Annotated in this window: 51 protein-coding genes, 2 pseudogenes and 1 CRISPR repeat array; of the genes and pseudogenes, 37 read left to right on the plus strand and 16 right to left on the minus strand. The window is 69.1% G+C overall.

Annotation, left to right across the window (positions count from 1 at the left end; translation table 11 throughout):
- The 3 genes and pseudogenes from ABZ348_RS30435 to ABZ348_RS30445 all read left to right on the plus strand — a co-directional run.
- A pseudogene (locus ABZ348_RS30435) lies at positions 1–1,872 on the plus strand (hypothetical protein); the annotation flags it as partial.
- Between the two features lie 92 nt (positions 1,873–1,964).
- Positions 1,965–2,225 (plus strand): type II toxin-antitoxin system Phd/YefM family antitoxin, encoded by a 261-nt coding sequence (locus tag ABZ348_RS30440; RefSeq protein ID WP_358938491.1) that lies wholly within the window; start codon positions 1,965–1,967, stop codon positions 2,223–2,225.
- A gap of 80 nt (positions 2,226–2,305) precedes the next feature.
- Positions 2,306–2,467, plus strand: coding sequence for a type II toxin-antitoxin system RelE/ParE family toxin (locus tag ABZ348_RS30445; RefSeq protein WP_358938493.1), 162 nt, complete (start codon positions 2,306–2,308; stop codon positions 2,465–2,467).
- 154 nt (positions 2,468–2,621) lie between these two features.
- A CRISPR array of direct repeats spans positions 2,622–2,888; the repeat unit is 27 nt; unit sequence GGATCATCCCCGCAGCGCGGGGCCGAC.
- A 312-nt stretch (positions 2,889–3,200) separates the two neighbouring features.
- Here the strand turns inward: ABZ348_RS30445 and ABZ348_RS30450 are convergent.
- Complete coding sequence (locus ABZ348_RS30450; RefSeq protein WP_358938495.1) at positions 3,201–3,896, minus strand: DUF721 domain-containing protein; 696 nt, start codon at positions 3,894–3,896, stop codon at positions 3,201–3,203.
- Positions 3,897–3,946: 50 nt separating this feature from the next.
- Between ABZ348_RS30450 and ABZ348_RS30455 the strand changes: the two genes are divergently transcribed.
- Positions 3,947–4,336, plus strand: a complete 390-nt coding sequence (locus tag ABZ348_RS30455) for a hypothetical protein (RefSeq protein ID WP_358938497.1) — start codon at positions 3,947–3,949, stop codon at positions 4,334–4,336.
- An 18-nt stretch (positions 4,337–4,354) separates the two neighbouring features.
- Here the strand turns inward: ABZ348_RS30455 and ABZ348_RS30460 are convergent, their stop codons facing one another.
- The 9 genes from ABZ348_RS30460 to ABZ348_RS30500 all read right to left on the minus strand — a co-directional run bounded on the left by ABZ348_RS30460 (position 4,355) and on the right by ABZ348_RS30500 (position 14,393).
- Positions 4,355–4,498 carry a hypothetical protein gene (locus ABZ348_RS30460; protein ID WP_358938499.1) on the minus strand — a complete coding sequence of 48 codons (144 nt, stop codon included), beginning with the start codon at positions 4,496–4,498 and terminating at the stop codon, positions 4,355–4,357.
- Entirely contained in the window at positions 4,495–4,869 is a 375-nt protein-coding gene (locus ABZ348_RS30465; protein ID WP_358938501.1) for a PIN domain-containing protein, read from the minus strand. The genes ABZ348_RS30460 and ABZ348_RS30465 overlap by 4 nt, the downstream gene beginning before the upstream one ends.
- The gene (locus ABZ348_RS30470) at positions 4,866–5,126 is read right to left on the minus strand and encodes a hypothetical protein (RefSeq protein ID WP_358938503.1); all 261 of its coding nucleotides are present in this window, start codon (positions 5,124–5,126) and stop codon (positions 4,866–4,868) included. The genes ABZ348_RS30465 and ABZ348_RS30470 overlap by 4 nt, the downstream gene beginning before the upstream one ends.
- A gap of 273 nt (positions 5,127–5,399) precedes the next feature.
- Complete coding sequence (locus tag ABZ348_RS30475) at positions 5,400–5,834, minus strand: hypothetical protein (protein WP_358938505.1); 435 nt, start codon at positions 5,832–5,834, stop codon at positions 5,400–5,402.
- 1,617 nt (positions 5,835–7,451) lie between these two features.
- Positions 7,452–8,267, minus strand: a complete 816-nt coding sequence (locus ABZ348_RS30480; RefSeq protein WP_358938507.1) for a DUF721 domain-containing protein — start codon at positions 8,265–8,267, stop codon at positions 7,452–7,454.
- Complete coding sequence (locus ABZ348_RS30485) at positions 8,264–9,463, minus strand: hypothetical protein (protein ID WP_358938509.1); 1,200 nt, start codon at positions 9,461–9,463, stop codon at positions 8,264–8,266. Before ABZ348_RS30485 ends, ABZ348_RS30480 begins: the two co-directional genes overlap by 4 nt.
- A 2,119-nt stretch (positions 9,464–11,582) precedes the next feature.
- The gene (locus tag ABZ348_RS30490) at positions 11,583–11,852 is read right to left on the minus strand and encodes a helix-turn-helix domain-containing protein (RefSeq protein WP_358938511.1); all 270 of its coding nucleotides are present in this window, start codon (positions 11,850–11,852) and stop codon (positions 11,583–11,585) included.
- Positions 11,853–12,184: 332 nt separating this feature from the next.
- Positions 12,185–13,414, minus strand: a complete 1,230-nt coding sequence (locus tag ABZ348_RS30495; protein WP_358938513.1) for an XRE family transcriptional regulator — start codon at positions 13,412–13,414, stop codon at positions 12,185–12,187.
- A 244-nt stretch (positions 13,415–13,658) separates the two neighbouring features.
- A complete protein-coding gene (locus ABZ348_RS30500; protein ID WP_358938515.1) occupies positions 13,659–14,393 on the minus strand; it encodes a GntR family transcriptional regulator in 735 nt (244 codons plus the stop codon).
- A 381-nt stretch (positions 14,394–14,774) separates the two neighbouring features.
- Here ABZ348_RS30500 and ABZ348_RS30505 point away from each other — a divergent pair, with 381 nt between their 5' ends.
- The 29 genes from ABZ348_RS30505 to ABZ348_RS30645 all read left to right on the plus strand — a co-directional run bounded on the left by ABZ348_RS30505 (position 14,775) and on the right by ABZ348_RS30645 (position 33,336).
- Positions 14,775–15,386: a hypothetical protein gene (locus ABZ348_RS30505; RefSeq protein ID WP_358938517.1), complete on the plus strand. Its 612-nt coding sequence runs from the start codon at positions 14,775–14,777 to the stop codon at positions 15,384–15,386.
- Between the two features lie 153 nt (positions 15,387–15,539).
- Positions 15,540–15,881, plus strand: coding sequence for a hypothetical protein (locus ABZ348_RS30510; RefSeq protein ID WP_358938519.1), 342 nt, complete (start codon positions 15,540–15,542; stop codon positions 15,879–15,881).
- A complete protein-coding gene (locus ABZ348_RS30515) occupies positions 15,878–16,036 on the plus strand; it encodes a hypothetical protein (protein ID WP_358938521.1) in 159 nt (52 codons plus the stop codon). Before ABZ348_RS30510 ends, ABZ348_RS30515 begins: the two co-directional genes overlap by 4 nt.
- Positions 16,029–16,163, plus strand: a complete 135-nt coding sequence (locus ABZ348_RS30520; protein ID WP_358938523.1) for a hypothetical protein — start codon at positions 16,029–16,031, stop codon at positions 16,161–16,163. Before ABZ348_RS30515 ends, ABZ348_RS30520 begins: the two co-directional genes overlap by 8 nt.
- Before the next feature lie 307 nt (positions 16,164–16,470).
- A complete protein-coding gene (locus tag ABZ348_RS30525) occupies positions 16,471–16,656 on the plus strand; it encodes a hypothetical protein (protein ID WP_358938525.1) in 186 nt (61 codons plus the stop codon).
- A gap of 108 nt (positions 16,657–16,764) precedes the next feature.
- Positions 16,765–16,941 (plus strand): hypothetical protein, encoded by a 177-nt coding sequence (locus ABZ348_RS30530; protein ID WP_358938527.1) that lies wholly within the window; start codon positions 16,765–16,767, stop codon positions 16,939–16,941.
- Positions 16,942–17,030: 89 nt separating this feature from the next.
- On the plus strand, positions 17,031–17,348 hold the full coding sequence (locus ABZ348_RS30535; protein WP_358938529.1) for a WhiB family transcriptional regulator: 318 nt from the start codon (positions 17,031–17,033) through the stop codon (positions 17,346–17,348).
- 148 nt (positions 17,349–17,496) lie between these two features.
- Positions 17,497–17,694 carry a hypothetical protein gene (locus tag ABZ348_RS30540; protein WP_358938531.1) on the plus strand — a complete coding sequence of 66 codons (198 nt, stop codon included), beginning with the start codon at positions 17,497–17,499 and terminating at the stop codon, positions 17,692–17,694.
- A gap of 206 nt (positions 17,695–17,900) precedes the next feature.
- Complete coding sequence (locus ABZ348_RS30545) at positions 17,901–18,161, plus strand: hypothetical protein (RefSeq protein WP_358938533.1); 261 nt, start codon at positions 17,901–17,903, stop codon at positions 18,159–18,161.
- Positions 18,158–19,903, plus strand: coding sequence for a DUF2637 domain-containing protein (locus tag ABZ348_RS30550; RefSeq protein ID WP_358938535.1), 1,746 nt, complete (start codon positions 18,158–18,160; stop codon positions 19,901–19,903). The genes ABZ348_RS30545 and ABZ348_RS30550 overlap by 4 nt, the downstream gene beginning before the upstream one ends.
- Before the next feature lie 353 nt (positions 19,904–20,256).
- On the plus strand, positions 20,257–22,335 hold the full coding sequence (locus ABZ348_RS30555; RefSeq protein ID WP_358938537.1) for a hypothetical protein: 2,079 nt from the start codon (positions 20,257–20,259) through the stop codon (positions 22,333–22,335).
- Between the two features lie 148 nt (positions 22,336–22,483).
- Positions 22,484–24,904 carry a DNA translocase FtsK gene (locus ABZ348_RS30560; RefSeq protein WP_358938592.1) on the plus strand — a complete coding sequence of 807 codons (2,421 nt, stop codon included), beginning with the start codon at positions 22,484–22,486 and terminating at the stop codon, positions 24,902–24,904.
- Between the two features lie 2 nt (positions 24,905–24,906).
- Positions 24,907–25,209 carry a hypothetical protein gene (locus ABZ348_RS30565; RefSeq protein ID WP_358938539.1) on the plus strand — a complete coding sequence of 101 codons (303 nt, stop codon included), beginning with the start codon at positions 24,907–24,909 and terminating at the stop codon, positions 25,207–25,209.
- A 109-nt stretch (positions 25,210–25,318) separates the two neighbouring features.
- The gene (locus ABZ348_RS30570) at positions 25,319–25,957 is read left to right on the plus strand and encodes a hypothetical protein (protein WP_358938541.1); all 639 of its coding nucleotides are present in this window, start codon (positions 25,319–25,321) and stop codon (positions 25,955–25,957) included.
- Positions 25,958–26,060: 103 nt separating this feature from the next.
- Positions 26,061–26,783 carry a hypothetical protein gene (locus ABZ348_RS30575; protein WP_358938543.1) on the plus strand — a complete coding sequence of 241 codons (723 nt, stop codon included), beginning with the start codon at positions 26,061–26,063 and terminating at the stop codon, positions 26,781–26,783.
- Between the two features lie 333 nt (positions 26,784–27,116).
- Positions 27,117–27,485 carry an RRQRL motif-containing zinc-binding protein gene (locus tag ABZ348_RS30580; RefSeq protein WP_358938545.1) on the plus strand — a complete coding sequence of 123 codons (369 nt, stop codon included), beginning with the start codon at positions 27,117–27,119 and terminating at the stop codon, positions 27,483–27,485.
- Between the two features lie 107 nt (positions 27,486–27,592).
- Positions 27,593–27,841, plus strand: coding sequence for a hypothetical protein (locus ABZ348_RS30585; protein ID WP_358938546.1), 249 nt, complete (start codon positions 27,593–27,595; stop codon positions 27,839–27,841).
- Positions 27,838–28,128: a hypothetical protein gene (locus ABZ348_RS30590; protein WP_358938547.1), complete on the plus strand. Its 291-nt coding sequence runs from the start codon at positions 27,838–27,840 to the stop codon at positions 28,126–28,128. The genes ABZ348_RS30585 and ABZ348_RS30590 overlap by 4 nt, the downstream gene beginning before the upstream one ends.
- A gap of 127 nt (positions 28,129–28,255) precedes the next feature.
- Positions 28,256–28,873: a hypothetical protein gene (locus tag ABZ348_RS30595; RefSeq protein ID WP_358938549.1), complete on the plus strand. Its 618-nt coding sequence runs from the start codon at positions 28,256–28,258 to the stop codon at positions 28,871–28,873.
- Entirely contained in the window at positions 28,870–29,061 is a 192-nt protein-coding gene (locus ABZ348_RS30600; protein WP_358938551.1) for a hypothetical protein, read from the plus strand. Before ABZ348_RS30595 ends, ABZ348_RS30600 begins: the two co-directional genes overlap by 4 nt.
- 129 nt (positions 29,062–29,190) lie before the next feature.
- Positions 29,191–30,021: a hypothetical protein gene (locus ABZ348_RS30605; RefSeq protein ID WP_358938553.1), complete on the plus strand. Its 831-nt coding sequence runs from the start codon at positions 29,191–29,193 to the stop codon at positions 30,019–30,021.
- A 121-nt stretch (positions 30,022–30,142) separates the two neighbouring features.
- A complete protein-coding gene (locus ABZ348_RS30610) occupies positions 30,143–30,388 on the plus strand; it encodes a hypothetical protein (RefSeq protein ID WP_358938555.1) in 246 nt (81 codons plus the stop codon).
- Positions 30,389–30,544: 156 nt separating this feature from the next.
- The gene (locus ABZ348_RS30615) at positions 30,545–30,850 is read left to right on the plus strand and encodes a hypothetical protein (protein WP_358938557.1); all 306 of its coding nucleotides are present in this window, start codon (positions 30,545–30,547) and stop codon (positions 30,848–30,850) included.
- A gap of 92 nt (positions 30,851–30,942) precedes the next feature.
- Positions 30,943–31,626: a GGDEF domain-containing protein gene (locus ABZ348_RS30620; RefSeq protein ID WP_358938559.1), complete on the plus strand. Its 684-nt coding sequence runs from the start codon at positions 30,943–30,945 to the stop codon at positions 31,624–31,626.
- Positions 31,623–32,063 (plus strand): hypothetical protein, encoded by a 441-nt coding sequence (locus tag ABZ348_RS30625; RefSeq protein ID WP_358938561.1) that lies wholly within the window; start codon positions 31,623–31,625, stop codon positions 32,061–32,063. The genes ABZ348_RS30620 and ABZ348_RS30625 overlap by 4 nt, the downstream gene beginning before the upstream one ends.
- A 54-nt stretch (positions 32,064–32,117) precedes the next feature.
- The gene (locus tag ABZ348_RS30630) at positions 32,118–32,324 is read left to right on the plus strand and encodes a hypothetical protein (RefSeq protein ID WP_358938563.1); all 207 of its coding nucleotides are present in this window, start codon (positions 32,118–32,120) and stop codon (positions 32,322–32,324) included.
- Positions 32,321–32,806 (plus strand): hypothetical protein, encoded by a 486-nt coding sequence (locus ABZ348_RS30635; RefSeq protein WP_358938564.1) that lies wholly within the window; start codon positions 32,321–32,323, stop codon positions 32,804–32,806. Before ABZ348_RS30630 ends, ABZ348_RS30635 begins: the two co-directional genes overlap by 4 nt.
- The gene (locus tag ABZ348_RS30640) at positions 32,803–32,988 is read left to right on the plus strand and encodes a hypothetical protein (RefSeq protein ID WP_358938566.1); all 186 of its coding nucleotides are present in this window, start codon (positions 32,803–32,805) and stop codon (positions 32,986–32,988) included. Before ABZ348_RS30635 ends, ABZ348_RS30640 begins: the two co-directional genes overlap by 4 nt.
- Before the next feature lie 87 nt (positions 32,989–33,075).
- Positions 33,076–33,336 carry a hypothetical protein gene (locus ABZ348_RS30645; RefSeq protein WP_358938568.1) on the plus strand — a complete coding sequence of 87 codons (261 nt, stop codon included), beginning with the start codon at positions 33,076–33,078 and terminating at the stop codon, positions 33,334–33,336.
- Positions 33,337–33,546: 210 nt separating this feature from the next.
- On the opposite strand, the gene ABZ348_RS30650 is transcribed toward ABZ348_RS30645, so the two are convergent.
- Positions 33,547–33,891, minus strand: coding sequence for a hypothetical protein (locus tag ABZ348_RS30650; protein WP_358938570.1), 345 nt, complete (start codon positions 33,889–33,891; stop codon positions 33,547–33,549).
- Positions 33,892–34,106: 215 nt separating this feature from the next.
- Complete coding sequence (locus ABZ348_RS30655; protein WP_358938572.1) at positions 34,107–35,399, minus strand: hypothetical protein; 1,293 nt, start codon at positions 35,397–35,399, stop codon at positions 34,107–34,109.
- Between the two features lie 359 nt (positions 35,400–35,758).
- Here ABZ348_RS30655 and ABZ348_RS30660 point away from each other — a divergent pair, with 359 nt between their 5' ends.
- Genes ABZ348_RS30660 through ABZ348_RS30675 form a run of 4 tightly spaced genes read left to right on the plus strand, consistent with a single transcriptional unit; the run spans position 35,759 to position 39,340 of the window.
- On the plus strand, positions 35,759–36,673 hold the full coding sequence (locus ABZ348_RS30660; RefSeq protein ID WP_358938574.1) for an ABC transporter ATP-binding protein: 915 nt from the start codon (positions 35,759–35,761) through the stop codon (positions 36,671–36,673).
- Positions 36,670–37,461: an ABC transporter permease gene (locus tag ABZ348_RS30665; protein WP_358938576.1), complete on the plus strand. Its 792-nt coding sequence runs from the start codon at positions 36,670–36,672 to the stop codon at positions 37,459–37,461. The genes ABZ348_RS30660 and ABZ348_RS30665 overlap by 4 nt, the downstream gene beginning before the upstream one ends.
- Positions 37,461–38,681, plus strand: a complete 1,221-nt coding sequence (locus tag ABZ348_RS30670; RefSeq protein WP_358938578.1) for a histidine kinase — start codon at positions 37,461–37,463, stop codon at positions 38,679–38,681. The genes ABZ348_RS30665 and ABZ348_RS30670 overlap by 1 nt, the downstream gene beginning before the upstream one ends.
- A complete protein-coding gene (locus ABZ348_RS30675; protein WP_358938580.1) occupies positions 38,678–39,340 on the plus strand; it encodes a response regulator transcription factor in 663 nt (220 codons plus the stop codon). Before ABZ348_RS30670 ends, ABZ348_RS30675 begins: the two co-directional genes overlap by 4 nt.
- Positions 39,341–40,558: 1,218 nt before the next feature.
- Here the strand turns inward: ABZ348_RS30675 and ABZ348_RS30680 are convergent.
- From ABZ348_RS30680 to ABZ348_RS30695, 4 genes and pseudogenes are all read right to left on the minus strand, one after another.
- A complete protein-coding gene (locus tag ABZ348_RS30680) occupies positions 40,559–42,421 on the minus strand; it encodes a DUF742 domain-containing protein (RefSeq protein ID WP_358938582.1) in 1,863 nt (620 codons plus the stop codon).
- A 1,313-nt stretch (positions 42,422–43,734) separates the two neighbouring features.
- A complete protein-coding gene (locus ABZ348_RS30685) occupies positions 43,735–44,010 on the minus strand; it encodes a hypothetical protein (RefSeq protein WP_358938584.1) in 276 nt (91 codons plus the stop codon).
- Between the two features lie 37 nt (positions 44,011–44,047).
- Complete coding sequence (locus ABZ348_RS30690; protein ID WP_358938586.1) at positions 44,048–44,428, minus strand: hypothetical protein; 381 nt, start codon at positions 44,426–44,428, stop codon at positions 44,048–44,050.
- 1,128 nt (positions 44,429–45,556) lie between these two features.
- Positions 45,557–45,811: pseudogene (locus tag ABZ348_RS30695) on the minus strand (MerR family transcriptional regulator); the annotation flags it as partial.

Genomic DNA, 45,811 nt, shown 5'->3' on the forward strand with positions numbered 1-45,811 from the left:
ACGGACGGACGCACCCTCGCCGCCGCCGGGGCTGACGGGTCCGTGCGGTTGTGGGATGTAGCTTCCAGAAAGGTCCGCCACACGCTCACGGGCCACACGCGCGGTGCTTCCTCGGCCGTGTTCAGCCCGGACGGACGCACCCTCGCCGCCGCCGGGGCTGACGGGTCCGTGCGGTTGTGGGATGTAGCTTCCAGAAAGGTCCGCCACACGCTCACGGGCCACACGCGCGGCATCCTCTCGTTCGCGTTCAGCCCTGACAGTCGCACCCTCGCTGTGGGGCCAGAGTACGAGGACATAGCGCTGTGGGATGTGACCACCGGGAAGACCCGACACACCCTCCCCGGCCACACGAGCTATGCAACCAGTGCTGCTTCGGTGGCGTTCAGCCCGGACGGACGCACCCTCGCCGTCGGGACGGAGGATGGCAAGTCCGGGAAGGTAGTCCTATGGGATGTGACCACCAAACGGGTCCAGCAGATCCTTCCTGGCCACAAAGACGGTGTTCTCTCGGTGGTGTTCAGCCCTGATGGTCGTACGCTCGCGACCTCCAGCTTCGGCACGGAGGTACGGCTGTGGGAAGCGGCCACCGGAACGGTACGGCACACTTTCACCGGCTACACCGGTGTCTTCTCCATGATGTTCAGCCCTGACGGCAAGACCCTCGCGACTGCCAGCAGCGACACCACTGTACGGCTATGGGACACGACCAGCAGAAGGATCCAGCACGCCCTCATTGGTCACACTGACGACGTAACCTCGGTCGCGTTCAGCCCTGACGGCCGCGCCCTCGCCACTGCCAGCAGGGACAGTTCCATACGGCTATGGGATATGGCGGGTAGCCGAGCCCGCCACATCCTCATTGGTCACACTGACGACGTAACCTCGGTCGCGTTCAGCCCTGACGGCCGCGCCCTCGCCACTGCCAGCAGCGACGGATCCGTACGGCTGTGGGACGTCGCGTCCAGAAGGGTCAGGTACAACTTAACGGGCTACACCGCGATCTTCTCGGTCGCGTTCAGTCCCGACAGCCGCGCCCTCGCCGTCGCGCCAGAAGGAAAGGACGCGGTGCTGTGGGACGTGACCACCGGCAAAGTCCGGCACACCTTCACCGGACATAGAGGCGGCGTCAACGCGGTCGCGTTCAGCCCCGACGGGCGAACCCTCGCCACGGCGAGCGTCGATGGACCCGTAAGGCTATGGGATGTGACGTCCAAAAGGGTTCGGCACACTTTCACCGGCTACACCGGTGTCTTCTCCATGATGTTCAGCCCTGACGGCAAGACCCTCGCAACCGTCAGCTTCGACACGGCCGTACGGCTTTGGGATGTGCCCACGAGAAAGGTCCGCCACACTCTCACCGGCCACACCGACGACGTAGCCTCATTGGCGTTCAGTCCTGACGGCCGAACCCTCGCCGTCGGAGCACTGGGTGAAGACTGGGCGGTGTGGCTATGGGACGTGGCCACTGGACAGACCCGCAGCACCACCTTCCTTGGTTACACCGGCGGCGGCTTCTCGGTGGCGTTCAGCCCCGACGGCAAGACCCTCGCCACGGGCGCAGCCGCATTCAACGAAAGTGACGACCGGGCGGTGCGCATGTGGGACGTGGCCACTGGCCAAACGCGCAGCACCACCTTCCTTGGCCACATTGGCGGCGTCTCCTCACTGGCGTTCAGCCCCGACGGCAAGACCCTCGCAACCGCCGGCGAAGACAACACCGTGCACCTCTGGGATGTGTCCCTTCCCGGATCGTACGAAGCAATACGCAAGATTTGCCGCGCGCTTCACCGAGACTTCACCTCGACCGAACGCTCGTTGTACCTCCCAGATCGAAACCGCAGCCCTGTCTGCCCACGGAACACAGACGCCTGACCGCTGCGGTGCGCCTACTGGAGACCTGGTCAGCGGGGCCGAGCAGCTGCGGAAGCCTGCTCACATGTGCTCACTTCTGTAACGTGGTGTGGATGGCGGAGACGACGTACTCGATCGTGGAGGCCCGCGCCCGCCTCGGCGCCATTGCCCCGGAAGTCAGCGCCACCCGGCAACCGGTCGCCATCACCGACCACGGCCACACCATCGCGATAATCATCAGCCCCGCCGACGCCCTGGAGCTCCAGGAGCTGCGCGCGCCGGCCGCCTACCGCGCCCGTCAGGAACGCGGCGAGAACGCCGGCATCCCGCACGACGAAGCGCAGCGCCGTGTGTTCGGCGGATCCGGGGCATGAGCTACGAGGTCATCTGGGAGCCCGAGGCACTTACCCAGTCGTAGAAGTTCGCCCAGGACGACCCCGACGGAGTATGACAGGTGTTCACCGCCGTCGACCGCCTCGCCGACCAACCACGGCCGAAGGGCGCGTTCGGCAACAGCGACATGTTGCGTATCCATGTCGGCCGCTACCGCGTCCTCTACGAGATCACCGATCGGCAGATCCGCGTCAACGTCATACACCTCGGACGCCTCCGCTGACTCCGCCCCCCTTGGGTGTGTCGCCGCAGACCGGGCCGCGCGGCAGGGGAGCATAGAGGCGCGTCCCGAGGCGGCTCCGTCACCCGGCCCCATCTCCGCCGGAACCGCCGCGGGCTGGCAGCCAGAACCTGGCCTGGCGCCGGCTGCCAGCCAGGGACCATCCCCGCAGCGCGGGGCCGACCGCGTCCCGGACGGCCACCCCGTCGCACGGGCCGGATCATCCCCGCAGCGCGGGGCCGACACCAGCTGCCGCCCGAGACGCGTCACGTGCGCGGGATCATCCCCGCAGCGCGGGGCCGACCTCGACCTGCTCAGCGACGGGTCCGTCGTCGGAGGATCATCCCCGCAGCGCGGGGCCGACGCACGTCTCGCCGACGATTTGTCGACACGCTCAGGATCATCCCCGCAGCGCGGGGCCGACACTTGTTGACCTGGTCCTTTGTCGGTGATCATGGGGGTTTTTATTCAGTTGTGTTTGGAGGGGTGGCGAGTTTGCCACGCTGTGCCTCCGTCAGTTTATCGGTGAGTGGCGGGTGTTCACCGTGTCGTGGATACAGCCGGCCACGGGTCGCTGCGGCTGGCTGGGGACTGTCGCGGCGGGCGACTTCGGTCCCTTGACCGCCTGTATGCCGCTGGTGGGCTCTGTGAATCACTGGCGGGCGATCTCCACCCCGGCCATCCCTGGGGTCTCCGGGGTGGAGATCGTCGCTGTACGGGCCGTTCGGCGTGGTTGTCATGATGCCGCAGAGAGCCGGTGCGCCGGGGCCGGGACTTCCCCGCGCCGTTTGTGGGCGAGCGCGGCCCGGACACTGGTCTCCAGCCTGTCCGAGGCATGGGCCTTTTTGTGTTGTTTCTGGAGAATCTCCTCCTGGGCGGCGATTTCGGTGAACGCCTCCTCGGGCTCCCGGTTCTGCCGCAGTCGCCGGGTCTGGTCCTCGGTGGCTGCGCGGACGCGGGCGTCCATGGCGGTGTCGTGGGTGTTCGGGTGCTTCTGGTGGGCGGCGAGCGCGGCCAGGTACCCGGGATTCTTCGGCCGGGGCCCGGCCGACTGCCCGGCCGGGGCTGGCTCCGCGCGCACCGGTGCGGTGCCGTACGCGGGCGGGGCCGGGGCCGGGGCGGCGGGGGCGTCGACGCCGCCGGGTACCAGGATCTTGAGGTGGCGGATGGTGTTCTCGCCGACGGCCGCGTTGACCTTGGCGATGATCTGGCGCTGGTGGAGGTTGAGTTGGGTGCGGTAGGCGTCGGAGCAGGGTCGCAGGTGCAGGGTCCGGGTCTCCTCCTCGAATGAGACGGCGGCGACCTTCCCGGCGAGTTCGGGGGCGATGGCGGGCCACTGGTCGAGCACACTGCCGCAGCGGGCGGCCGCGTCCCAGCCGCGTTCGGCGAAGACCAGCCACCATGTGTCCGGAATCGCCGGAGCGCAGGACATCCTTGCTCGTTCGGCTGCCGACTGCTTTGTGGGCTGGGCACGATGCGGAGATGACCTTCACCTGGAAGACCCCGCCGTGGCAACGGCATGAGGACTGCACGCACATGGCGGTCACCCTCGTCCACACCGGCGGCGGGAACATCGCTACCTCCGCCACAAGCCTGCGGGGCCACGATCCCACCGAGGCGCTCGCCGACTTCCTCATGGGCGACCCGGGCGGCCGAGCGGCGGCGTCGGTGCCCGGACTCGTGGCCGTGGTCGTCCGGCGCGGCATCGACGTGATGTGGATGGCCCAGCCGCCCATTCAGGTCAGCTCCTCTGCCTCGGGCGAATGGACCCTCGCCGTTCACGGGGTGGACGAAGCCGACGTGACCGCCTTCTCCCCGGACCAGGTACAGGACCTGCTGACCCGGCTACGCACCGCCTACCCCTCCCGGTAGAAAGGCTGGTGACGGCCGCTACGGGCGGGTGCTGTCGCCGTGGAAGCCGATCTCCTCAGTCACCTGGTCCACCCAGTCGAACCACGGGTCCAGGTCGCCGTCTACGACGTCCGCCTCGCTCAGGCGGACGACGTAGACGTCCGGCGTGCCCAGGGGCGTCATTCTCTGGGATTGAGGGCGCCCACACCGGTGCCGATGTAGGCACTCGGTTCGAGCGAGAGGAGCGTGGCGCTGACACCAGCGCGTTCGGCCAGGATCGCTGCTGCAGCAGGGTGCATGATCCGCCAGTCCATGCGCGCCCAGGCAGCGCCCATGAGAGCGTGATCCCGCGTGTAGTCGTCCACGACGAGGAACCTGCGCTGCAGCACATGCTGCCCTGCACCGCGTTTCTCCCGCTCCGCGGCCACCGCCGACAGCGCGGGCACGACCAGCTCGGCGTGCCCGTAGCTGGCCTCGACGTACAGGCCATTGAGGAATTCGTCTCCCTCAGCCAGCGCCTGCACGCACGTGTGATCAAGCAGGACACGAATCACGCGGCGTGGCCTCGCTCCAGCTCCTGGAGAAACTCCTGGGCCCTGGCCCGCGCCTCACCCGACACCGTCACCCCGGTGGTCTGCTGGATCTCCTCCATCGCCAGCTGCGCCCGCTGCTCGCGTTCCTGCTGCGTCAGCTCCCTGGTCACCAGCTCCTCTAGGAGGTCGTTCATCGTGGTGCCGCGCTCGCGGGCCAGCGCCCGCAACCGGTCGCGGACATCCCTGGTCGTCTTGATGCTCGTGTCCTGATCCGCCATACCCCCGATTCTACTGCGAGTAGAACGCGCGGGTCAGGCCAGAACCCCATCCTCTCCCAGGTCGATGGCCGCCACGCTCAGGAAAGAGCACGCCGGCCCCGTTCACGCGGTGACCGCGTCGTTCGCCGCGGCGACGGTCCGAGAATTGATCAGGCGCCTGGGTGGCGTACGCCGTGGGGTCGGGGCGCAGGTCCGGGACCCACGTCCGGGCGCGCGGACGCCCCCGGGTCGCCCCCGGGCCCGCTTTGAGGCAACTGCTCTGAGCTGCGGCTTTCAGAACGCGGCGAGGTGCGCGGGCGGGCGGGGGCCGGAGACGGCGAGGCGGGCGCTGCCGGTGCGGGTCTCGCGCAGGAGGTCCCGCCAGTCGGTGTGGGGCAGCCAGACCTTCTCGGTGAGGTGGGCGGTCCAGTCGAGGAGGTCGGCGCGCAGGTGGAGGCGGGCGGCGGGGATGCGGTAGTGGAACGGGTCCTCGCGTTCGAGGTCGCAGTCCCGGTGGTCGGCGCGCCAGGCGGCGGGGGCCGGGAGGGCGCAGAGGTCAGCCAGGTCGAACGAGACGCTGCCGTTGAGGGGGTCGGTCTGCCGCTGCTCCAGAGCCTGGTATGCCTGCTGGGCGGTGTCGGCCTCGCGGCGGTTGACCCAGAGGTAGCCGTCGTCCTGGGCGATCTCCTGGGCGCAGGTCGAGCAGATTAGGGTTAGTTCACGGTCCATCAGAGGGCCTCCATGGTGGCGGGCTCGTGTCCTTGGGTCAACGTCCGGTCGGGGCTCTTGGTGATCCCCGGCGGCCCGGCTCAGGTTCGGGTCATGTCCGCGAAGGGGCCCCGCCCGGCCTGGCCGGGCGGGGTGCAACACCTCGCAGGCACGCTGCCCACACACGCATATCGGCCGCCGGAAATCCGCCCCCGCGGATGCGGAGCCGAGCCGATCGACAGTTTCAGATCCGCGTTGTGGACCGGACCATTTCCACAGGTGCGGGGTCGACTGATCCGACTTCCATCCGACATCAACCGTGATATTCCGACACGGGATTTGAGATCCCACACGTGAATTTCGAGTGATGCGGTTTCAGGATGATGAGCTTGCGGGAGCGCTATCGCCGGAGTCGGAGGTGGCGAGTGGTTCGCCGTTTGTGGTAGCGGAGGTGTTCTGCATTGCGGCTGGGTGGCAGTTGGGGCACTTGGCCATACGGACTTCGTCGCCGGGCAGTGTGACCTGGATCCATCGCAGTCCGAGATCGGGGCCATCGCAGGTGCCACACCACGCCGGTAGTGGCCCCAATCGCGCCGCGGGTAGGGGTGGTGGCTCAGGGATGATCCGTTCGCGGGCGGCAGCGGCTTCGAGATAGGCCGACGCGAGTTGGGTGTGGCCGACGGCCGCATGATGGCGGCCCTCTACGAGTAGCTGGCGGGCCTGGTGGAGGAGCTCTTCCGCTGTGGTCAGATGCTCGTAGGGGGAGGGCAGGTGGATCACCTTCTGCTAGTGGTGGGAGTTCAGGGGCGATGGTTCCGTGAAGGAAGCCGGCGATTTCGGCTTTGGATCTGCGGGGGCGGGGCGGCGCCCTTGCGTGTTTCGGCGACAGCGCAGAACAGGCAGCGGGGGCCTCCCGGAGCAGCGGGGTCTAGAGGGGCTCCGGGGTGGCGAAGGCATCGAGAGGATGATCGCGGCCGGGAAAGTTCACGAGCGATGATGAAGGCTCCATGAACCAGGTCTGCCGCGAGTGCGAAGTCCTCGTCCGGCGAACGGTAGTGGAGTTCGAAGGAGACGTCGTTGATCCGCCGCATCCGCTCAAGCAGGACTTCGTGACTGTAGGGGGGCGGCGGAATCTCGTACTGAAGGGGTGCGTTGGTGACTCCTTGGCGGGCGCGGGGGTCCCCGAGGCGGCGGTTGCTGTTGCAGAACAGGCACTGCCCCCAGCCCGGTGGGGATTCAGGATCCACGGGGCCGTCCGGGTGGATCGAGCAGTTCGTGGAGTGCCTCGACGGGGCCAGGTTCCGGACCGTGGTGAACACCTGGTAGAGGGAGTCGGCGATCGCGTCGTACTCCGTGGGGTCCCCATAGTCGGGGATTGCTCGGATGCGATCGTCCACGCTGGGAAGCCGGGAGCGCAGTTCCCGCAAGAGGAAAGGGCGCTTGGTCGGAACGCGGTACGCCGAGTGCTGCGGGAAATCCACGAATGGCACGTCACCGTATTCGACCAGTGCCGTGCCACCCAAGCTGGAAGGGATCACCCGCGGGAGGGAATCGATCCACCCCGCCGGGTGACCCTGTCGGCACCTTGAAGGCGACCGTCGCCGTACGGGCCGCCCGGGCGCCGTAGGGACAGGCTGTTCATGCTGTCGTGCGCAGTGCAACGGCCTGCGGCACGGCGATGCCCGCGCGTTCTTGCCGTGCCCTGCGCTGCGCGGCGGCCTCGGTCACGGCGGCTTGGCGGCGGCGCTGGAGGCGGGCCTGGTCGATCGGAGCCGGCGCGTCGTCCGGCACCGTGGGCGGCTCGGGGAACGCGCGACGGGACAGCTCCCGCATCGCGGCGGTCTGCCGCTCCACCGCGTCCGCGATGCCGGGGTCGACCCGGGACGGCACCATGGCCTGGCGGTGCGCCTCGATCGCGCGACGGTAACCGTCCGGCGGGGTCCGGCGCTCCACCGGCGCGGCCGGCTGTGGGGCCGGGTCGGCGGCGACCGTGACGGTGGCGGTCCTCGCGGGTGCGGGCGCCAGGACGTGCAGGGCGCGGACGTTTGCGCCGGACACCGCCGCGTTGGCTGCCGCGATCAGCTTCGGGGCGCTCCAGCTCCAGCGCAGCTTCGTTGCGACGGCCGGGGCGTCGGGGACGACGTCCAGGCGGCCGGTGTCCGCGTCGAACGCGGCCGCCTTCACGCGCCCGGCGAGCTCGGGCACGGCTGCGGTGAGGATGCCGTCGAAGTCGGCGAGGACGGATCCGCCGGCGGCCGGGGCGACGATGCCGCGCTCGGTCATCATCATGCCGATCGCCGCACCGAGCCCGAGCGGCTCACGGTCGTCACGGCGTACGACGGTGGTGGTGCGCCGCTTCGGCTTCCTGGTGATGGCGCCGTTCTTCTTCGCCGCCTCCCGGGCCGCGATGAGGGCCTGGCGGGCTAGGTCGACGCCGCTCAGCTCGCCGGTCATGCGATCACCGCCCCGGCGGCGTCGGCGTCCAGCGGGCGGGCGGCGAGGCCGGGCAGCCGCTGCGCCCACGACGCGGGCCGCTCGGGCCGGGCGGCGGCCTGCTCGCGCAGCTGCTCCAGCCGCGCGGCCAGCAGGTACGCGGCCACGCGGTCCCTCGCCGTGTCGGCGGCCTTCGTCGCGGCGGCAACGGCGTCCGCGCCGGTCGGGTTGTTCCGGAACCAGGGGCGGCCCTGCTCTGCCCGGAACGCCCGGCGGGCCTCGGCTTCGGCCTCCGGGGTGCCGCGCAGCATCGTCAGAGCGTTCTCGCGGTGCTCGCCGACGGCCTGCTGCGCGGTCTGGAACGCGGTGAACGCGTACGCGTCCGCAGCACCTTGCGGATCGGCCTCCAGGGTGGCCACGTCGGTGATCCGCAGGAACTCCTGCCACTCGGCGGCGGTGGCGTTGCCGATGGCCGTGCGGGCCCCAGCGAGGGCGGCCGCGATGCTGCTCGGGTCGGTCAGGTCGGCGGACCCGGCCGCCGCGACCAGCCCGGCCTCCACCGTCAGGGTCTCGGTCTGACGGCGGTGGTCGCACGCCTCGCACAGCCCGGCCGACCGGGCCTGCCCGCAGTCCTTGCACGCCAGCGCCTGCCGGACCACATCGGCGGCCGCCGCGGCCGCGCGTTCGGCTTCCGCTCGCTCCTGGTCAGCCGCACGGGCCGCAGCGCGCAGGGACTGCTTCAAGGCGGCCTGCTCACGGCGCCACACGAAGTCCTCGGCGTCCAGCGCCGCGTACTCCTGGAGACGGGCCTCCACGGCCTGCGGGCGCGCCTCCCCGTCGAGGCCGGGCTGCTCCCGGTCGACATCAGCCGCTGCCTGGGTCCGCCAGCCGCGGCGGATGTGGATGACGTTGGCGCAGTTCTCGCACCCGGTCCCGGTGTCCAGCCTCATCCCGTCGTCGCACCGCAGGTCCGAGCACGCCTGGCGCTGCACCAGGCCCCGCTGGATCAGCCACGGATACGGGCGCTTAATCAGGGCCTCGCCGCCAGCCTCCTCCAGCCGATCGGTGAGCCGGTCAGCCAGCAGCCGCGGCGCACCACCCGGCAGCGCCAACAGTCCCTCCAGGCGGGCCAGTTCCGCCTTCGCCGCCGCCTCCACCCGGTCCTGCTGCCACCCGGACAGACCCTCCCACAGCCACGAGACCGGCCTCAGGGCCACCTGCAGACGAAAATCATCAGGTAGGCCCACCCGCCGCCGTTGCTGCGCCTTTCCCACCCCCCACCCCCCGGCCTGCGGCCGGCCACCGGCCCCAGCTACGGCAGTGCGCTGCCCATCACGCTCATCGACCGGGGACTCCTTCGGCTTTTCCCCGCGCAGCGGGCCGCCCTCCACCACCGGCAACGCCGAACCGGCAGCGGCGTCATCGCCAGCGACGGCCGGGTCCTCGCCCGCGCACACGCGCTCCGGCCGACGGCCGTCAGCCCCACGGCCTTCGCCGGAAAAACCACCAGAGAGCTGCGGAGGAACTACGGGAGTAACCACAGAAGAGTGATCAGTGTGAAGGGCTGCCGCATCGTCGGGGTCTGAAAACCCGGGCTCTAGCTCCTCCCGCACCTCGCTGACCTGCGGGTTTCCCTTCCGCTCCGGGGTGTTTCCAGGCATTGCCGCATCGTCGGGCGACAAAACAGACGAACCGCCGTCCCCCGCGCGGTCCTCCCGAGCCGCAGACCCCACCAGGGAAACACAGTGCGCGGCCGCGATCGCCGGAATCACCAGCCGAGTCCGCTGCGACAAATCCGATCCAGTCCCCAACCGAGGCCGCTCCACCACACCGCTGTCCTCCAGCCGCTCCAAAACCCGCTCCGCACCCGGCAGCGCGCAGCCCAGCAACCTAGCCAGCGTCGCCGCGACACGTCCCCGATGTTTGTCCACCCGACCCCCGCACAATCGCACCCGGCCGTTCTCTCTGGCCTCCAGCGCCAGCAGCAGCAGACCCAGCCGATCGGTCGCCGCACCGCGCCCCGTCCGCGACGCCAGCAGCCCGGGCGGCGTACCCCTACCATCCGGCCGCACCCACCCCGGCGCGAACAAACCCTCCACAAAGCGCAACAGCGTCGCCAACTCGGCCTTGGATAGGGCCAGGGGGTGCCCGATCACACGCCGGGCATCTCGCAGCGCCACGACGGTGCACCGCAGACCCCAGTCCTCGCCGAACTCACCCGGCAGCGTCTCGATCTCCACCGCGCCCGAACGGCGCAGAACCGGCACCACCGCGGACGACACCCGCGATCCCGACAGCCCGATCCACCGACCCAGCTCCGCAGCCCGGATCTCCACCTTTCCTGACTCGGTCGGCGACTTCGCCATCAGCACGACCGCCGCTAGACGCACCGGATCAGCCACACCCTCTAGCTCCGGCATGTTCAACAGAGCACGCACCGCGCCACCCAGCCGGGCACGCGCATCCCGCCCCAACGCCAACGGCTCACCCAGACCCCAGACGGGAGCCGAGCCAGGCAGTGAGGGAACCGAACGCAGATCCCGCTGCCGAGGAACACCACCCCGGCCCTCGCGCTGAACAACACCAGCGGCCGACGCCGCCACGGCGCTCACCGAACGTCCCCGGAAGGCGCGCCCTTGTAGGTTCCTACCGGAAACGAGGCTTCCGGCAGGAAAGGGGGAAATAGGGGTGAATCGGGCGTCGATCCCGTCGTGCGGGAAGATCGCCATGCCTGAACCGGGGTGAAACGGACAGGGTCAAGCTGACAAGGGACACCACTCTCAGGCACTATGAGAACGACCTACCTTCCATATAGCTGGACCGACCAGAGTCCCTCGGGGCGGCCGAGCCAGATGTGCGGATGTGTGGTTGTCCGCCCCCTTCGTGAGAAGCGGGCGGCCGGACGAGGAACCAGAGGCGGGCTGTTCGCTCCTTGAGGTGATTCGGACGGGTGGTGCGGACGGCCCTCGGGCTGGACGTGCGAAGTGCGGCGACCTCCTTGCTGGTGGTTGTTGCGCGGATTCGTGTTCCGACGGCCCTTGCCGGGGCCGGTGGAACGAGCGGCCGAAGCCCCTTGCCGGGGGCGACTGCCGGTGGAACGACCCGCTTGCCAAAGCGGGGTTTTGCAGTGAGTGAAGAACGCTCGAAGAGCTGAAGCCCAGGGCCGGCGCTAACCGGAATCTGGGCGGCCGACCTGATGGTCGGAGAGCCGGGCCGCGCGGCCGAAGTGGATTGCTGTCCACCTCTTTTAGCGCGCGGCCGATGACCTAGGTCATCCCGACCCCCTCGATACCGAAGGCGGCGTCGGCGAACCCGGAAGCAGTGGGAAGTGTTAGGTCATCTCCCATCGGACGCCGCCTCGATGGCGGCGTCCGGATGCTTTACGGCCAGCTTCCGAAGGAGATGTGCGTACGCGCGGCGATTCCCACGGTGAGGCTGGGTAGCCCCGGCCTCCCACCGTGCGACCGCGAGACGCTTGACGCCGATGGCGTCTGCGACTTCGGCCTGAGTGAGGCCGGCGGCGAGCCGAAGCTGCTGCCGGACTTGGGGCGAGGGGAGGGTGTCCTCCTCCACCAGGGCGTCAATTCGCCTCAGCGGATCGGACATCGGAACCTCCACCGTAGGGAATGATTCCCCAAAAGATACATGCTTCCGGCGATCTTCGCTAACGACAACGAGCGTGTTGCCATACGAGACACCGATCGACTTCATCAGGCTCCCCTCCCCCGCTGACGACCGCCCGTTCCTGACGTGAGAACGCACAGGTGGACCCTGGATGCCCCTGAATCGGAACAGATTTCGAGCGGCCGTTCCAGCGCTCTTGGACTCGGAACTCCGAAGCTCCTGCCGGGCGGTAAGCCGGTGCACAAAGCGTCCTGCCACACGGAAGCAGGACTTGAGCGGCTGTCAACGGCTTCGGGCGAAGGTCAGTCCATGGGTCACCGGCTTCCTCGCAGTTCGCGAAGATGGGCGACGAACGCCTGAGCCTCGGTGGCGTTGGCGTAGTGAGACTGAAGAGCCTGCCCAAGGTCGGCAGCCACCATCGCGAGCGATGGCAACGACTTACGCTCCCCCGTCAGGGCCCGCTCCCCGTAGGCGAGCGCGGTGTCCAGGTCACCCTCGCGCGCGGCGACCACGCCGAGCGTGACGCGGGCTTCCGCGATCCGCATGGGTGATCGTTCCGTCCCGTCGAAATCCGTGCCCGCTCGGATGACCTCATTGGCCAGCTGCTCCGCGAGCCGGTTCTCGCCCGACTTTCTTAGTGCGTCCATGCGGTAGAAGTCGTACTTTGCGGGGTCGACGACGAAGTGGTTCTCGATGTTCTCGGGGTACGGCTGGAGTTCGAGGATCAGACGTCCCTTGTCGAGCGCGACCTCGGTCTGCGACCGGTCGCCCAACCTGGCCCATGCCTTCGCCTTCTGTGCGTACAGCTGCGCGGCGACGCTCTCGGTCGGCGCCACAGCGATGCCGGCCTCCGCAGCCGCGATGACGCCGCGGTAGTCGCCCCGGGTAAGCGCGAACCACGCCCGCATTTCGTGCGCCCAGCCCTGCACGCTCAACTCCCCAGCCTCCTGACCGAGCATCAGCGCGGCCTGCCGGGTTGCCTCCGCGTCGCGCGGACGTCCGGAGTCGTACTCCACACAGCCCACCAGCAGTGCCAACTTCCCAGCGAGCGCGATGATCTCGCGGTGCTGCGCCAGGCTGACCCGCTGGTGTTGGAGGCCGACGACTCGGGCGAGCCACGCCTTGCCCTCCAGAAGCAATTGGTCGGCTGGCATGTACGCGTACTCGCAGCACAGCCGGTCCGCCGTGATCCGCAGCGCGTCCAGAGTCGCGACATCCACATCCGACGCACGCAGGCGCGCGATGATGTCCACGGTGTCCATACCGCTGACCTGCAATATTTCCGCGCGGCCGTCCCGGCGCGACCTCTCGGGGAAGAACGCGCCAGTGGTCGTGCCGAAGGTGCTGGCGATGGCCGACCGGTACTTCACCGGCTGCGCGGCACCAGCCTCCCAGCGCTTCCACTGGCGCAGCAGGTCCTGCTCGCCCACGACCTGGTCCTCAGGGAGACGGGCCATCAGCGCGCGCACCGCGTCGGCCTGCGACCAATCACGCGCAGCCCGCTCCTCCACCATCCGGCGAGCCCAGTCGGGACGCTCATCCATCGCAGTTCCCCTTCCCCGCATGGTGCAGCGGCGCATTCTGCGTTCCGCCGGATTGGTGCCTGCGGAACAGGAGGTCGCCCTTTCTGTGGCTGAGCATGGCACCTCCTCCCAACCGAGCGGAGGTGACAAGTGGGGGTGACATCTTGAATGTCACCCCCGCTTGTCACTTTCTGTAGTGGTGGACGTCATGGACGGTGAACCAGTCCCCGCTGAAGGATTGATGCAAGCCATGACGACGCCAGAGCTACTCACCGCCCACCTGCCACATGCCCGGGCGGTAGACGTCCTCCCAGACCTCGATCGGCCCTTCCTCGTCCCTGAAGACACTGCGGAGGACCAGAACAGGTACCGCGACATTGCTCGGTACCTCGATGCCGAACTTGTTCAGCTCATCGTCGGAGGCGAGGCGCGCTCCACGCTTCTCTGGATCGGCAGTGATCTCTACGCCCGTGCGCTCGGTGTAGAGCTCCTGCCAGAAACGGGGCATCCGCTCCTTTTGCATGAGCTCCGGCACAGCGTTCAGCGCGCGCAGCTGAATGATGGAGAGCGCGACCACGGTGGGCTTGCCGCCTCGCACGAAGGTCCGTCCACGCAGGAGGACTTCGTCGTAGAGCTCGATACCCAGCAGCTCGGAGAACTCCGGATCGGCGCAGGATCTGAGCGCCACGACGTGGTCTGTCGAGGTCTCCCGTGGCCCGTAGGGGCGCCCGGTTCGTTTCAACCGGTTCAGACGCCCGAGGCCGCTAACCGCACTTTCCGGAGCGGCGTCCTGCGGCAGCACTCGTGTGCCGTGACCTCGCGAGCTGATCACGAGCCCCTCCGCTTCCAGGGCCTTGTAGGCCGCATGGACCGTGGTGATCGACCCCTTGCCTTGAGCCACCAGCTCTCTGATGTGGGGCAGGTAGTCGCCTGGCGCATACGAGCCGTCAGCGATCTGTCGTGCCAACTCATCGGCGATGCGCTGCCATTTCGGAGGCATGAGACCTCCTCCCTTGTCATCTCGAATGAGAACAGTCAACCACAGTTCTGGAACTGTTGACAGTCCCGGAACTGTGGTGCATAGTTCTGGAACTGCGGCGAGTGTCTCAAGAAGTACGGGCCGCAGTCTGCATCACCGCTGAACCCGCAGTAGTCGTCCGCCCTTCGGGGTGGCCGGAGTAGCCCTCCTCAGCTCGCTGGGAGATCCGAGGGCGCGAGAGCACCATCGAACTCCTCCGGAGCCTGACGGCCGCGACAACGTGCACCTTGCAGCGCTGTGCGCTGTCTGTCCTACGGGACGCCGGTCTCGTGCCGTGCGGCCTGGAGGGCAGAGAGAGCATTCGCAACGCGCCCCCTGCCACTCCGTCCACAAGGAGTCCAGATGTCCGCTTCGACCCTTGAGCGCACCGCCGCCCGACCCCGACGGAGCCGGACCCGCTCCCGCACCGTCAACGCCCGCCCGGCACTCGTCATCTCCACCCTCAAGACCCACCAGTACGACCTGCGCCCGGCGTGCGCATCGTTGATCTGCCCCGATTGCCGGACGTGGGTGCCGATCACCGGTATCCAGACCAAGAAGCCCAAGCTCGTGCCGCACGACACCGGCCGTGCGGGCAAGGATGTTGCTGCCCGCTGCCGCTTGGGCAGCAACCGGTTGATCACCGTCGACGTCACGGTCAAGAAGTGGCAGGAGCATCTGGAGGACGGCAACTCGCAGACCGTCCACCGCCGCAAGACCACCGTGCTGCGGAAGCCGAAGGTCGCTCCGGCCCCAGCCGTCAGTCAGATCGCCGCGCAGAAGCAGGCGCCTACTGATGACGACTCCGGCGACAGCCGGCCCTTGTGGCTCCTGCGCGAGATCAAGTGGGCGTCGACCGCGTCCGCCGTCCGCGACGCTGACACCCGGCGCGCCCAGCTGCCCGACGGCGACGCACCGCTGGGCGCACCGCCGGTGCCGCTCACGACGCTTCGCCCCGAGCTCCGCGCGAGCTGACGAACGACCACGGCCGCTGCCACCCCGACGAACCAGGGTGGCGGCGGCCGTGGCTGCTCGTACGGCAGTCGACTCCCCAATTGGGGAGTGAACGGCGACAGCCCCAGGGATGAGAGCCCCGGGGCTGTCCAGGACCTTACGACGGAGGACCTGATGCGACACAGCATGACATTGACCGGCCCGCAGTTGAAGGCCAGGGTGATCGACGACATCGAGCGTGAGGACCAGGACACCTGGCTCGAACCGCACGATGACGACGCCTTCCACCAGCTTGTCCGGCGCCTGGTCGCCGAGGGCGACCACCACGCAGCCCAGCTCGGCAGGCGCGCACCGCGCACCCTCGCGGAGATGAGGGCCCGGATCAACATCCAGGCCGGTACGGCGTGCCCGGACTGCCAGGGCGCGGGCGGCCGGACGGTCGACACCAGCTCCGGCGGCGTGACCCGCAAGTCGTGGGAGTCCTGCGGCTCGTGCAACGGGCTGGGGGTCCGGTGAGCGACGCCTTCCACCAGCTTGTCCGGCACCTGGTCGCCGACGGTGACCGCCGCGCCGCGCTGGCCGGCAGTCGGGCCCGGCGCCCCCTCGGCGAGATGCGCCAAACCCTCCAGCCCCTTCTGACCTTCGGACTGGTGGCGGCGCGTGGTGAGTGACGAAGAACGCCGACAGGCCGCCGCGCAGTTGGAGGCGGCACGTCAGAAAGCAGCCGCCGATCTCGCCGCCGCGCAGGAAGCGCAGCGGCGACTTGCGCAGGCCCTCGCCCAGATCCCGCCCCGCTGAGGAGGCCCCCGTGACCCTGCTCCGACTGCTCCAGGCCCTCAGGTCGTGGACGTGCCCGAACTGCGGCTGCCTCAACCCTGGCAGTGAGGTCTCCTGCGGGTTCTGCGTCCCGGAGTGACCGCTCCTGTTCCGATACGGGCCACCCGAGCCGCGCAGCACGCTGCGGCTCGGGCGGCCCGTTCCTATGGCCTGGCTCATCCGATCACCGCCGCTCTGTTGACGGTCGCCGCGGCGACCGCGGCGGCGGTGTGGGAGGCCGGCCATCACGTCACTGACATCCACCCACGCCTGAAGGAGCGAGACCGTCATGGCTAAGAACCCCGCCTACGACCACTACATGCGCGCCGGCGACGCCGAGCGCAACCACGCCAAGACCTGCAAGTCCTGCTCGGGTAGCCGCCGTTGTGCGGTCGGGCAGCAGCTGTGGACCGCGTTCGAGAAGGCACAGGACGCGCACATGAGCAGCCCCTGGCCCCAGCCCGGTCGCCGCTGAGCCTGTCCGCTGCCTGTCGCCCGCGCCCCACCACCCGCAACCGGGTGGTGGGGCGCGGGCGTGCGGGGAGCCGGACAGTCCGGCCCACCACCTGGAGGAGAAGACGCCATGAGCCGTAGCCGTGAGGAGCGCGCCGCGCAGCACGAGGAGTTGGCGGCCGAGGCCACTCGCCGTGCTGCCCGTGTCACCAGCACCGACGAGCGCGAGGCGACCGCCTCGATCAAGCACTACCGGGACCGTGCCGACCACCACGCCGCTCGCGCCCGCGGTCTCCGCAACTCGTGACCTTCGGCTAGCTAGCCGCCGCATCAAGACGCGAACAGCCCCAGGGATGCCGCCCTGGGGCTGTTTCGCACCGACCCTGGAGGGCCCTGATGAATCGCTCGCACATCGTACGCACCACCTACGCACCCGACACCGATCGGCCGGTGAACACGAACTGGCGGGCCAGCGGCGCTTGCGCCGACGAGGACCCGGATCTGTTCTTCCCCATCGGCAACAACGGCCCGGCGCTGCTCCAGACCGAGGAGGCCAAGGCTGTTTGCCGTGACCGGTGCCCGGTCATGGACACCTGCCTGACGTGGGCGCTGGAGCACGGCCAGGAGCACGGTGTGTGGGGCGGCCTCGGCGAGGACGAACGCCGAGCGCTGAAGCGCCGCACCTCCCGCAACCGGGCCCGCAACGCGGCCTGATCGCTTCCCGTCCAGCGGGAGCACTGGCCGACTCGCGGCCTGCCCCGCAGCACCGCCGCACATCAGGCGCCCGCGCCCCGGGCTGCCTCATTGATCCGTCCCCTGCTCCTGGTGACAGTCCTAGAGCCAGACCTCAAAGGAGTCCTTCATGGCCGGGATCTTCGCGCGCATGACCAGTCCGCTGCGCCGCATCGACGCCGAACCCGACGAGCTGGTCAGCGAGGCGTACTGGCTGCTCAAGGAAGCCGAGAAGAACCACGGCGTGTGGGTGGCGATGAACGCCTACACCGGCATGGCGAGCGTGAAGATCCAGCTCGCCCAGTACCTCAAGGAGCACCGCGACTGACCGCTGCGGCCCCGGCCGGAGGCGACTTCCGCGCTGGGGCCGGCGGTTCTCCCGCTCCGCCACGACCGACCAGGCCGTGGCGGAGTCGGAGAGCCGGAACGGCTCGGCAAAGCAAAGAGGCCCCGGCAAGGGGGCCTCTCCTTTGTTCTCGCGATCCGCTGACAAGGAGCGATTCGCATGGCCAACGCTACCAGCGGGGGTGCCCGGTGAGTACAACCACAACGCCAGCCCCCGACAAGACGAGGGACGACACGTACGTGGCGCACAGCCCCTTCGCGGCGCTGCTGGCCACGGTTATCGCCGTGGCCGCCACCATCTTGGCCCTGTTCGACCTGTTCGCGAACGGCCTGTGGCCCACCTGCCTGCATCTGGCCGTCGGCCTCGCCGTCTTCGGCGCGGTCCGGCTGTGCGTGGGCATGGCCCTGGAGCCGTTCATCCCGACCGACGACCCGGAGAGCACCACATGACCGCCGTCGACTTCCGTAAGCCCGATGCGATCCGCCCGGACGGCGACGACGACCCGCACTCCTGGGACGTCCCCGCCCTGGCCGACCACCCCGACCACAACGACGTCCAGGAACTGGAGCATGACGGGGCGGCGGCGACCGGCACCGAGCCGGACCGGGACCCGCGCACCATGCGGCTGATCGCCGTCTTCGCCGGAGTCGGCGGCCTGGTGCTCGCCGCCATCGGCTTCACCGGCTCCTACACCACGCTCAAGAACCTCGCGGAGAGCAAGGACTTCGGTCTCTTCTCGTACGCGTTCCCGATCGGCATCGACGCCGGCATCCTCGTGCTCCTGGCGCTCGACCTCTACATGATGCGCAAGCGGATGCCGCTGCCGATCCTGCGCTGGGCGGCCCACGGGCTGACCACCGCCACGGTGGCGTTCAACGCCGCCGCCCCCAAGGGGCCGTGGACGGCCGATCCGCTCGCGGCCTCCATGCACGGTGTCATCCCGGTGCTGTTCATCATCGCGGTGGAGGCCGCCCGCCACTACGTCGGCCGGATGGCCGACCTGCTGGCCGGCGAAGCCCCGCTCGGGTCGGTCCCGCTGACCCGGTGGATCCTCGCCCCGCTGACCACGCCCCGCCTGGCCCGCCGGATGCGGCTCTACAACCTCCCCTACAAGGAGGTCGCCGCTCAGTTTCAGCAGCTGCGGATCTACCGCGAGGGCCTGCGCCAGAAGTATGACGACGAGCGGAGCTGGCGGAAGGCGGCGACGGCGAACGAAATGCTGCCGTTCAAGTTGGCGCCCTTCGGGTTCAGCGTGGAGCGCGCCCTCGCGGTGCCGCTGGAGGAGGAGACCAAACGAATCGAGAGGGAGGCGCAGGCCGCCGTTCAGCGTGCCGAGGCCGAGATTCAGCGAGTGAAGACCGATGTTCAACTCGGGGCCGCTCGCATTCAGGCGGAGGTCGACAAGATCCGCGCCGAGGGCCAGCTGAAGATCGCCAAAGCCGAAGCGGAACGGGAAGCTCAGGCGGAGATTCAGCGCGCCGAATCCGATGCTCAACTCCGGGAGGCCAAGCGTCAGCACACGCTCAAGCTTGCGGAGGACCAGGCAGCGGCCGAAGCGCAGGAGCTCGCCGACGAGACCGAGAAGCGCCGCACCCTCGCCCAGATCGAGCGGGAGAAGGTGCAGGCCAGTTGGGGTCTGGAGAAGCATCAGATGGCCACGGAGGCCACGGAGGCCGAACGCCGGATCCAGGCCGATGCCGCCGCACGTGCCCAGCGCGACGAGGCCGCCCGCAAGGCCGGCATCGCGGAGCAGCAGCAGCGTCTGGCGCGGGTCCTCGCCGAAGAGAAGAAGGCCCTCGAAGAGGCCGCTGAACACGAGCGGATGGAGGCTGAACACCGCGCCGCAACGGTGAACAAGGACCTGGAGGCACAGCGCGATGCTGAGGAGATCGCCCTCTCCAAGGCTCGCGAGGAGGCCGCGGTCGAAGAGGCCGAGGAACGCCGTGCGCGGGCCGCTGAACACGAGGCCCGTGCGGTCGAAGCCGCCGCCCTGGCCCGCATGAACCAAGTCGACTGGGATGTGCAGAGGGTCGTCGCGATGATCGAGACCCGGGGCGAGAGCGCGGTCACCGTCCGCGTCATCGGCGACGAGCTGGGCATCTCCACCGGCACCGCGCAGGACCGCAAGACCCGCGCCGTTGAGCTCCTCAACGGTGGCGGCACCGAGGCTCCGGAGCAGGCCGCAGCCTGAAACGGAACCTGATCGAAGGTCTTCCTGGCCCACACGGTCGCCCCTCGCAGCGCCCCGCTGGCACACCGCCGGACGGGGCGCTGCGAGGGTCGGCCGCGGCCGCCAGGCCGACCGCTTCACCCACTCCACCCAGCACGATCCGGCCCGACCTGTGGCCCGGAAAGAACCTTTTGCACCCCGACCCCGCCGTTTACGGAAAGTAGCGGCGAGGCGAAGCGAAGCTAGGCGACGCGAGAGGGAAACCCCCTCCCAGCCCCCTGCTGCGCCCTCCAACCGGGGGTGACGGGGGTCTCCGCCCTCGCCTCGCGTCGCCTCACCTCTCCTCTCCGCTACACATCGTGAGGAGATTCGTCGTGGCAGACACCGCGACCGCGCCCCCGGACACCACCGCCGGCGGCACCACCACCGAGGACATCGACACCGCCGAATACACCGTCGTCACCGAGCCTTCGGAGACCACGGACCCGGCCCCCGAAACGAAGAAGACCAGCCGCGGACGTCCCCAGGCGCTGCCGCTGATCGTTCACGGCACGAACGCAACCGGAATCGCCACGGGCATCGCCTACGCGGTCGCGGGAGTGCCCGGACTCATCGCCGCGGGCGCGGCCGGAGTGGCTGTCGCCGCTGCCGCGCTGGCCGGTCGCAAGAAGCGCTCGAAGGTCTCCGCCGCCCGCAAGGCCGCCGCCGCGAACCGTTCCGGAGGCGGCTCCGGCCGGGCCGGTGGGGGTGCGGGCAAGGGCGGTCTGCTCGGACGCGGCGGAGGTCGCGGCCGTTCGGGCGGCGGCGCCGGGGGCGGCCGGATGAACAATCGTGGTGGCCGGTTGAACGGCACCGGCGGCAAGATGAACGGCGCCGGGAAGGGCGCTGAACGGCGTCCCGGCGGCGGCCGTCACGCTGCTGGCGGTGGCACTGGCGGATCCGGGTCCGGGAAGAACGGGCGCGGCCCGGGCGGTCTGCTCGGCAGGGGCGGCGGCCGCGGCAAGGACGGCCTGGGCTCCGGAGCCAACACCCCCAAGGGCACCGGCGGTGGGAAGAACGGCCCCAGCGGGAGCCGCGGCGGTGGGAAGGCCGGCGCCGGTCAGCAGTCCCGCACCGGCAAGGCGTGGCAGACCCTCACGGGCTGGGGCAACAAGATGCGCCGCAACAACGGCGGCTCGGGCACCGGCACCTCTGGGAGCGCCGGTTCGTCCGGCGGCTCCGGCTCCGGGTCGGGCTCCAGCGGCAAGGGCGCCACCCCGGCGAAGTCCCGACTCGGGCGCGCGATGCAGAAGATGCGCGGCTGGGCGGGCAAGCTGCGCCCCTCGAAGAAGAGCAAGGGCAGCACGCCCGGCGGCACCGGCGGCACCGGCAAGTCCGGTCCGAGGTCGGGCCGCCTGTACCGGATGCGCCGCGTCGCCGCCCGCAAGCTCGGGCATTGGGCGCGCTGCGTCGGCGCGGGACTGCTCGCCGGACTCGCCGGGCTGCTCACGCTGCCCCTCGGAATCCTGTGGGGCACCTGGCGCCTGCTCACCCGGCACCGCGACCCGCTCCACGGGTTCGCGTTCCCCGTCCGTCTCGCCGGACGGATCTGGCGGTTCTTCTTCCGCCGCTCCAAGGCCCGCCACGACAAGGAAGCCAAGGCGGACCAGCTCAACCTCACCGTCAACGACCCCCGTAAGGACACCGATCCCGTGACCGGACCATCTCTCGCCGCAGGCAGCAGCGTGCTGGACGGCAACAACTCCAAGTTCGCCCTCGCGATGCGGGCGACGTACTCCGCGTACACCGGCTACAGCCCGACCAGCATGATGGAGGTCGCCGCCGAGTACGCGGGCCTGCCCAACGGCATCCGCGCCGCGGCCCTGGCCGTGCAGCAGATGGCCGTCAACTCCGACCAGAAGTACCCGTGCAGCAAGCGTGCCATCGCCAAGCTCGCCGAGGCGGCGCAGCGGCTGGTCAACGCCGCCTCCCGGGCGGAGAACATGGTCGCCCTGTTCCGCTACGCCCACGCGTTCGACATCGAGCGGATCGTCGCTCCGAGGACGAACGAGTGGATGTGGAACGTGACCCCGACCGGGTCGTCCGCGGACGGGGCCGCGATGTTCCAGCCCGGCCGGATCGAGTCCGGGTGCGTCCTGATGGCCGTGCTCTACCGGAGCTTCGACCCGGTCCACATGATGCAGGTTGGCTCCGAGTACCAGGGCATGAGCTACGGCCTGAACGCCCTGGCCGACGCGATCGAGGCGCTGCACCAGCGCACCCGCGACCTGTACCCGGTCGACGACCGCGTCACCGACGAGCTCGGCACCCTGGTCCAGATGATCCGGGCGGCGGCCGACGACGCCGACATGGCCGCGAAGCTGTTCCTTGAGGACCACCGCCTGGAGATCAGCCACAACACCAACCCCCGCAAGGGCCCGGCCGCCGAGTCCATGTGGAACACCCCCCGCTGACCCTCCAACCCCGGTACGACCCGCACCACCAGGAGCCGGTGGCCGACCCCGAACCCTCGAGGCCGGCCACCGGCTCCCTTGCTGCCTATCCACCTTGTTGCTGCCCCGCCCCACCTTCCTGACCAGGACGGAGAACCTCCCCATGTCGATGCGTCACTGGGACTGGTCGCTGCCCAGCGGCCACACCACCTTCCTCGGATACGCCAGCGAGACCGCCGCCTCGATGGTGATGCTCGCCCCGATCACCGGACTGCCCTGGCAGGCCGCCGCCATCACCCTCACCGGTGCGGCCGCCGCCGGAGCCGTCCACGACCTGCGCGAGGGCACCACAACCGGCACCCTCACCACCCGCGCCCTGTCCTGGCTCACCGCCGCCAGTTGGGCATCCTGGGCGCTGGCGACCGCGCCCCTGACCTCCACCGGCTGGGCAACCGGCCTGGGCCTGGCCGCCGTCGGCATCGCCGCGAACGCGTCCGCGACCCGCTCGGAGTCCACCCGCTCCGAGCGCAAGCGCCTGCTCAAGCTGCGCCGCGAGTCGGTCGGCATCCTGCGCGACTGGGAAGACCGCATGAAGCGCGTCGCCCGAGTGGAGAACTGCGTCGGCAAGGACGTGCAGCACTGGCCCGGGAAGGTCGGCTACACCGTCGAGATCGACCTACCCTCCGGCGGGACCACGGCCGACGACCTGAACGGCTACGGCCCGAAGTTCGCCGCCGACCTGCGCCTCGCCGACGGCTGCGGCGTCGAGATCTTCCCCGGCGCCAACCGCGGCACGATCCTGATCGAGGTCACCCTCAAGGACGTCATCAGCGAGGACATCCCCTACCCCGAGGACTTCTCCGAGCTGACGCTGACCGAGCGGTTCCCCTTCGGCCTGCACCGCAACGGCCAGGAAGCCATGGGCAGCCTCTGCAACGACTGCGGCATCCTCATCGGCGAGACGGACGCGGGCAAGACGAACACGCTGCGCGTCGTCACCGGCCAGCTCGCCCGGATGCCCGACGCGCTGATCTGGGCCATCGACATCACCGGTGGTGGCGTCGCCCTTCCGTGGATCACCCCGTGGGCCACCGAGGGCCTCGCGTCCGCGCCGGTCGTCGACTGGATCGCACACACCGAGGACGAAGCCCGCCTCATGCTCAAGATGGCCGGAGAGATCATCGCGGCCCGCAAGGCTGGCTACCAGCAGCTGATGCGGGAGAAGAAGACCGACAACAAGCTGCCGCTCAGCCACGAGATCCCCGGCATCGTCATCATCACCGACGAGACCGCCTCCCTCCCCTTCGACGTCAAGGAGATGCTCGACAAGGTCGCCGAAGAGGGCCGCGCGATGCGCGTGCGCAACCTCGTCTGCGGCCTGCGCGCCACGCAGGACGTCGTCACCGCCACCATGAAGATCCAGGCGAAGTGGCGCGTCGGCATGACCGTCTCCGACGCCGAAGAGCTCGCGTACCTCTTCCCCGGCTACATCAAGATCGACCCGAAGGACGCGCCCGTCGCGGGCGCCGGTTGGACGATGCACACCCGCCTCGGGCCGAAGAAGCCCACGGCGATGAAGGTGTGGCGCCTAGTCGACGAGCTCACCGACAAGATCTGCGCGGCGACCGCCGCCCGGCGGCCCAAGCTGGACCAGCTGTCCGCGTCGGTGGAGAGCGGCGCGCACTACCCGCAGCGGTGGGCGCGCACGCTGCCGGACCTCTACAAGGGCCAGCAGCTCACCGAATCCGCGCAGCACGCCATCGACAACGCCGGGGAGATTATCGACGCCTCCACCCTGCTCGCCTCCGCCCCGGCCCCGGCCGGATCGGCCGGCACCACCCCGGCGGCCCCGGCCGCCTCGGTTCCGCAGGGCTTCGAGGGCTTCGGCGGCGCGGCGGAGCTGTTCGCCGCCGTCAACGCCAGCCTCGACCCGACCGCCGGGCTGATCGCCGTCCCCGCGGCCCCGGTCCCAGCCGCCGTCCCGCAGACGGCACCGCTACCCCGCCCCGCCCGCCCGGTCGACCCGCGCGAAAAGGGCTGGGAGCTCCTGGCCGCCGCCGGCGAAACCGGCTACACGCCCAAGGCCCTGCACGACATGCTCAAGCAGCTCCTGGGCGATGCCACCCCGGCGCCGCGCACGGTCGGCGGCTGGCTCAGCAAGTGGGCGGAGGAAGGCAAGGCCATCAAGGACGACTCCGGGCAGTACACGCGGTACATCGCCCGCGAGGCCGCCGCCCAGCAGCCCAGCACCACCCCTGCCGAACCGGCCGGGACGGCGCTGCCCGAGGGCCTGGACGGCGCCCTGGTCCTCCAGGCCGTCGACCTGATCGTGTCCACCCAGTTCGGGTCGACGTCGATGCTCCAGCGCAAGCTGCGCATCGGCTTCGCCCTGGCGGAGACGCTGATGGACTTCCTTCATCACCGGAACATCGTCGGTCCCTCCGACGGCTCCACAGCACGCGAAATCCGTGTTTCGACTGATGACCTGGAGGTGGTAAGGATGACGCTGGCCGACGAACTCGGATTCACCGCGCGCGACTTGGCCGCGATGGGGCTCGCGGTTGCCGCCGCTTCGCACACCAAGGAGTGACCATGGAGACAGCGGACGAGGAGATCGAGCGCCTGGAGACCGAACGGCACTCCTACAGCGAGACCTTCAAGAACACCTCCGAGGCCGACACCGTCACCCGCGCACACCTCCAGTCGGAGATGGACCGGCGCACCGCCCGGATCCAGGAGCTCCAGCAGCACCAGCCGCTAGGCTTCTTCGCCCGCTGGGGCCTGCGCGCCGCCGCCATCGCGGCAGTCTGGGGCGCGTTCGAGTTCGGCCCTTGGTGGGTGAAGGTCGGCCTCGGTCTCCTCGCGGCGTTCCTCGCCTTCTACAGCCTCGGCTGATCTCCCCGCCCCACCTCACGGCCCGACCCGGGCCACTCAGGACCCGCCCAGCCATCCCGGCCGGGCGGGTCCTTGGCGTTCCCCACCACCCCCCGTCAAGGAGCATCCTGTGGAACCCCGCGACCTCACCCTCACCGACTACCAGCACACCCCGCTGAACCCCGGCCCGCCCACCGCCGGCCTCCCGGTCGACGGACTGGAGCAGATCTGGGCCCTGTTCCCCGAGGCGCACCCCGGCGCCCGGCCCGGCGACCTTCCGGCCGCGCCCGCCCACGTCGCCGTCGGACTCCCCACCGACGAGGCGTACATGGCGCGCGTCTACGACCTGGTCCGCCGAGAGGAAGCCCTCCAGTACCTCCGCGCGCAGTACCAGCAGGCGGCCCTCACCCCGGTTTCTGCCTACCCACAGGTCATGGCCCCGGCGCCGACGCACCTGCTTCCGCCCGCCGCTTCAGCCGGGCCGGAGCGAGCGGTGCCGACGTTCGTGTGGAAGTACAGCGCCATCGCCCTGTCGACCGGCGGCGGCATCGCGCTCGCCGGGGTCGGCGTCGGTGCTGCCGCTCCGACCCTCGCGCAGCTGCCCGCCATCCTCACCGCGACCGGCCAGGCCGTGATGAGCGTGGCCGGCCTGTTCGTGCTGGTTTTCCTCGCGCTCGCCGTACGCGGAGCCGCGCGCGGCAACGGCAGGGGCGGCACCACGGTCAACATCCGCAAGGCGGTCTTCCGGCGCAACAAGTTCCACGGATGAGCCGGGCTGCCTGCCTCGCCCCCGAACCCCACCACTGGGGCCCGGGGACGGGACAGGCCGCCCGGCCCGCACCACCACCGCCTCGACAAGGAGCAGCATCACCTTGGCACCCAACGACCCGGCCCCGGCCGGCGACAACGAGCGCACGAAGCCGACGAAGAAGGAGTCCCGCCTCTCCAAAGCCCGCACCTGGTGGAACGAGGCATGGGACGAGGGCGGCACCCTCCACGAGCTGTGGGAGGCCGTCCGGCGCGCACCCGACGCCGGATGGCACGGGATGGCCAACTGGATCAAGGCCGTCGCCGCCCTCGCCGTGTTCTCGTTCATCGTCCTGCTCTTCAACGACGCCATCGACGTCCTGCTGGACGCCGCGCACCGCATCCTCACCGCTGTGCCGAACGTCCAGGTTGGCGACAACACCTCCACCGGCGTGTGGGCCACGATCGACAACCCGATCCGCTCCTACATCGCCGCCCACTCCGCCGGCCTGCCGATCAGCGCCTCCACCGTCTACACCCTGTGGCAGGCCACCGGCCTGTTCTCCCTGATCGCCGGGTTCATCACCCGCAGCAACGGGATCCGCCTGACGTGGCTGGCATGGGGGTGCGCGGGCATCGCGATGGTCTGGACGACGACCCCGGACACCTCGCGCACCGTCGCCACCGCCATCGCCGTCCTCGCCTGGACGGTCGCTTCGGCCTTCGCGATGCGCGGGCTGAACCTGCGCCCGCAGGTCTTCTCCACCGTGCACACCGCCCCTCAGATCCACATCCCGGCCCAGCCCCACGGCCCCGCCCCGGACAACGCCCGCCAGCTCGGCCGCTGATCCGGTCGCTCCGCCTGGCCACCGGCCGCCGCCCGTACCCCGGGCGGCCGGCTGCCGGTGACCGGACAGGCCGACCGGCCTGAGCTCCACCCGCGCCCGCCGCCCCGCCACCACGGGCGGCGGGCGCTTGAACGTCCACGCCACCGACGACATGGAGGGTTCATCGTGCTCATCCCCCGGCCCCGCCGCAGGATCGGCCGCCCGCAGCCCACCAACCCCGGCTCCCGCTACCCGCCGCCCCAGCGGCGTCTTCCCAGCTCCTGGAGCAGGTGATGGCCGACCAGGACCAGGATCTGGTCGACGTCGACCCGAACGACCCCCGGCGGCGGCTCGATGCCGGTCTTCCGGTGGAAGCAGGCCGGACGCAAGGAGCTCGCGACCCGCCGCCAGCTGCGGGACCTGGGGCTGCGCCCCGGGGGGCAGGAGCCCGTCGCACGGATCGAATGCCGTGGCGGCAAACGCTTTGCGTGGCTGTACCAGATCGACCTGGCGAAGCCGAAGATCCCGATGACGTTCGCGAAGGAAGTCGCGCTCGACAAGGCGATGGCCGCGCGCCAGACATGCCCCGGCCCCTGCGGCCGGCGCTACTTCATCTGCCTCCCGCTGAAGACCTTGGGGTCCTGCCTGGAGTGCTACGACGGCACGCCCGCTGACCCCGCCACATACCCCGCTTCCCTGGCCAAGCACCTGCTGGCCGCCTGATCCGAGAGGACACCAGCCCATGACCACCGTCGTCCGCGCCTCCGCCTTCACCGAGCCCGACCGGCCCAAGCACCTGCTGGCCGCCTGATCCGAGAGGACACCAGCCCATGACCACCGTCGTCCGCGCCTCCGCCTTCACCGAGCCCGACCGGCCCAAGGGCCTGCTGATCCGGTTCGTCACTACCGGCGGCAGCTACGTCGACGTCACCGGCCACGGCAAGCACGCCGAGGACAACCGCTGGGCCTGCCTCGGGTGCGGCGACGCCTCCGCCCGCCCGGAGCAGGGCTACCTGTTCCGTATCCGGCCAGACGCCAACGACCACGCCACCGCCTGCCGCGCCATCCCGCTGAGGTGACCGCCCGCCGTCTGCGCGCTGTCCTGCTGCTCGCCGCGGCCGCCCCGCTCACCGCGGCGACGGCCGCCGCCGTGCTCAAGGCCGGCCACCTCAAGCTGTACGCGGACCGGCACCGCATCGAGATCACCGCCCAGCCCCGGCCGGGCTGCCCGCGCTGCCACGGCGAGGGCGGCTGGTGGACCGACGGCGCCTTCCCCGAGATGGAGGCGTGCGGCTGCTGGTCCGACCGGCGCGAGATCCGCATCCGGCTCCTGCCCGTCCCGGCCTGGGACGAGCCTCCCTTCTGAACACCGCCGCCCCCGGCCAGAGACCGGCCGGGGGCGAAAGCGCATCACGGGGCGACCGCAGCATCGGCAAGAGGCCGGCCGCCCCGCACACCCCACCCCGAACACCGAGATGAGGAGCACACCCAGCATGACCGATCGCCTCCGCGCCATCGAGGGCCTCGCCCTGGCCGCCGCCCTGACCGCCGTCTTCGACGGAGTCCACAGCTTCGGGGACCAGGTCGTGCAGAACTCGCACGACGCTTCGACCAAGGGCATGCACGGCTCCCACCTGGTCTACAAGAAAGACGGCTCCCCGGTGGAGGAGAACCCGTGGCGCCACGGCAAGGAGGGCCGCACCTGCACCGCCAGCGCGTACGGCCGTCGCTCGGTGAGCCGACACGTCGCCAGCTACTCCGCCGTGCAGCTCGCTTCGACGCTCGCTGTCACCCGCGCCGTGGGCTACCGCGTCCCCGCGGCCGCGCTCCTCACCGGCGCCGCGATCAACGCGCTCACGCACGGAATCCTGGACCGGCGAGACCCGCTGCTGTGGCTTGCTGAGAAGGCGGGCAAGTCCGGCTACATCGAGCACGCCACGGTCGTACGCAAGCAGGGCGGCGAGGGCACCGCGTACCCCGAGCCGGTGCAGGACGTCTCCGGGCCCGGTACGGCGCTGATGGAGCTGGACCAGGCGGCCCATCGACTGATCGGCGTGGCGGCCGCCCTGGTCACCACCTGGATCACCCTGCGCAAGGGCGACCGCCGGTGACCTCCGCCGCCCGCACCCGGCTGGAGCGCGTACGCGCTTCGCCCGGGATCGCGAAGCTCGCCGTCCAGCAGATCGAGGACGAACTGGGCGGTCCGATCGACGCCGAGTCCTCGCCGGGATGCTGCGCGAACTGTTCGACGAAGCCTTCCCGCAGGACGGCGTCCTCGACTCCCCTGCTGCGGTCGTAGCTGCCTGATCTGCACGAACAGAAAAGGCATCCTCAAAAGATGCCAAACGCTTGAAGCGCATCCTTTGAGGATGCATTATTAGTTGCGAGGGGGGCGCCTGCCCCCGCACTTCCAACCAAGGAGCTTGTCTTGAGCAGCCAGAGCATCTACGCCATGAAGACCATCGGAGCCGTCGAACTGGATCTGTCGGTCTCCAACGGCGCGATCAACGTCACCGTCGACCCCCACGCCGACCACGGCCAGGTCCGGGTACACAGCACGGCGGACGAGGGCGCGGTCGCCGACGCGGTGAACGACACGAAGTTCACCGAGCACGGCAACCAGCTCACCGTCTCCGTCCCCGACGACATGGTCGGCGGGACCGGAGGCACCAACGTCGTGCAGGTCGGCGGCTCCACCATCAGCTTCAACGGCGGCAGCGTGGTCAGCACCGGCTCGATGACCGGCGTGACCATCAGCGGCGGTGACATCTGGGTCGGCGGTCAGCGCCTCGTCTCCAATGGCCAGGTCGTCGCCGAGCAGGGCGCCAAGGTCGGCGCAGGGACCGGCACGATCACCGTCGACGTCATCCTCCCCGCAGGGTCCTCGCTCGCCGTGAGCACGAAGAACGCCGAGACGACCGTGCGCGGCGACCTGCAGATGATTCGCTTCGACGCCCGCAACGGCTCGCTGCAGGCGGGCGGCGTGAAAGTCCTGGAGGCGGAAACCCACAACGGCTCGGTCCTGGTCGACACCGTCGACCAGGAGCTGGAGGCGTCCACGCACAACGGCTCCATCTCCGTCGGCGCCTACAACGGCCGCCGCGGCTCCGCCCGGACCCACAACGGCGACGTGACCGTCAGCGCCACCCCGGCCGCCTCCGGCAAGCTCGCCGCCCGCACCCACAACGGCAACATCCAGGTGCGCGGGGCCGGCCACCTGGACCTCAAGACGTCCACCCACAACGGCCGGGTCTGGTAGTTCCGCCCCGGGGCGGCCGCCTCTGGCGCCAACCTTCACCGGCCGCCCCGGGCCTCCCATCCCGCTCCAAACGGAGCGGGGGGCAGAGACATTGTCCCTCGTATTCCACCTGGAGCCAGCCATGTCCCCCCGACCCGATGAGCAGGCCCGCGCCGAACTGCGCGACCTGGTCGCCCAGGCCAATCAGCGCCGCAACGAAGAGCACGAGCGCGTAGAGACCGAGTTCTGGCAGGCGATCGACGCCCTGCAAGGCCGCTACCACGGCGCCCAGCAGGACATCGCCGACGCCTTGGACGTCAAGCGCAACCAGATCTTGAGGCAGACCAAGCGCTACCGGCCCGCCGACCAGCCCGCCGACAACGACTGAACCTCCAGGAGCCGTTCCGGCCCCGCACTGCCGGGCCGGGGCGGCTCCACCGTTTGCGCCCCACGGCGACCTGACGGGCTTCCCCGCCGCCCTGCCCCCGAGGACAGGACGGCGCGGTGGCCCCTCACACACCAGACACGGAAGGAGCTGGACGTCATGCCGAACCGCAGGTTCTTCGAGGTAGACGTCCCGATACACAACGCCGCCAACCCGGCCCTGCGGGGGCTGCACGTCTTCACCGGCGAGGCGGACTCCCCCACCACGGCCCTGCGCCGCGCCCACGAGGTGTACGAGGCCGCGCTCGCCGCACAGCAGGCCGGCCTCGACATCCCAGGCGAGCAGCCGGACAGCTGGGGAGCGCGCGGGCTTCGGCCCGGCTGGGAGCTGGACTGGCCCGCCGCGAAGGCCGGCCGCTGGCACAACCCGCTCAGCTGCACGCACCGCAGCGACTTCGCGCTGTAGCTCCGCCCCGGGACAGGCGACAAGGCGTCCAAACCAACCGCCTGCCCCGGGCCTACCCACCCCGTACGAGACGAGAGAGGGAGATCCCAAGTATGGACCCCGTCACCCGCGTTGCGTCCCCGATCGGGCAGCGCGCCCTCATCATCATCACCCTCGCGGTCCCGCTCACCGGCTGGACCGTTCACGCGCTCACCCTTCACCGGCGCCTCGCCGCCGAACGCCGCGACCCCCTCACCGGAGCCCAGCGCCGCGCCGCGTTCGAGCGCCGCGCCCAGCGCCTGCTCGCCCGCCACCGGCACGACTCCCTGGTCTGCCTGGTCGACCTCGACAACTTCAAGGGCCTGAACGACAGCCGCGGCCACGCCGCCGGCGACAAGGTCCTCGCCGCGACCGGCGAACGCCTCACCCGCTGGGCCGGACCGCACGGAGTCATCGGCCGCCTGGGCGGGGATGAGTTCGCGGTCGCGACCCGTGTGGACACCCGGGCCGGAGACGAGGCGATGGAGCAGCGCCTGACGGAGCTGATGGGCGTACTGCACGAGCCCGTGCCCACCGAGACCGGGCCCCTCACCGTCGCCGCGTCGGTCGGCACCGCCGTCCCCGACTACCTCGGCATCCACGCGCTGCCCGCCCTGCTGCGCGGCGCGGACGTCTCGATGTACCGGACCAAGCACTCCGGCCACTACGGCTGGGCGGAGATCGAGGACCTGGAGACGCCCACCGTCAACGGCCGCCGCGCCGGCCGCCCCGGCACCGCGCTGGAGCGTGCCGCGTGACCGCCGACCTCGAAAGCGGCGACTGGATCCGCGGCATCACGATCCGCCAGCCCTGGGCCACCTGCATCCTCGCAGGGAAGACCCCGGAGAACAGGCCCGCGAACTGGCCGTGGCGCGGCTGGGTCCTCATCCACGCCGGGAAGGCGAAGCCGGACCCCGCCCTGCTGCGCGACCCGCTGGTGGCCACCGCGATCCGCGGCCGCGAGCTCCACCGCGGCGCGGTCATCGGCGTCGCCCGGCTCACCGACTGCCACCCGGACCAGGGCCCCGAGCGGTGCACCAGCCCCTGGGCGCAGCGCAACGTTCACCACCTGGTCCTCGACGACGTCCACGAGCTGCCGCTGCCCGTGCCCGCCACGGGCGCGCTCCCGGCATGGAAGCCGACGCAGGACCTCGTGGACCAGGTCCTCCAGCAGCTGCCCCACCTGCGGCCGTGACCCGCAGAAGCCGCAGCTGCGACCCCGCCTGAACCCCTCCACCCGGAGGCCCCAATGAGCAGCACACCCCAGCACGGCACCGACCACACCCTCGCCTACCCCGAGCCGCCGGCCTCGCCGCTCTGGCACCGGCGCGGCACGAAGGCCCGGCCGCTCACCCCCGAGGAGCAGCGGCGCAACCGCGAACTCTTGGTTCTCGCTCAGCACACCCCCCGACCCCGCTCCCGCACCACCAAGACCCGGCCGGAGGCCCGCTCATGACCTCTCAGACGCACCTCGCCATAGACGGCTACGTCGACGCCATCCCGGCCCCCGGCACCCGGTGGGGCACCGCGACGTTCGACCTGATCCACTCCCCCGCCGACGCGGACCGGATCGCACCCGACACCCCAGACACGGTGTACGCCTGCACCACCGGCGACCCGCGCATCGCCCACGCCCTGCTGAACGAGATCCAGCCCGGCGACCTCCTGCGCGTCACCGGCACCGTCGCCCAGCCGGACGACCCGACCGCCCTGGCCCTGCTCATCGTCGACGCCATGGAGGTCCTGGAAGCCGCCCCGGCCCCGGTCCTGTACGACCTGGTGCTGGAGCGGTGGGGCGGCTACGCGGCCGTGTTCGACGCGGACCGGGACACCGTGCCGGTCTTCACCGCTGCCGGAGCCTGGGTCGGCGAGGCCGCCAACCCCGACGCGATCCTCGACCTGATCGACACGTACGAGAACGGCGGCGACACGCGATGACGACCGCCGCCGCGCCGCGCACCGTCCTCGAACGCTTCCCCGCCGGCCACCCCCGCGGCTCCTGGCCCGCAGACGACTACGCCGCCGCCCAGCGCGCCCAGGGCATCGACGCCCAGGTCGTGATGGACCTGGCCGCCGACCAGTTCCTCGTGGTCAACGACCACGCCCCTGGCAAGTCCTGAATGCCCCGCCCGCAGACAGGCCCGGGGCGGCCGCCGGCTACGAGCCCGGCCGCCCCGGCGCCCCTCACCTCACAGAACGGAACCGCGATGCTCACACAGCTCTGGGTCGGCACCTACCACGGCGCTCACGACGGGGATCGCGTCACCGTCACCACCACCCGGGACGGCACACAGCCGATCCCCTACAGCCTGGAGTGCACCTGCGGCTTCTCCCAACGCCACACCGACCCCGCACACCTGGACCGCGTCGCCTGGCGACACACCCACCCCACCCTCTGGGGCCGCTGGAAGCGCAGGGCCAGGGGGCTGCTGCGCTCCGCCCGAGGTCTACGCGCGACCGCCGCCTGAGACCGACGAACAAGAAGGCCTGTACTCCCAGCGAACGTCGCAGGGAGTACAGGCCTTCTTTGCGTTCAGGGGCGAGACGTCAGCGGAGCTTGATTTCCAGCTCCTTGACCTTCCCAGCGCTCGACACCTCAGTACGAGAACGAAGGACGCACGCAACGACGTGCTCCTACACGCGGCGACGAAGAGTCGGCATTCTCCTCAGCTTGTCCTTTAACCTCGGCGTTCGATGAGGCGGGCGAATGCCTCTGTGGGCCAGCAGAGCCACTCGAGAAGAGGGTGAGCGACCACGAAGTAGTGGGCGCTGACCTGGCCGCGCGGCTTGTCGAGGATGCGCGGGGCTTCATCACGGTAGATATAGCGGAGGTAACGGCGGCGGATCGGCGCTCCGACTACCAGCAACGCTGGTGAGGCCACGAGGATGCCCAGCGATATGAGGGCCTTCACGCCCTTGAGCCTGGCTCTCTCGGCTCTCGTTTCATATCGCATGTGCTCAGTGTGCTGATCCTCGGCGTCGTCTGTCAGCACCCTGGCCGACACTGCGATCGCAGCCCTCACGCTCATCACTGGAGCTCTCCCGGTGCTTCTACGTCCAAGCCGTGCGGCCCCTGTTGGACGAGCATGCTCCCGGGATCGTGCATCGTGCTGCCCGTCTCGGCAGCGGCTCAGAGGCACGCACCGACTGTTTACGACACGGGAATGAGGGCCGAAGTCTTCGATGGCAGATTTTTTGGCCGCAGTTTGTCCGTGTCGTCGTTACTGGGTCTCTTGTGTCAGCGCAGGATCTCCACCTCGGGGTACTGGCCGCTGGGGTTGTCGAAGAGGGTGGTGGGCCGGTTCTTCAGGTGGACGTCAAAGAAGGCCGTGATGGTGGCGCGTTGGGCCGCCAGGGATCGGTGGGGGTCGATGGTGCCGATGAGCTCGGAGGCTGCGGGGATCTTCATATGTGGAGTGAGCTGCGGAAAGATGACCTGCAGGTCGGAGTAGGAGCCGTGTTTGGCCTTCCGTAGGTGGAGTGCGTGCTTCCAGCCGGTTGAGGCTGCCCAGAAGGACTTCCAGCTGGCGTTGTTCTCAAAGGTGTTCACATCGGAGGTCATCAGCAGGAACGGTTTAGCGACACCGGTGCGGACGACCGGGCCGTGGAACCCGCCGTCGAGGTTTGCCGCCGCGCTGATGCGTGCGTCGTCGTGGGCGAGCTGGGCGGCCACGGAGCCGCCCAGTGACTGGCCGTACATGCCTATGCGGGAGAGGTCCATCGCCGTGGGAAGCCCGGCCGGAAGGGGCTTTTTCTCGGCGTCGGGGTTGCGCCCGTGCGCCAGAGCGTCGATCTGTGTCAGGACGAACCCGGCGTCCGCGACGCGTGCGCGGGAGTGCTTGTCCAGGAGCTTCTCGATGACCTTGGGGGTGAGCTTCTCGGGCAGAGGGGTGTTTCGTACGACCCGGCCGCCGGGGAACTCGACCTGATCCACCTCGTAGGTGGGATCGATGGTGACCACGACGTAGCCCTGGCTGGCCAGTTCCTCGACCAGCGTGGTGCCGAGTGCACGGTCGCCGCCGTCCCCGGAGGAGAACAGCACCACCGGCAGCTTCCCGGCCGGCCGGGCGACCGGCGCACCGATCCTCGCGTGGGTCTGGATTCCCCGCCAGTCCACCGCTCCGGACCTGACGGTCAGGAGGGGTGCGGAGCGCTTGTCCCAGTCGGCCGCAGCTGCGGAACCCAGCCACGGGGCGACCGGGAACTTCCCTCCCCGCTCCGCCGGGTACCACACGCTGACCATCAACTCCCGAAAGGGCTTCGACGGCACCAGGGGGTCGTGTCGCGTCCGGTCGACCAGGTGCAGGTTCACCGTGCCGATCGGCCGGTGCCCGGTGGGTGCGGGCAGCGACACCGGACGGCCCGTCGCCGACGGGTTGGGAGTTGCGGTCGGCTTCGCGGCGGGCCGCGTGGGGGAGTTGGTAGTGGAGCAGGCGGTGCCGGCTGTGGCGAGGACGGCGGTGGCCGCCGCAGCCCTCAGGAGTTCCCTCCGGGCGGGCCGTGAACGGGGGGCGGTCGGGTCGGTCGGCATGGATCGGCTCCTCTAGTCGTCGTCCGGATGCGGCTGAAGAAGCCTTTCTGTTGCGGCCCGGCCCGGGACACCTGCCGGAGGACGTTCTCGGCGTGCATCGGCGGAGCGACATCCCGCGATCTTCCTCCGCGAGGAGGACACGGCTGTCGCACCACGGTCGTACGGGGCCGCAGGCCAGCCGCCCTCTCACCTGGGCGCATGTGCTGTGGTGAGCGGAGCTGCATACAACCTCAGGAGGAGGCCGCTCCTCCTTACGGTGCAGGGCCCGCGGTGAGGTTCATACGGCGGTCTCACGTTCCCGCCCGGGCCAGAACGTAGCTTCGGGCAGCGTTACACCACCGTGTGTCAGGAGAACGACGATGATCGAAGCCAAGTCCTTGACCAAGCGCTACGGGGAGAAGACCGCCGTGGCCGGTCTTAGCTTCACCGTCCGGCCGGGAGTGGTCACCGGTTTCCTCGGTCCGAACGGGGCTGGGAAGTCCACCACGATGCGGATGATTCTCGGGCTCGATGCGCCTACCTCCGGGCAGGTCACCGTGGGTGGGAAGCGGTACGTGGACCATCGCGCACCGTTGCATCAGGTCGGGGCGATGCTGGAGGCCCGTTCCGTACACACCGGCCGATCGGCTTTCCACCACCTCCTGGCACTGGCGGCGACCACGGGCATCCCGCGCCGCCGGGTCGAGGAGGTCATCGACCTCGTCGGCCTGCGGCAGGTGGCCGGGAAGCGGGTCGGCGGATTCTCCCTCGGCATGTGTCAACGACTCGGCATCGCAGGCGCGTTGCTCGGCGATCCGCACACAATCATCCTCGACGAGCCGGTCAATGGCCTCGATCCCGAGGGTATCCGCTGGATACGCAACCTCCTGAAATCGCTGGCCGCCGAAGGGCGTACCGTCCTTGTCTCCTCACACCTGATGGGCGAGATGGCGCTGACCGCGCAACACCTCATCGTGATCGGACGGGGCCGGCTCATCGCCGACACCTCGGTCGAGGAGTTCACCGGGCGGGCCTCCCGGAAGACGGTGTCGGTGCGGACCGACGAGGCATGGCGTCTCGGGCCGCTGCTGGCCGGTCCGGGCGTGAGTGTCACATCCGGCGCGGACGGCGGGCTTGAGGTCACCGGCATGAGCTGTGAGGGGATCGGCCGCATCGCAGCCGAGCACCGCATCGCCCTGAGCGAGTTGACGTCGCACCACGCCTCGTTGGAGGAGGCATTCATGGAGCTGACCGATGACGCGGTGGAGTATCGAACCACCAGGAGCAAGGCATGAGCGTGGAAACCACCCCTCGTCCCCAGGTGGCACCCGGCCGGATCACCCAGGGCCGTGTCCTGCACTCCGAGTGGATCAAGATGCGCAGTGTCCGCTCGACCCGCCTCACCCTGGCCTTCGCGGTGGCGGCGCTGGTCGGCCTCGGCCCGCTGATTGCGTTGTTCGCCCCCGCGCAGGGCCTGGATCCGGTGGCGATCAGCACGACCGGCTACCTTTTCGCACAGCTCGCGGTCGGTGCCTTGGGCGTCCTGGTGGTGAGCGGGGAGTACAGCACTGGCATGATCCGAGTCTCGCTCACGGCGGTGCCGCGGCGCCTGCCGGTCCTGTGGGCCAAGACCGCGGTGTACGCGGTGGTGACCTGGGTGTCGATGACCGCGGCGGCCGTGGCCGCTTTCCTGCTCAGCCAGGCGATCCTGGCGTCCCGGGGGCTGGCGACCGCGTCGCTAGGTGACCCCGGGGTGGCGCGGACGGTACTGGGCAGCGCCGCCTACCTCACCGTCCTCGCGGTGCTGAGCGTGGCGATCGGGGCGCTGACCCGTGCGACGGCGGGCGGCGTCGCCGCCATCCTGGGGATCCTGCTGGTGCTGCCGGTACTCACCCGGGTCCTGCCCTCAACCACGGCGGACACGGTGGCCCGCTACCTGCCGGGCAACGCCGGCCAAGCGATCTTCACGCTCCACCAATCGTCCGCTACGTTGTCGCCATGGGCGGGCTTGACAGTCTTGTTCCTGTATGCCGGAGTGGCCCTGGCGGGTGCCGCATTGATGCTGCGACGACGGGACGTTTGATGAGCGCGGCGCCACCGACGGCCAAGGAGCGGGATGCTGGCGGGGACCAGTTCGCCCCCGTGTGCTCGGCGGCGAGAAAACTGTGGCGGTTGGCGTCCGGGCTGCCGCCCGCGATCTGGGACGGGCTTCTGGCGGCACTCCTGTTCATGGCAGTTCTGGGGCCCAGCCGCCAGGAAGGCCCCCAGGGGCTGCTCATCCAGGCGGCCCTCTTGCTGCCGCTGGTGTGGCGGCGCCGGGCGCCCTTCATGGTCTTCTGTGTCATCACCGCCGTGGCGTTCGCGCAGTGGCTGATCGGTGTCCAGTTGCCTGCCGACGTTGCGCTGCTCGTCGCCCTCTACACGGTCGCCGCGCACGCGGACTGGCGTCGTCTACTGCCGGCCGGCGTCGTCATGGCGGTGGCCGTCCTGATGGCGGCGGCTCGCTGGGCGCCTCCCGGCCGGGTCCTCGCCTCGGTGGCTGCCATGAGCGCCATGGCCGTCGCAGCCGCCGTCCTAGGGAACAACATGCGCACCAAACGTGCGTACGTGGCATCCCTGAAAGAACGGGCGGTGAACCTACAGCACGCGAACGCTCAGGAGGCGCGGCTGGCAGCGGCAGAGGAGCGGGCCCGTATCGCCCGCGAGATGCACGACATCGTCACCCACAACCTGTCCGTCATCGTCGCGCTCGCCGACGCTGCGGTCTACACGCGGCGCGGTGGGTCTGACGAGACGGTCATGAGCAGGATTTCGGAGACCGGTCGGCAGGCATTGACCGACATGCGACGCTCCCTCGGCGTCCTCCAGGCCGACGAGCCCGATGCACAACGCCACCCCGTCCCCGGAATCGCCCAGTTGGAAGCCCTCGCCCAGCACATGCGCGCCGCCGCGCTGCCTACCCGTCTGACCCTGGAGGGCGACCCCACCGCGGTGTCCACCGCCGCCCAGCTGACCGTCTACCGCCTGGTGCAAGAAGCCTTGACCAACACTCTCAAGCACTCACCCCGCGGCACCCAAGCACAGGTCCGCGTGGTCTGCGCCGCACAGACTGTCACCGTCGACGTCACCGACGACGGCATCACCACGCAACCTCTGGTCTCCCCGTCTGGACACGGAATCGCCGGCATGCGTGCCCGCGCGACCGCCTACGGTGGCTCCCTTACCGCCGGTCCACTGCCCACCGGGGGCTGGCGGGTCTTCGCCCGCCTCAACCTCGACCCGACCGAGGACGGCGCGGCATGACGATCAGCGTCCTGCTCGTCGACGACGAGTCACTGCTACGGCTGGCGTTCCGCATGATCCTCGACGCCGAACCCGACATGGACCCCGTCGGCGAGGCGGCAGACGGCTCCCAAGCCCTCCAACTAGCGCGCCAGCTACGCCCCGACGTCGTCCTGATGGACATCCGCATGCCCGGCACCGATGGCATCGCGACAACCCGCCGGATTGCGCAGGAACTCCCACACACACGGGTGCTCATCCTGACCACCTTCGACCTCGACGAGTACGCCTTCGCCACACTTCGCGCTGGAGCATCCGGCTTCCTGCTGAAGAACTCTCGCCCCGAGGACTTGCTCGCCGGGATCCGCAGCGTGGCCGCAGGCGACGCCGTTGTCGCCCCGCGTATCACCCGCCGCCTGCTGCAGACCTTCGCTCACCAACTCCCGCACAGCGCAAGCCCGGACGATGACAAACGCGCGGGCCGCCTGACCGTACGCGAGCGCGAAGTACTCGTCCACGTTGCGCAGGGCCGGTCCAACGCCGAGATCGCCGTCGCTTTACATCTGGCCGAGACCACCGTCAAGACGCACCTGAGTCGCATCTTGATGAAGCTGGAACTGCGCGACCGCGCCCAGGCCATCGTCTTCGCCTACGAAACCCGCCTCATTCAACCCCCGTAAGACACCGCCCGAACCAACTGCCGAGGGAACGAGCATCAGCAGGCGAATTGCTACTGAACAGGTATTTCGCCGATATTCATACGCCGTGCGCGGGGCCCGACCGGAAAGCGGTGGCTTTGTACGTGGACTCGACACCGGATGTCATAACGGTTGCCCCCGGTTGCGGCAGAACCTGGTCGACGAGTTCCGGCACCACTCGCTCGCAGTGACACGGCGCGGTTCGAACGCTCGATGGCCTGCGGAAACGGTGGCCTTCAACTGGTGCACGGACGGCCCGGGTGGTGCTGGACCTCGTCGACGTTCCGACCCGGTCATGAGACCCATACTGTGTCGGACCTTGCCTGCAAGTGGTGTTGCTCATCCCGTACTGAGCCAAGGCGGGGCCAGACCCCACCGTCACCGGGCCTGCCCCGACCCGAGCCTCGCAGGGGGTCCTCCAGACCTTGCCCTGCAATGGCAGGCGTGGCCAGAACACGAAAGGTTCGTACAGTCCGTGATCCTGTGGCGGGCCGATAGCCTCGTCGACGATCAGGCGACTACTCGCCGCATCATTGTCTGCAACCACAGACAGGCTCGCTATGCACTGGGCGCCATCACCCAGGTGTCGCGGGTGAACCGAACTCCGGGCCAAGTGTGGCAGGCCCCTCAGACCTGGGCGATCATCAGAACTGCACCAGTGAAGGAAATCGGGCAAATGGCCAATTTCTTCTCAAAAGTGGCTGGCTAGAAGGCGGCGTACGAGGCCGATCTCAAGGGCATTGGTATGAAGTGACCTTCTGGCTCCTGACAGGCCGCCAGAAGCCCGCACAGGAGATTTGGCCCCATCGATGAGCCGTGGAGAGCCCCAAATGAGTGAGGACCGGGTATCCAGTCGGGTTGCTCCACTCCCCCACGTTTACGACACCGCACCCTTCGGCTGCTTGGTGGCAGAGTCCCTCCCCACGACTCGTCTGCTCCGTCGCCAGCCTGATTGGCTCTGTTGTCCCGGATGGGCCGGGAGTACATCTTGGCTCCGTACTAGCCCGAAGCGAGCTCTGTCCTGCCCTCACCGACGTGACAGACGCTCCGTGCCGCCTTGGCCTCCGTAGATTTGGAGAGGCTAAGGCGGTTGCGGTGGCCCTCAGTACCCATCCCGGTGAGGCGCACGAGGAGGAAAGAGCAACCCTCGGCGCGCACCCCACGCCCGCGTCGCCCGTGGCTGCGCCGGAACTTCGGTCACTACGAACCTGGGCTGGCACCATCAAGCCCCGCGGCCGCGTACATGCTTCCCCAGCGCCGCCTGGTTTTTGGTTGCTCCGGTTCGCTGACACTGACGGCTCCGGCGTCGGCAAGGTCTCTGACGAGAATGAGCGTGACGGTGAGCGGATAGTTCAGTTCCTGCGCGATCTCGATGATCGTTCTTGGTTCTCTGCAGAGACGACAGATGCGTTGCACGTCCGGAGGCAAGCGGGGAATCCCGCTGTCGTCGTCTGTAGCGGTGACGACGGAATCGACAGGCAAAAGGTCAGCGGTCAACGGGGGGAAAACCTCTCGCGACTCGGGCCCATGCTTAGACCGGCGCCGGCGAGGTAGGGGCGGTCTCTGCGTGAGGTGAGTACCCACGAGACCGCCCGCGTCTGATCCCTCTCCCCCATGCCCGTCGTCGGACATCGCCGCTCTGAACCAAGATGCCGCGTCAGCTGATTCACCGGCCTCATGGCTGCGTTGGTGAGCACCGACGGTGTGGTGCAGAAGATGCTCGGTCGCTGTGCCGAGCCTCTCAAGAGCCCCACGCAGGTACACGATGTCGTGGTGAGGACGTTCCCGCAGGGCGACTTTGAGAATCCATTCAGCATCTTGATGACTGGCTGTGGCCAAGATCGGCGGTACTTCGGCCAAGAGCCGGATACGTCCCACCGCCGCCAGTACCTGGTAGGCGTCGGATTCGCTGCCTGCCTCGCGGAGCTTGGACACGATGAGCAGGACTTCGTCGGGATCCCGTGAGCGGCCGACCGCTGTGATGAGCTGTCCGGCGTCTCCGTGGCGCTCGTCTGTCCGCAGCTGGGCGATGAGGAAGGGCATGTCTGTAGGGCTGCGTACGGTCCCTGCGGCGATGAGAAGGAGATCGGCCTCCGCATCGTGAGCGACGTTCCGCAGCGCATCCACAGTGACTAGCACGTCCATAGGCCGCAGTTCGTGTGCGGTCTTGGACAGGAAGTCTGCAATGTCGGCGCCCTCTGCCCGCCGGGACTTGATCTCTTCCACCGTCGCGCGGGCGACAGCCTCGTCCGAGTTGTTCGGGGAGTTCCCACTGGTAGAAGGGTTGTCCAGGTGTAGTTCATCAGCGAGGCGTTCCAGACGATCCGCACCATCATCCAGATGCCGAGCAGCCTTGAGCAGAGCAACGTCGATGTCGTCGGCAGGATTATCGAACACCTCGCGATAGTGAGTTGGAGGCACCCCAGAAGCGTTGGCACTCTTACCCCGCAGCAGCTCAAGCTCTTGGGTCAGAGCCCGCACTTGCTCGGCTGCCGCCTCGGCGAGCCGGTCGGCCTTGTGACGCTCGCTGCGAGCTCGCTCCAACTCGGACTCCGCAGTTGTCCGCTGTTGTTCACTACGCCTGAGGCGCTCTCGTATCTGCGCGGTCTGCTCCGGCACTGAGGTGCGCAAGCGATCGCGCTCCCGCGTCAAAGCAGAGATATTCCTCTGCAGCCCATCCACCATCGTCAACAGCAACAACACCAAGTGGTTCGCGCTGCTTCGCTCCTGCTCCACCTCGGCGGCGCGCTCCATCGCGCGCATCAGCTTGTCCGACAGTTCCAGAGACCGCTGCTGCACCCGCACGAGCTCCGAGGCAGACTCCTCTCTCGCGGGCCCGCTGATGAACTCCCCCGATACGTAGCGCTCCTTGAGATCCTTCACCTCCTGGAGGAGCTGCGCGCGGCCAGAGGCGTCGCGCGAGCATGCGTCGGCTACGGCCTCGATGAAGTCCTGGCGCAGACCCACTCCAGCTAACCGCTGAGACACCGTCGACTTTGCTGGTACGCGGCCATCGGTGAAATGGTCCGGCCCCCACATATCCAAGAGGTCGTCCACGCGCATGCCAGCCGTATCCAGCCAGCCGCGTAGTAGCACCGCCAGATCGTTGGCCTGATCGTCCGGACCTTTGAGTGGCCCCCACGGACGTGTCCGTCGGCTTCCTCCGGACATCTCATCTCCCCACATCGAACAGACAACTGGCCGTTATCCAGGTTTGTTCAGACGAACCTCGAACAAGTGGACCGGGCCATCCCAACAGACGGAACGTGGTGAGCGCGGGTCGTTGCGACAACGAGCCCGGATGGTGCCGTCACCGACGGCGTCCACCAGCACCAAACTTCAGGAGCATCCGATGCCCACTCCAATGCAGAGCGTCCTTGAACTGCTCGCCCGTGGCCTACTCACCGAACTTCCGGCGCAGCTCGTTGCCGCGGCACTAGTCGCTGCCAGTGCCGCAGCACTTCGTTCCTGGCGACGACGGGCTGCGGAGACTCAGAAGAACACTGCAGACCGTTGACCACTTGGGCACCGGACCTCCCGGTGCCCTACAGAAGGACTCCCACAGCTCTTAGGGACGCTAGAGGCCGGTCGCACGCCCGCGCTCCTTCCGATACGAGTGGGCATTCGCTGCGGTACGCAATCCCGGTCGCGGGGCCTGGCGGAGCGGAACTGACGTGACTGATCCGCAGCGGAGAAGGCTGGGCGGTGTCCCTTGATGCCAGAGCAGACATCTGAGGTGACGGAGAGGCACAACCGAAACAAGTTGTCTCAGGGCGGAGTACCCGCCACGTTCTTGCGAACGGCACTCGGCTCCGGACGGCACACCCGAGGAAAGCCCGCATTCGCTGCACCCGATACGCCTGGAGCCTGAAGCAGGGTTCTCCACTCCGTTCCTGCTGGATCAGGCCTCGTCCGACCGGCCCTGTTGTCCGCGGACAACAGGACCACTCCCCCACTCCGTAGTCGAGATGTTGTCCGCGGACAACAACCGGGACCTGTGCCCATGTATGTCGGTCTCCAGCGCGGGCGCGGGGCTGTTAGGCCATCGACCTGCCTAGCTGCGCGGGGCTTGAGTCGTCGCCTCCCCCGCCTTGCGGAGGGGAAGAGAGCGACAAGGCTGGTTCTGGAAGGTCGCGGAACCCTTCCCGCTGGCCCATGCTCAGGCCTGTCCGCCGACGGGTCGCTTTTATTGATCGGATGGCTCGTCCTGTGGGGGCGCTGACGGGATGTGTGACCGGCCTGTGCCTGCAGCGCTGACAGCGCCGGCTTGCCTTCAACAAGGGCCCACAGGGTTGGGAGGCTAGGCGAGCAGCCTGGCAAGCCGGGTGGCTTTACGCTCAGGTGTTCCGGGCGGATTGCGGGGATACTGAGGGTCGTCAAAGGGACAAGAGGAACAACCAGACGAGCGCCAGGAGTCTGCGGCATTCCGGTAGGCGTGCGCGTTCGGCGGGGTTCAGGTCGATCAGATCGAGGAGCGCCTCCACTTTGAGAGGTGGGCCTTCCCAGCTGGCTCTGTGCTCGGTGATCTCCGCTAGCTCGAAAGTGCGGTCGCTGAGGCCTGAGTCTTCGAAGTCGACGACCCTCACACGGGAGCCGTCCCACAGATAGTTGGCAAGGGTTGCCGTCCCCTGGACCGAGGACCATCGGGACATCTGGCGTGTCGATTCGGTCCACGCCGGAACAGGCCAGCTATTCAAGGCCGCCGTGCAGGGACTGACGCACCTCACCGCTGACGTTCCGGGGAATCAGCTGTACCCAATCGTGGATCTGGTTGATGAGTCCCTGCTGCTGACGAAGCCGGACGGGAATGCCAGCCAATGCCTCCATAGGAACTGCGGCATACAACTCGTTCAATGCCGCCGCCAGAGCCTTGAGTTGTCGATCGGTGAGCGGCTCGCCCCGCAGCGGATCACCCGGCAGGCGCGGCATCACTATCTCTGGATTCACCGCCTCAAGGTCAGCGCCATAGGGCCGAGGGGCCAAGCCCGGTGCGTACTCCATGAGCAACGTCAGCGCACGCCACTCCCGCATGCACTCCTCACGCTCCTCGCTCCGGAACTTCTTGATCACGATGTCTGACCGGAGTTCGACAGCGTGGGTACTCCACGGAACGGATGCCATAGACGAGATCCTCCCTAAGACTGGACACACTCATGGCTGACGACTTCGCGGTGTTCCTGGAGGCAGTACTCCGCGCGGGGCGACCCGCTAAAGGGAGCAGTTCGTAGTCGGCAACGTTCGGGTCTCGTGCCATCGAAACGTGTTGTCCGCGGACAACAGCTCGCCCTTCTTCCGGTTCGGGAAGGACCTATTGTCCGCGGACAATACGGTCCACTTCCCCCACTCCCTCACCAGGTTGTTGTCCGCGGACAACAACCGAGGGTCCGACGGGGAAGCCGAGGCAGGACCTTGTACCGGAGTTCCACGGGCCTGGCCGACTGCATGAATGCACATCGCGGGCGTCGGAGTTTCGGGAGGCCACTCCCCTGTCCCCGTCAGCGTCACCTGGGCTTTGCGTACCAGGTCGCCTGCTGGTTCATGGACTAGGTCGAACTTGATGCCAACGTCTGCCGCGCGTGGATGCGGCCGCGCCCCGAACTGACGAGGCTAGCCACCTATTGCGCCAGAACACCTGGGCACCATCGATGACGACGCGATTCCTCAGGCCCTGGAGGGGCGCCGTCGATTCCCGAAGCCGGCCCCTCCGCCGCTTCTGGCAGCTGCCGCCGGACGGAACCCGACGGCACCACCCCGAATTGTCTACGAGTCCCCGGCCCTGCAGATGATCAAGAATGGCAGAGCCCTTGGTTCGCTGAGACCGAAGCCAGAAACGGCCGGTTCGTGGAGAGACGGCTCCGACGAGGAGCGCGATAGCCGTCCGCAGAGAGACCACCAGTAGTCCGGGCGAGGCACCGATCTGTTGTCCGCGGACAACAAGAGCTACTCCCCCACCCACGGTCGGCGTGTTGTCCGCGGACAACAACCCGACTCTGTGCTGACTTTGCTCTGCTGCATGGTGGTGGTCTCAAGGGCTTAGTGGTCGGCGCTGGAGGTCTGTCGAGGGTTGACGTGAGAGTTCGGGCCGTGCCGAGCCGTGCTCGGCGATCTAGCGTCACGTCAGCAACGTTTGCCCTGCGGTATGCGGCGTGCCCTGACTGAATTCCGCACGTCAGCCTGGACCGTGCGTCCGACGACGAGTCACGCATCCAGTTGTGCACGGATGAGCGTGTCGAGTCGCTGCCATGCCGGGGATGAGGCGTTGATCGTTCCCTGGATGAGGGCAGGGATATCGGAGGCTGCATCCAGCTCGGGCGGTTCCTCGGGTCCGTAGCGTTCCCGGGTCGCCTCGGCGATCCGGCGGGCGAGGTCGTCGACGCGGGGATCATCGGCGTCGAGGTCGTGCGCGTGGTCGTAGTCGAGGAAGAGCTGCCGCAGCGCCGGATCGGCCAGGGT

The sequence above is a fragment of the Streptomyces sp. NPDC005963 genome (assembly GCF_040638655.1).
Classification (GTDB): Bacteria; Actinomycetota; Actinomycetes; order Streptomycetales; family Streptomycetaceae; genus Streptomyces.

Excerpts from the sequence above, each read along its gene's own strand:
- ABZ348_RS30440 (WP_358938491.1), top strand. The coding sequence starts at position 1,965 with ATGGCGGAGACGACGTACTCGATCGTGGAGGCCCGCGCCCGCCTCGGC.
- ABZ348_RS30450 (WP_358938495.1), bottom strand. The coding sequence starts at position 3,896 with ATGTCCTGCGCTCCGGCGATTCCGGACACATGGTGGCTGGTCTTCGCC.
- ABZ348_RS30455 (WP_358938497.1), top strand. The coding sequence starts at position 3,947 with ATGACCTTCACCTGGAAGACCCCGCCGTGGCAACGGCATGAGGACTGC.
- ABZ348_RS30460 (WP_358938499.1), bottom strand. The coding sequence starts at position 4,498 with ATGACGCCCCTGGGCACGCCGGACGTCTACGTCGTCCGCCTGAGCGAG.
- ABZ348_RS30470 (WP_358938503.1), bottom strand. The coding sequence starts at position 5,126 with ATGGCGGATCAGGACACGAGCATCAAGACGACCAGGGATGTCCGCGAC.
- ABZ348_RS30475 (WP_358938505.1), bottom strand. The coding sequence starts at position 5,834 with ATGGACCGTGAACTAACCCTAATCTGCTCGACCTGCGCCCAGGAGATC.
- ABZ348_RS30480 (WP_358938507.1), bottom strand. The coding sequence starts at position 8,267 with ATGACCGGCGAGCTGAGCGGCGTCGACCTAGCCCGCCAGGCCCTCATC.
- ABZ348_RS30490 (WP_358938511.1), bottom strand. The coding sequence starts at position 11,852 with ATGTCCGATCCGCTGAGGCGAATTGACGCCCTGGTGGAGGAGGACACC.
- ABZ348_RS30495 (WP_358938513.1), bottom strand. The coding sequence starts at position 13,414 with ATGGATGAGCGTCCCGACTGGGCTCGCCGGATGGTGGAGGAGCGGGCT.
- ABZ348_RS30500 (WP_358938515.1), bottom strand. The coding sequence starts at position 14,393 with ATGCCTCCGAAATGGCAGCGCATCGCCGATGAGTTGGCACGACAGATC.
- ABZ348_RS30505 (WP_358938517.1), top strand. The coding sequence starts at position 14,775 with ATGTCCGCTTCGACCCTTGAGCGCACCGCCGCCCGACCCCGACGGAGC.
- ABZ348_RS30510 (WP_358938519.1), top strand. The coding sequence starts at position 15,540 with ATGCGACACAGCATGACATTGACCGGCCCGCAGTTGAAGGCCAGGGTG.
- ABZ348_RS30525 (WP_358938525.1), top strand. The coding sequence starts at position 16,471 with ATGGCTAAGAACCCCGCCTACGACCACTACATGCGCGCCGGCGACGCC.
- ABZ348_RS30530 (WP_358938527.1), top strand. The coding sequence starts at position 16,765 with ATGAGCCGTAGCCGTGAGGAGCGCGCCGCGCAGCACGAGGAGTTGGCG.
- ABZ348_RS30535 (WP_358938529.1), top strand. The coding sequence starts at position 17,031 with ATGAATCGCTCGCACATCGTACGCACCACCTACGCACCCGACACCGAT.
- ABZ348_RS30540 (WP_358938531.1), top strand. The coding sequence starts at position 17,497 with ATGGCCGGGATCTTCGCGCGCATGACCAGTCCGCTGCGCCGCATCGAC.
- ABZ348_RS30550 (WP_358938535.1), top strand. The coding sequence starts at position 18,158 with ATGACCGCCGTCGACTTCCGTAAGCCCGATGCGATCCGCCCGGACGGC.
- ABZ348_RS30560 (WP_358938592.1), top strand. The coding sequence starts at position 22,484 with ATGCGTCACTGGGACTGGTCGCTGCCCAGCGGCCACACCACCTTCCTC.
- ABZ348_RS30565 (WP_358938539.1), top strand. The coding sequence starts at position 24,907 with ATGGAGACAGCGGACGAGGAGATCGAGCGCCTGGAGACCGAACGGCAC.
- ABZ348_RS30580 (WP_358938545.1), top strand. The coding sequence starts at position 27,117 with ATGCCGGTCTTCCGGTGGAAGCAGGCCGGACGCAAGGAGCTCGCGACC.
- ABZ348_RS30585 (WP_358938546.1), top strand. The coding sequence starts at position 27,593 with ATGACCACCGTCGTCCGCGCCTCCGCCTTCACCGAGCCCGACCGGCCC.
- ABZ348_RS30595 (WP_358938549.1), top strand. The coding sequence starts at position 28,256 with ATGACCGATCGCCTCCGCGCCATCGAGGGCCTCGCCCTGGCCGCCGCC.
- ABZ348_RS30610 (WP_358938555.1), top strand. The coding sequence starts at position 30,143 with ATGTCCCCCCGACCCGATGAGCAGGCCCGCGCCGAACTGCGCGACCTG.
- ABZ348_RS30615 (WP_358938557.1), top strand. The coding sequence starts at position 30,545 with ATGCCGAACCGCAGGTTCTTCGAGGTAGACGTCCCGATACACAACGCC.
- ABZ348_RS30620 (WP_358938559.1), top strand. The coding sequence starts at position 30,943 with ATGGACCCCGTCACCCGCGTTGCGTCCCCGATCGGGCAGCGCGCCCTC.
- ABZ348_RS30630 (WP_358938563.1), top strand. The coding sequence starts at position 32,118 with ATGAGCAGCACACCCCAGCACGGCACCGACCACACCCTCGCCTACCCC.
- ABZ348_RS30635 (WP_358938564.1), top strand. The coding sequence starts at position 32,321 with ATGACCTCTCAGACGCACCTCGCCATAGACGGCTACGTCGACGCCATC.
- ABZ348_RS30640 (WP_358938566.1), top strand. The coding sequence starts at position 32,803 with ATGACGACCGCCGCCGCGCCGCGCACCGTCCTCGAACGCTTCCCCGCC.
- ABZ348_RS30645 (WP_358938568.1), top strand. The coding sequence starts at position 33,076 with ATGCTCACACAGCTCTGGGTCGGCACCTACCACGGCGCTCACGACGGG.
- ABZ348_RS30655 (WP_358938572.1), bottom strand. The coding sequence starts at position 35,399 with ATGCCGACCGACCCGACCGCCCCCCGTTCACGGCCCGCCCGGAGGGAA.
- ABZ348_RS30660 (WP_358938574.1), top strand. The coding sequence starts at position 35,759 with ATGATCGAAGCCAAGTCCTTGACCAAGCGCTACGGGGAGAAGACCGCC.
- ABZ348_RS30665 (WP_358938576.1), top strand. The coding sequence starts at position 36,670 with ATGAGCGTGGAAACCACCCCTCGTCCCCAGGTGGCACCCGGCCGGATC.
- ABZ348_RS30670 (WP_358938578.1), top strand. The coding sequence starts at position 37,461 with ATGAGCGCGGCGCCACCGACGGCCAAGGAGCGGGATGCTGGCGGGGAC.
- ABZ348_RS30675 (WP_358938580.1), top strand. The coding sequence starts at position 38,678 with ATGACGATCAGCGTCCTGCTCGTCGACGACGAGTCACTGCTACGGCTG.
- ABZ348_RS30680 (WP_358938582.1), bottom strand. The coding sequence starts at position 42,421 with ATGCGCGTGGACGACCTCTTGGATATGTGGGGGCCGGACCATTTCACC.
- ABZ348_RS30685 (WP_358938584.1), bottom strand. The coding sequence starts at position 44,010 with ATGTCCCGATGGTCCTCGGTCCAGGGGACGGCAACCCTTGCCAACTAT.